We start from the raw sequence: 57,671 nt of genomic DNA, 5'->3' as shown, positions 1-57,671 counted from the left end.
TTTCTCACGATAAAAAGCTTTGGTAGGAAAGGCAAGATTATCGCGTTACACACTTAAACCATATTACTAACATCGGCTGATTAAAGATTTTCATAACTCCATGCCTTAGGGAGTCTCTCGCCTCTTGCCCTCTCTTCCGTATCCTCCCTCTCGTCATAGCCGTCGTATGGCGCTGTAGGGTCATGCGGCTTCTGTTTTTTCATCGAATTACAAATCTTATCTCTGTGGCGAAAAGCAAATTCCAAGTCGTCTGTCCAGCCTGTATGTCCACTTATAATCTTCGGCGAAAGTCCTCTTTCTTTTAAAAGCTTTTCCAGTCTTTCAAGCGAACGAATAGAAAGTGCATTGTCTTCTGCAAGAGAATTCAAGAAGCTGTAGCCTCCGTCCGACCCGAACCAAATCGTATCTCCGGTAAAAAGATAGGCATCATCTATCAAATAAACCAAATGCCCCAAGGTATGTCCCGGCACCAAAATCGCCTCTACCTTAATATCTCCAATATAGAAAACATCCCCGTCTTGCAGGAGCTCGATTTCATTTTCAATATCCACTTTCGGAAGTTTATAGAGCTTAAAAAGTACTCTGCGGCGAAGTTCCCCGGTCAGATATTTACTTTCCGTTTCTCCAATATACAGTTTTGCGCTCTTAAAAATTCCTTCACTATCCTTCTCAACAGCACCGACATGGTCCGTATCGAGGTGCGTAAGAAGAATCTCCTCTATGGAAGATGGGGAAATATCGAGCCAGCCCATTTTTTCTTCCAGCCGCTCATAATTATAGCCGGCATCAATCATGATGGTTCTTCCATTTTTCGTATAAAAGTACACATTGGCAACCCACTCCCGAACAGTCGCCACTCTTTCATCAATCCATCCTGTATTTAAGGGCTTAAATATCTCTTTTCCCCGATACATAAAGGACATAAAAGATCTTTGTGAATCGGAATCCTTTTTTGACATTGTTTCTACCTCCAATGATTCTTATTTTCCCGGTTTATAGCATTCGTTTCCTTGCTTAGTTTAATCACTAAAATCTTATCCTTCCATCAGCCATTTCGTCAAATCCAATATCCTTATCCCATCTACATCAAACTCGTCCTTTCCCGTATTTGCAATAAGCAACTTCGGATAGGAATCTTTAATCGCACGCAAGGGGGATAAAGCTTTTGTAAGTGTATCTTCCCCTTCTATTTCATCTGTAACCTGTATGTAAAGTTTTTCCTTTTCTCTCATCGCCACAAAGTTGATTTCCTTCTGATAGAGCTTCCCTACATAAATATCGTAGCCTCTTCTTCGAATTTCAATTGCAACAAGGTTTTCATATATCCCCTTCCAGTCCGGTTTTTCTTTTTCCAGTAAGGCAAAGCGGAAGCCAAGATCTGTCAGGTAATACTTATCGGCAGTTTCTAAATAGACTTTCTTTCGGATATCATAGCGTTTTACTTTAAAGAGGAGAAACGCAGCGCAAAGGTGCTGTAAATATTTTCCTATCGTAATATGGTTTGTTTCCAAATGATTTTTTTTAAACAGACTCGAAATTTTACTTGCCGAGGTAGAGATAGAAAGATGAAGCATCAAATAGGCCAGCAGAGAGTCCAAAAGAGCCGAATCTTTAAGGCCGTATGTCTTTCGTAAATCCTTCTTTATCTTTTTATTGTATAATTCCTTGATATATTCCGTCTTATCTTCTTTGAATTTAAAGCGAAATGTTGCGGATAAACCTCCATATTTAAGATAGCCGGGTAAAATGGCGGGAGAAGGATCTTTTCTTTCATAGTACCTAAGATATTCGGAAAGGCTAAAGGGGTGAATCGGTAGTTCAATGGAATTTTCATCCCAAAAAGCAGTTTTATCCTCATACAAAAAAGAGGCATTGGAGCTGGAGAGGTAAATGTTAAACATTTTTCTCTCATATACACTTTGCATCGCTTTCTCAAAGTTCTTACAGTGCTGAACCTCCTCCACAATAAGAAAGTTCTTGCTCTTTTCCTCATATTTCATTTCAATATAGCTAAGCAAAGATGGACCGTCTTTTAACTCTGCATTTTGAGCGTCTTCCATATCCAGATAAAGGATATTTGCCCCCTCCACATGCTCTTCTATCCATTTCTGATAACTGTGCAGTAATTCCGACTTTCCTGCTCCCCTGATTCCGGAAATAATCTTTATTTTCTCCGTTTCCTGCAAACGAATCAGTCTGTTTTTATATTCTTTTCTATCCAGTATTTTCATCTTTATTTCTCTTTCAAAAGGGATATATTGTATTAGTTTTTGTAATTACAGTTTTAATATACTTTCAAAACTTATCCTTTTTTGTCTTATAGAATTTCAATATTTTAAATTTTGTGCCTTTTCTTGTCTCAAAATGAATCATTTTATATCTTCCTCTTATTTCAAAATGGATACTTTTTATCTCATATACTTTCAAAACTTAAAATTATATATATTTTAGAAAGCATCTCATGGCACAAGATTCTATGATTCTTCCCTTAGAGATAAGCATGATTCCCTGTTTTGAGAAAAATCCGCAATAGAATTGTTTGTATTTATTTTTTAAATTTATATTTTCCCTTGCCATAGCCGGATACATTTTCAATAATACCGGCCTGCAACAGATTGAGCAGGAATTTCGAAGCACCGGAGTTCTTTAAATGCAAAATTTCAATAACGGCCGTTCTTCCAAATATCTTTTGGAAAGCAAATTCTTCAAATAGCCTCTCAATATGACTTATCGTTTTACTTGAAAACTCGGCGGACTTAAGAGAAAGAAGCGCTATGAAATGCTCTTTTTCACTTTCCTTATTCTCGTTATCGTTTTGCATTTTTACATCACAACACTCTATAACCGCTTTATGGGTCGCCAACTTTACTTTTTCTGCAATTCTGTTTTCTCGCTCTGTTCTCTCCTTTCGATACAATTCTTCTGCAAAAACAGTTTTCTCTGTATTCACATTGTCCCCTATAATATGGGCTTCGGTGATCCTTTCTTCTACTTGCTCTACTTCCCTTTCTCTGGCAATGATTTCTTCCAACTTTTTGACTTCCAGCTCTTTGATAATTCTTTCTACCTCTTTTCTTATTTCGAGCTCTCTGATAATTCTCTCTTCTTCTTTTTTTGCCTCCAACTCTTTTGCAAGTCTTTCCTCTTCCTTCTTTGCTTCCCGTTCTCTCGTAAGCCTTTCCTCTTCTGCTTTCTTTATCTCCACGCTAATATGCAGGCTTTCATTATCCAAGAGATTCTGTTCATTTAAGAGCAGGTTCCGAAGAAAAAGTTCAAGATATTCCGTTGTTCCAAAAATCCCTTTCTGCAGATTGGTATAGTTTGCACGGACAAGCGCATTCCTAAAATACAAGGGATTTTCCGCAAAAGTATTGTTCTGAATAGAAAAGCCGAGTGATTCCAAATATTTGATAAAGAAAATGGCTGAGACTCTTGTACTTCCTTTAGAAAAGGCATGAATCTGCCAAAGTTCCGCTATAAACTCTGCAAGATGCCGAATGATTTCTTCCATGGAAAGCCCTTTATAAGAAAAGTCTTTTTCCTCCATAAATAAGCATGCCAGCATTTCCTGCAGTTCCGCTTCACCGGCATATAGCACACTTTCTTCATCCAACACCCATTCTTTTCTTTTGATATTAAAATCTCGCAGACTTCCGGCTGAATCCTCCATTCCCTCGAAAAGCTTCCGATGAATGGCGATATAGGTATTTACGGAAAAGGAAAATGCTCCCTCTGTTAAAAGAGCAAAGGTCCCGGCAGCAAGCCTATCCGCTTCTTCCGCCTTCCTATCCACTGCTCCCTCTGCATCTTCTCCGTAATAATCCTCAATGGTTTTACAGGCTTCTTTGATGGATATACCACCCGCGATATTTTGAATTGCCGTATCAATCAGGAACTTTGAAATCTGCAGTCCCCCCATAGCCTGTAACCCTATTGCCGTGCTCCAGGCATAACTTTTTGTTTCTCCATCCGGCTCTACTTCTCTGCAATACTCTTTCAATGCTACTTCTTCCATGAACGCTACCTCATCAATTCATTCTCAAAGCTTCTGCAATCGATTTACTCACGCAAAGATAAATAAGTTCTTTTTAATATTATTCTTATTATATAGCGAATAGAATTTTTTTTCTGCGAAAAAAGAGAATCTCTACCCTAAATAGGAGAGATTCTTTTTATTTTATATATAAATACTATTCTATATTCTTCCAAAAAGCAAAAATCCCACTATCGTTAAAATCATCAGGCTTTCCTGAATATAGGTGTATCTTTCCACTTTGGACACAATACGATAACGCCCCGGACTTTTTGCATAGTCATAGAAGCAGTAGGAACACCATAAAGCGTTTAAGAAAAGGAGCAAAACGGACAAGCGGCTCAGCCTCCATACCAGGATGAAGTTCGTGCAAATGTCTACCCAAGTCAAAATAAAGACAAAGCGGATACATTTTTTATAGCCGAAAAGCTTGGAATAGGTCACATATTCCGTCTCTTCCTCCGGCGCCCGAATTTTTCTGGAAATCTCCCAAATAAGCGCCGGAAAATACAGGGTAAGCACTGCCATGAAATTGGTAATATCGAAAACGGGCAGTTTATACTTCATAATGGTATAGGAAATCACGTAGAGGTTTAAAAGAATCTGCACCGGGTTATGAGTAACGAGAGCCAGTGGCAGGGACTTTGCAATCTTATGCTTTTGGAAAAACCACACCGCCATTAAGCTTCCGTAGGTGTAAAGAATAAAGCAGAAGATAAAGTTCTTCATAAAAAGGAAGTTAAGGAGCAAGGTAAAGGAAATGAGAATGGTCGCAAATATCCTTAGATCCGTCTTCGTCACTCTTCCGGAGGGAAGGGGGCGAAAAGCAAAGAGTCGCTTATCCAGCTCATAGTCCTTAAAGTCATCCGCAATTCTTAGCCAAAGTAAGAAGCTAAAAACCGTGAAGCTGCAAATTAGCATGCCCAAAATATCATGCTGCACAAAAAAGCTGTAAAATGCCGACTGTCCCTCTACCGAGTGATACGAAAGAAGTGTATCCTTTCCCACACCATGATTTAAGAGCACAATAAAGTAGATTTCCAGGAAAATCATTACGCCCAGTCCCAATCTTGGCACTATGGGATACATTTCCTTAAAGTAGATATTTAAGCGTTTAAGCCTTTCCATAGCCTATCCTTTCCCCGATTTCCAGCTTCGTTTCCAAGCCCTTGTTCGTATTCTCAAAAAGGTCATCGTCAATCACAATTTTATCATTGAGCATTTCCACAATAGTCGAGCCGCCCAAGGAAAAATAGCCCTTTTCTTCTCCTGCGGCAAAGCAATGAGCCAAATGATTTTTCCCGCTAATTTGAATATTTCCCTTTTCTCTACAACACTCTGTCCCTTTTTCTTTATGGCACTCTACGACTTTATCGAAAGACGGTTTACATCCCACATGATTATGAATATGCCCCACCAGCATTGCCCCCACTTCCACATGAAGGATTTTCCCCATGCTACTCAGTTCCAAAAGACTGATTTCTCTTTTGTTTTCGGAAAATGCCTTAAAGTGGGCTGCCTCTTTTCGTACGCTGTCCAGTCTTCCCTTGATTTTCTTTGTTCTTAAAAGCTTTCCTCTAGCCGGGAAAATATAGCGATGATAGTCCGGCAAGCTCAGGCGAAAAACCAATAGCGTTCCACCTTTCAAGAATTCCGGACAGGGCGCTTTCAGAATTTTTTCTATGGAATAGAGATTTCCTTTGATTTCCAAAGGGAGCGGATTGGATGCCTTTCTTTCATTCTGTCTTTCATTCTGTCTTTCATTCGGTCTATCTTTCCGAGTAGCATCTTCCTGTAACCCGGTCAATCCTTTAGCACAGTTTTTCGTACTACCTTTCGTACTGCTCTCTTTTTTCGAATCAGATTTCTCCGGAAGCACAATCCTTCCTTCTTGATCTATTTTATACGCCAGAACCTTTCCGGATGCTGTGGCATAAAAAGGCTGCTGCCCTTCCCGTCCTTTTTCCCGTCCTTTTTCCTGTCCGTTTTCTCGTATCTTTTCCTTCCAATCCTCTCCATTGTCCTTCGTATTTTCTTTCCCCGCATCCCTTAAGTACACCGCTTCTTTTCTGGAAAAGAAAGCCCCAAAGCTATTATAATTTTTCTTTAAATACTCCTTGGGAAGTCCGTATTTTTCCACGAAAGGCGCAATCTCTTTTTTAGAAAGAAAGCTGTTGTAATACAAGCCTCGAAGAAAGGAAAAATAGGGGCGGGCAAAAATCATTTTGAGAAGAAGTCTTCCGAGAAAATGATGGTACAAAAAATAAATGGCTTTCTGTCCGTACTCCTCTTCTTGAATCAGCCTTCCTGTTTTTCGCTCGATAATGGAAGGGGCATTTTGCTCCTTTTTTATCGTTTTTTCCCTAATACCTTCTGTCTGCTTCTTCTGCATAAAACTTTTCAACGTCTTCAACATGCGGCTTTTATGTTCTCTTTGCATAAATTGTTTCTCCCCCGGCAGTATTTGCTTTTCCGCCTACAGCTTTCTCGCGAGTAAAATCACAAAGAGAACAGCTAAAAGCAGTAGGCCGATGCGTGCTTTCAAACTCGGCTTCTTCATCTTGAAATGAAAAACGAAGAAGAAAGAGAGTAAGACATACAAAAGCTCTCCGGGGAGGATTTTCTCAATGGAAAAATATAAACTTAAAAGACCATAGCAGGGAATGAAGAAAGAGGCATAGGTCACGGCAAGGCCAATGAAATAATCTCTCTTCTCCCCGGCGCTTACGTTAAAGTAAGCAAGTCTGGTCACCACCGAAAGGAGATATACTACAGAAAGCGCAAAAGAAAAGATGCCAAGCTTTGCAAAGTACTGTAGATAAATCTGCACCGGAAAAACGCCAAAGGAAATCATATCTGCCAAAGAATCAATCTGCACTCCGAAGGCTTTTTCCAAATCATTTCTTTGAAAAGAGTTGGCCACCATGCCGTCAAAGGTATCGCAAAGCCCGGCAAGAAGAAGCAAAATAAGGGAAAATGCCAAGCTTCTCCCATAGAAGATTCCATATAAAGAAAGGGAAAGTCCAAGATAGGTTAAAAGCACACTGGGGTGATAGACCCCTAAAAAAATTTTCTTCATTAATTTTTCCTCAACGAATGCAACAAAATATTCTTAGCATTTGTATTTCTATTTCCTCTGCTATTTGCCAATATATTCTATTTATTTAATGACTATTTTTCAGTTTTTTATAGATATTTCCGCACCCTAAAGAGAATCAGTAGACAGTTCACGAGAACATGGGTAAACCCTCCCAGGAAAATCGCTAATACAGTTTGTACAGGTGTCAGATGCACCAGTATGCCAAGGCAAAGCATAATCCCAAGCATGGAATCAATTTGATCCAAAACAAAGAAAATGAGCTTTAGCCCTCGCCTTCTGTCTCCCTGCTCCGATGCAGAAACCGAAAGTCTCCTTTTGATAAAGCTATTGGGCAGTTCGAAGAGCATATACAAAAAGCCGAAAAGCATGCCAATCAGAAAATTAAATCCGGGGGCATTTTCAAAGTACAAATACAAAAGGCTTCGCTTAGTTTCTCCTAAGCCCTGCAAGAGAAGTCCCCAAAAGAGTTCCATAAAGCCGCCAAGAAGAGTCATGAGCCAAAATCCCAAAACACTTTTACTGTCCCCGAAAATCCGCTTTCCGTCTGTCCAGTTTTTCCCTCCGTCAATCGGTTTGCAACGACTCTTCAAGAAAGGAATTTTCAAAAGCAGCATATTGAAAACGCCTGCCAAAATCACCGGGAACATGGTGATGTATAAAGACAATATCCACTGCATAAATACTATTTACCCCAAAAAATACTTTCCGATGGCAATCCCCTGAATCAGAAAGAAAGCAATGCCGAAGCAAAGCACTCCTGCTGCCGCTAAATCCTTCGTTACCTTGATTTCCGGGTGCTCCTCCTTTGTCGAAAAATCACAAAGATGTTCTATTGCCGTGTTCATATACTCCATTGCGTACACCCCGGCAGAGCATAAAATCACCGCATACCAAGTGGCCAAATCTGCTTTTAAAAAGAAATCCAATAGAACAAAAAGGACATTCAGACAGAGGTAATATTTATAATTTTTCTCTGTTTTTAGACCGAAATACAGCCCTTTCAGAGCACAGGCTACACTTTGTCGAAACGTGATATTTTTCATCTAAGTTTACGAAAACTCCTTTGCTAACAATACATACTCTCTACTTCCCACGCATTTATCCTGAAAATAGCCTTCGCTGGCCTTCCCTTTTTGAATCAGTGCCGCAATAGACCTTGCCTTTTTCTTTTTTAATCTTTCCGCGACCAGCTGAGAAAAGGCCAGTCCCAGACCCTCTGAACCTTTCTTCACCGCCAAATACAAAAGAATATAGCAGCTTGGCCTTCTTTTCCGGAGAAGAATGTGCAAAAGGCGAATCGGATTGAGAGACTGTTGCAGTAGATTTCCATAGTCCGGAAGGCAGAGGAAGAAACCTTTCAGCTCTTCCTTATCATAAGCCAAAAAGACCATTTCTTCATCTACAATATACTTTAAGGAGCTGTAAAGGATTAGAAAAGACTCTTTGTCAATATGGCGAAAGCCTTGAAAATCCTTATAACGCTCCATTAAAAGCGGATAAATTCCCGAAAGATATCGGTCAAAGTTCTCTTTTGTAGGGTGCAAAAATCGATAGCCCTTTTCCTGAAAATGTTCCAAGCGCTTCTTTGCCTTTACATTTTCATAGGAAGGATCCAAAACATCGTAAAAGTGGGAAACATAACGCTTACAGATCTGAAATCCTGCTTTTTCAAAAAGATAAGGATAATAGGCTTTATTCGCCGGTTCCCCGGTATAGGGCATTTTTTCTTCCAAAGCAAAACGATACCTCCCGAAAAAGGAAAGGTCAATCGGGCCTTTCAGTCCTTTTTTCCCTGCTTTTTGGGCTTCCCTTTCGCAGGCTCCCAAGAGTAAAAGGGCAACTTCCTCTTCCTCTATACTTTCATAGAAGCCTGCAAAGCCGTAGTCCTCATCTTCATACAGTGTTAAAGCAATCCGCCCTGCTACGCTTTCTTTTTCCTCAGAAACGCTTACGCAAAGAAAGGGCAGAAAACGAAGATTTCCTTGCACTAAAATGTGCTTTCCCGAAAGTACCGCTTCCTCCATTTTCCTGTCCTGCATAAGCTGTGCCTTTTTATATAGCATAGCGGGAAGATTTAAAAACTGCTCTTTCTCCCCTTGATCCTTTACCGCTTTGATTCGATAGTTCTTCATTTTCCCTCTCTATTTTAAAACAAGTGGGAGATTAAAGTTTCGGATTTCCCCTCTCACTTGTCTTGCAATCCTATTTTTCCCTTTGCTGTATGACACTGCAAATACCTAAATCCCCGTCTATCTCCACAATGTCTCCGCTGTGCAGCTCCTCCATAATATTCGGAATATTGACCACCGCAGGCTTTTCCAGCTCTCTTGCAAGAATGGCACTGTGGGATAGCAGAGAGCCTCTTTCCGTAATGAGCCCTTCCGCCATATTGAGATACGGGAACCAACCCGGGTCTGTAGAATAGCTTAAGAGGATTTTCCCCTTAGCCTCCGCTACTCTTATCTCCTGTAAGCGTTTAATCTTTAAAACCTCTCCCCGGAAAATGCCCTTGGAAACGCCTCTCCCAAGGAAAACTCTTGGAGTGGATTCGCCATCCTCTTTTCTTTCCGTTTCTCCTTTTCCCTCTTCTGTATCCCGGCTTTTTCCTTCTTTATTTCCCTTTCCCTTGAAGGATTCATAACTTAAAACCCTAATTTCCCCTTCCAGAGGATCTCTATCCACCTTTCCGAGGAGTTTTACCCGGGACAAAACAGGAAGTCTTTCATAGGCCTTTCGAAGTTCCTTGTCTCTTGCAATTTTCAAGGAAAAATCCTTGCCGGAAAAGAGCATTTCCTCTAATTCCTCTAAGCTAAGATAGTATACATCAAAACCTATCGTTTTCTCTCCAATCTTATCTACAATGCTCCGCATAAGACCGAAGCATCTAGTGCGATGAAGACGGGAAATCTCCCGATTATTGCAGGAGGATTCGGCTAGACGATAAAGGAAAGACTTTCGCAGTTTCGCCTCAGAGGGCTTCTCCATACGGCTCGTCTCTTCGCAATCTTTCTCCGAGCAATCTGTCTCTATGCTATCTTTCTCAAAACTGTCTTTCTTCCCATAAGCTTTTTGCATACTATGCTCCGCTTCCGAACAGTCTTTCCGAAGGCTATACTTTTCTTTCGGAAAATCTCCCCGGGAATCTTGCCCCGCCTTTTCCGTCTCTAAAGCATCCAAAATCCACCGGTCCAGAAGCTCTTCATTGGTTCTGTAGGTTCTGGTTTCCAGCTTCAGCTCTCCCTCTATCCGGTCTCCATAGGCAGAAATATAGCTTTTCTTTTCCCTGCGGTATTCTCCGCTGTCTAAGCCATGCTTTCCAGCTACTGCCTTTAAGGCGGAAAGCGCTCGCACAGGCTTCATGGTTTCTAAGGAAAATGCCGTTTTCTTCCCATACAGATGCGTACTGATAAAGGACACCATGTCATTCATCAAAGTAATATCCCACTCTCTTAAGAGGTCTTCCTTCATCTTTAAAAAGAGCGAAAATAGAGCCTTGACATCCTCTTCGTCTTCTACCTGTTTTGTATAAGAGGCATAGCGCTCTTTAAAAAAGCAATCCAAGGCCTTCATTTTCCTTTGGGAAACTAAAAAGTAATAGCAAAATAAAAAGGCTATTCTGCACTTTAAAAAGAAGCTCGGCTTCTTCTTGGAAAAGGATATTTCTTCATTGGATACCCCAAGCATTCCCTGCCATACCGGAATGATTTTCTTAGAAAAGGGAAGGAGACGCAGGATATCATACCAAGAGGAGATTTCATAATACATTCTTCCGGAAAATTCTCCCACCATGCGTTGAAAAAGTTCCTTATAGGAAGAAACTTTTTTCCCCAGAAAGCGTCTTCCGAGAGAAGTAAAAATCCCGCAGTACATTTCCTTTGCAAAGCTCACACTAAGAGGAAGGCAGATTCCCGGAAAGCTTTCGGAGATATTGCTGTTGTCTAAAATTCGAATGGGAAGATGTGTGTCTAAAGTAGTGATTTCTCTGGCCTGTAAAATGTAAATCTTCCCCCCTTCTATGGCAAATTCTATATCCATGGGTTTTTGAAATAACTGCTCGATTCTTTCGCCAAGGGTAAATAATGTTTTAAGCTCTTTCTCTGTAAGAACAAGTGTTCCGGCACGATGGTCTTTCTTTGAATCAGCAAAGTTTTCGTTCTCTAAGCGAATCCGACTTGCTTTCTCTAAGTCTGCATCCTTTTCATCTCCCATATAGTTATCCCGCAGTTTTCCCTCTTGATACAAACATTCCCCCGGAAAATAGTGGTAGGTCAGTACATTTTCCTGATCCTCCACTACCTTATCTCCGAGACCCTGTCCGAGAACCGCCACCATTTCGCTGAGAAGTCCTTTTGGATTTTTTGTAAACAGGACACCGGATTTTTCCGGAAAAAGCATTTCCTGAATGATGACGGTTTCTACTGACGATTCTACTTTTCTCTGTTCCGCTTTTTTCTGTTCTGCTTTTTTCTGTTCTGCTTTCTCCTGCAGTTCTTCTTTCCCCTGCTTTTGGGAACAGTATTCTTCCTTCCCCCTATTCGCCTTTTCTTTATAATCCAGGCTTCCGGCGTAGGACGCAAAAACCTCCTGCACCGCTTCCTCTACCTTCTCTCTTTTTACATTTAAACGCGTCAAAAACTGCCCTGCAAAGGAATGCTCCCCGCCGTCTTCTGCGGAAAAATTGGAGCGAACGGCAAAGAAGTCCTTTTCGGAAAAAGAAAGATCCGGCTCTTCTCTTTCCGAAAGCACGATGAATTTTGGCACAGGAAAGCCCTCCGCCGCTAAGATTCCCAAGTTCTTTGCCTTCATTTTATACTCTCTATTCTCTCTGCCTATTCGGCTTATTTTCTAAAATACAACAACCTATCTTACCGTGATTCCCAAAGAAATACCATAGCTACCTGTGTAGAAGTTTAGGCGATAATCGTTCCTTTTTTACTACATCTAATTCATACGCTTGAAAAGCTATCCATTTCACCTTGCATGAATTATAGTAAGTTTTTTCTATTTTATACTTTAAATATTAAAAATATTTTGTTATTATTAATGAAATATAAACTGCAATTCACCATTCTACTTATGTAAATTTGCATAAGTTCTCATGACAGAAAGGAGTTTGTATGAGAAAATCGTTCGTGAAACTCGCTCTTGCACTTGGTTGTGCCCTATTCGGAATACTTTCTCTCACTGCCTTTACCGGCTTTGCCAAAAATTATGATGACGAAGTGCAGACCTGGCAGATGTTATCCCGTCGCTGGGACGAAACTCTTTTGCAGGCACGTGAAGAAGAGTTTATCAAGGCCATTAAAGAGCAGAAAGGCATCGAAGACTTTATTGTTCCGGATATTGCAGAAGAAGAAAAAGAAGTAATCCGTAATTTCTTCCGAAGCTTTGAAGGAAAAAAAGACATCCGCTATATCTACAGTAAGATGCCGATACTCCACCGTGTAAGCGGGACCGATGAGTACAATGATCTTCGTGGTATCATGGAATTAAAGTTTCAGGTTACGGAACGATCAAACAAAGTGACTGAGCATACCGTTCTTATGAAAATGGCACAGCTTGGGGATGCACAAGCGCAGAAGTGGAAAATCATCGGGATTCTCTGGCAGGATAAAGGAATCGACGTATCCGATGTAAGCCTATATCAGTTGGAAAAGCCAAGACGAGGAGAAGAAGTTTGTATCATGACTACCGATGCGGGTGTAATTAAATTGCGTCTCTTCCCTAAGAAGGCTCCCATTGCCGTACAAAACTGGATTACGCTCTCCAAGCAAGGCTTCTATAACGGAACCCCCTTTGCCAGAGTCATCAAGGACTATGTTATCCAAGGAGGAGCCTTGGACGGTTCCGGAGACGAATCAAAATCCAGCTACAACGGTTTCTTCCAAGATGAGGTCAATATGGAACTCCACAACTTTAATGGCGCCCTCTGCTTGGGAAATAACGGTCCCCATACAAACGGAAATCAGTTCTATATCGTGCAGTGTAGCAAAGTGCGAAACGAAACCTCCCTTCCCATTATTTCCTTCCCGGAAAATGTAAAGGCAAAGTACAGGGAAGTCGGCGGTATCCCCGAATTAGACGGCCGCTACACCGTACTCGGGCAGGTTTATGAAGGAATGGATGTTGTTGAAAAAATCGCCTCACAGGAAACCAACCAGGACGATGCACCGGTGTCGAATCCCATCAATATTCAAAGCATTAGATTTCAAAAATATTGATTCAGTAAAGAGACAGCGCAAGCTACTTGAGCAATGGTCTTTAAGAATTGCAAATACACCGGCGGCAATCCTCCGGTGTATTTCTATATACAAGCTATATTTTTTCCTTTTGAAAACGCAGCTATTCATGCATCATAAAAAACCATAACATTTTTCATGATATTCGCAACATTTTGCCATGCCAAAAGTACTTTCGTTGCCTATAATACAAGGCATAGGGAAGATTTTTAGAGATTTTCCAAGTCAGTATAGAGAATATAAAACACTTTCTAAGAGTGGAATAAAGGGTCGATTTTTCAGCAGGATCGAAGTCGGATTGCTATCATCAAGAGGATTTCAGACAAAAAGCTAACTTCTCTTGTAATAAAAATGAAGATACAGAGTGGACCTTTATCCATTCTTTTTCTTATACAAAAATTTACAAAAGATACAAAAGGAGGCATTTTATGAAAAAGTACGCGTTAACTCTTGGGCTTTCCATCATGGCCCTCGCAGCATGCGGGAAGCAGGCTGAGCAGGCAGACAGCAAGCCTGATAGCCAGCAGGCTGAGGAGACCACTATGGCTGCTGAGGATTCTCAGACATCCGACTCCGGAACCACTCTTTCCGTGCAAATTTGGGATCCAAACCAGGAACCGGGCATCCAGGAAATCATGGATGATTTCACAAAGGAGACAGGAATCAAAACAAAAATCTCCGTTGTTCGTTGGGCAGATTATTGGACCGCAATGGAAGCCGCTGCACAGGGTGGACAGCTACCGGATGTATTCTGGATGCACTCCAATGAATCCGAGCGTTATATGAGTAATGATATGCTTCTTGATTTGACCGATCAAATCAAAAATTCCGAAGTCATTCAGACAGAGAACTATCCTGAGGATATCTGGGGACTTTATAGCTATGAAGGTAAGAATTACGCTGTACCGAAGGATATCGACACCATAGCGCTTTGGTATAACAAGAAGATGTTTGATGAAGCAGGACTGGACTATCCTACCGTAGACTGGACTTGGGATGATTTAACCGATGCCGCTCGTAAGCTGAAGAAAGAGGACGGATCACAGTACGGTCTTTGCTTAAAGCCGGACAATGACCAAGCCGGATACTACAACATGATTCTAGACAGAGGCGGCTATATCTTAAACGATGATAAGACCAAGTCCGGATACGATGATCCAAAGAGCATCGAAGCTATGAAGTATGTAGAGACTTGGATTAAAGAAGGTCTGATTCCCTCTGCAGAAACCATGGCTGAGAATTCGGAGGATGTACTTTTCCAGTCCGGCAAGTCTGCAATGTGCTTCCAGGGTTCCTGGATGATTGCCGCACATAAGAATAATGAATTCAGTTTGGCCAATGCAGACTGTGTAGAACTTCCGAAGGACAAGGTTACCGGAAGAAGAGTTTCCATCTACAACGGCTTAGGTTGGGCTGCTGCAAAGAATACCGAGCATCCGGAAGAAGCATGGAAGCTGATTGAATATCTCGGTTCCGAGAAGGCACAGAGAAAGCAGGCAAGTCTTGGTGTAACCATGTCCGCTTACAAGGGCACATCCGACGAGTGGGCAAAGAGCGCTCCCTTTAATTTACAAGCTTATCTCAATATGATGGACGATATGGAGATTCTTCCCTATTCCAGAAGTACTATTGCATGGGAAGATGTCAACACACAGCTGGTAACCAAAGTGTATACCGGAGAGCTGACCATGGAAGAAGCTTGCAAGCAGATGGCTGCGCAGATGAATGAGAAACTCGCTGAAGAACATAAGTAATAAATCGTTTTTTGAGGGAGCTGTGAATACAAGTATCGAAAGACTGTGTTTCACAGCTCTCTTTTAAAGGAGTAGTCATGGCTGGACAGAAAAAAGGATTATTTTCCTTTACAAGCAGAGAAAAAAACGAGTTCCTTTGGGGATGGCTTTTTATCCTTCCAACCGTACTCGGCTTAGTCATTTTAAATATTATTCCCATCATCAACACGATTATCCAAAGCTTTTATAAAGCAGGAGATTTCGGAAAGGGAAATATTTTTGTAGGATTTAAAAACTATCAAAATGTCTTTTCCGATGCAGAGATTTGGCAGGCACTATGGAATACGGTTCGCTATGCTTTGGTGGAGGTGCCGTTTTCCATTGTTATTTCTCTGCTCCTAGCTATCTTATTAAATAAAAAAATAGCAGGAAGATCTTTATACAGAACAATCATTTTCCTTCCTATGGTTGCCGCTCCCGCTGCGATCGCCATGGTTTGGAGATGGCTTTATAATTCGGACTTCGGCTTAATCAACCATATATTACACCTAAGAATCAGCTGGATCAGCAATCCCAAGTTCTCTCTTTACAGTATTGCCGTTATCGGCATCTGGTCCATCCTCGGATATAACATGGTTCTCTTTCTTGCAGGGCTACAAGAAATACCGGGAGACTACTATGAAGCGGCGGAGATTGACGGCGCTACTGCCGTGACAAGCTTTTTCCATATCACTTTACCGCTTCTTTCTCCAACCATTTTCTTTGTACTGGTTACGCGCGTCATCGCCTCCTTACAGGTCTTTGATTTGATTTACATGATTATGGATAAAACAAATCCGGCCCTCAATAAAACCCAGTCTTTGGTTTATCTTTTTTACAAATATTCCTTTGTAAATAAAAATATCGGATATGGCTCTACTATTGTTGTCGTCCTCATGTTCCTGACTCTGCTGGTCACAGTATTACAGATGATCGCGCAGAAAAAATGGGTCATTTATAATTAGGAGGGAAGATGGAAAGTTTAGAAAGAAAAAGAAAAATCTCAAAAATCATCGTCCATTCGGCTTTGATACTTGTCTCCATCACGATGCTTGTTCCCTTCTTCTGGATGGTTTTAACTTCTTTTAAAACAGCTACCGAAGCTACCTCCGTCAATCCTTTTGTCATTTTTCCAAAACAATGGAGAACCGATGCCTTCAAAACCGTTTTCCGCAATATGAATTTTTTTCTATTGTACAGAAATACACTCCTCTTGATTCTCTTTAGGGTGATCTGTGCAATAGTAACTGCAACACTTGCCGGCTATGCCTTTGCAAGATTGCATTTTCCCGGAAGAGATCTGGCATTCTCCCTTGTCCTTTTTCAAATGATGGTGCCGAATCAGGTGTTTTTGATTCCGCAATATCTGATGGTTTCCAAACTGGGAATGCTGAATACCATGTTTGCTCTGGTCTTTCCCGGTATGGTTACCGCCTTTGGAACCTTCCTTCTGCGTCAGGGCTTTATGACTCTGCCGACCGACTTGGAGGAAGCCGCAAGACTGGACGGTTGCAATATAGGACAATGCTTCTTATTTGTCATGATGCCTCTTATGCGTTCCAGCATGGTGGCTCTGGGTATCTTTACCGCACTTTTTGCTTATAAAGATCTGATGTGGCCGTTAATTGTAAACACGGATAAGGATATGCTCGTCCTCTCCTCTGCCTTAGCCAAGATGCAGGGACAGTATGTGACAAAATTCCCGGAACTCATGGCAGCCTCATTGATTGCCTGTCTTCCCATGATTATTTTATATGTCTTCTTCCAAAAGCAATTTATCGAAGGAATTGCAACCAGTGGAGGAAAGCTGTAGTAAAGCTACTATTAGACGTCCTATCCATTCCGGCAAGAGAATTCATAGGCATTTTATAAAAGATTACATAGACATTTTATAAAAGATTACATAGATATTTTATAAAAGATTACATAGATATTTTATAAAAGAATACATAGGCATTTTATAAAAGAATACATAGACATTTTATAAAAGGAGCATACAATGAATTTTGCAATTGTATTTCATAAAGAAGAACGTGTTTTTCACCTCTATAACGAAGAAATATCCTATATTATGCGCATTATGGAAAATGAGCAGTTGGAGCACCTTTATTATGGAAAGAGAATCCCTGACAGAGAGGGATTTTCCTATTTACACGAAGAAGCCAGAAGGTCACAGATGAGCGTATGCATTCCCGAGCCGGGACTTCTTTCCATGCATTACAGTGCACAGGAATACCCTTCTTACGGTACAGGAGACTACCGGAGCCCTGCCTTTAGCATTTTACAGGAAAATGGTTCCCGTGTATCCGATTTTAAGTACCGTTGTCATGAGGTAAAAAGCGGAAAGCCCTCCTATCTTCCACTCCCCATGTCCTATGTGGAAAAAGAAGAGGAAGCATTGACGCTCGACATTACTTTATTTGATAATCTGTCCCAAACCGAAATGGTTTTGGAGTATACATTGTATCGAGATTATCCCATACTCTGCCGAAACGTTCGTTTTACCCAGAAGGGAAAAGAAAAGATTTTTCTGGAAAGAGCCATGAGTATGAGTCTGGAGTTTATGGACAAGGATTTCTCTCTTTTGCATCTTTCCGGTGCTTGGGGAAGAGAACGCTATCTTAAGAAAAGAAAGCTGGAAATGGGAATCCAAAGCATACAAAGTTTGAACGGAACCTGTTCAGGAGCAGAGCATAATCCTTTCATTGCACTTTTAAGAAAGGGAGCGGATGAAGATCAGGGAAAAGTATATGGATTCAATCTGGTCTACAGCGGTAATTTTCTCTCTCAGGTAGAAGTTTCCACCTTTGAAATGAGCAGGGTTATGCTCGGCATAAATCCGGAGCATTTCTCCTACTGCCTATGTGAAGGAGAATCTTTCCAAAGCCCGGAAGTAATTCTGGCATTCAGCGACAAGGGCTTAAACGGGCTCAGTCAAGCGTACCATCGTTTTATGAAGAATCGCTTAATGAGCAGCAAATGGAAAAACCGAGAACGTCCTATACTCCTGAACAACTGGGAAGCTACCTTCTTTGATTTTAACGAAGAAAAAATTCTGCAGATTGCTAAAAAAGCTAAAGAAGTCGGAGCAGAGCTTTTTGTTTTGGATGATGGCTGGTTCGGAAAACGAAATGATGATTATCGAGGACTTGGCGATTGGGATGCTAACCTAGAAAAGCTTCCGGGCGGAATAAAAGGATTATCGGAAAAAGTCGTGGCCATGGGCTTAGATTTCGGTCTTTGGTTTGAGTTGGAAATGATCAATATGGATTCCGGTTTATACCGTGCGCATCCCGACTGGATAATCAATGCACCGGGGCGTTTCCCCTCTCACGCAAGACACCAGCATGTTCTGGACTATTCCAGAACAGAAGTCGTGGACTACATCTATGAAAAAGTAGCTAAAATCCTTCGCGAATCGAAAATTTCCTATATCAAGTGGGATATGAACCGTTATATGTCGGAGCCTTACTCTGCTACTCTTCCGCCGGAAAGGCAGGGAGAAATGATGCATCGTTATATCCTTGGTGTATACGATCTATACCATCGCTTGACTACGGAATTTCCGGATATTCTCTTTGAATCCTGCGCCAGTGGCGGTGCACGCTTTGATGCCGCCTTACTCTATTACGCTCCGCAAGCCTGGTGTTCCGACGACAGTGACGCGGCAGAAAGGGCTAAAATTCAGTATGGCAGCTCCATTGCTTACCCCATTGTAAGCATCGGAGCCCATGTATCCGCTGTGCCGAATCAACAACTTTATCGAAATACTCCGCTGGAAACGCGTGCCAATATGGCCTATTTCGGAACTTTTGGTTATGAACTTGATCTAAATCTTCTTTCTCCTACTGAAATCGAAGAAGTTAAGAGAGAAATCCTCTTTATGAAGGAGCACAGAAGACTCATACAGATTGAGGGAGATTTTTACAGGCTACTTTCTCCCTTTGAAGGAAATGAATGCGGCTTTTCTGTTGTATCCCCGGATAAGGCGGAAGCCATTGCCATGTATTTCCAAAAGCTGAATTTTGTAAATGCCTCCTGGATTCGCTTTAAACTAAAAGGGTTGGAGGAAAATAAACTATACCGGATTAGCTCCAATTTAAATCCATCTTTGGAGAGAAAAGAAGCCACTGTCCTCCATGCAGGGTATAATCTGAAAGACAAAGAATTATCTTATGAAGCTTACGGAGCAGAGCTTATGGAAATCGGTATTCCCATTGCCAGAGAAGATTTAAGCAGGAAAGGTGGAGATTTTGCATCTTTACTTTTCCTCATTAAAGCAATATAAGTAAACAAGAAGCTGAATTTGTTTTCTATCTTGGATAAAAAACAAGCGTATTCAACGAGTGGTGCCGAAATAGCGGTTCCACTCGTATTTTAAAAGCAATATGCACAATGTCGAAACACATCATGGAGCAGTCTAAAGAAAATGAGAAAAACAAGAGAAAATTCTCTCTCCGGAGATGTTCCCTTCTTAGAGGGTGAAAAACAATATATTAATTTTCAGGATGCAGAATGCAAGGCTTCGGACTTGCAGCTAATGTACTGCGGAAAAGAACGCTGCCATCCCGGGCATAAGTATGGCCCGAACAAAAGGGATGTGTACCTAATTCATATTGTCTATTCCGGATCGGGAACACTTTGTGTGAACGGTGAACTCTACCAACTTTCTGCCGGAAATGCATTTCTTCTCTACCCTCATACCCTTGCTTGGTATGAAGCCGATCTAAAGGATCCTTGGTCTTACTTCTGGCTGGCATGTAGAGGAATCGATGCAGATTCCTTCTTGTCCGATGCCGGCTTTAGTCCCGCAAAGCCCGTTCGCATCGTGCACAATGTGCAAGATCTTCTCCAATACATTAATAAGATTTTAGATAAAAAAGAATTCAGCTTAGAGCATCAGATCTCGCGTGTAGCTTATCTTCATCTTTTCTTTGCCAATCTTATCCGAGATAAAGAAAGTGATGAGGTAAAGGGTCTAAAGCAAACAAAGAAATTACGAAGTCTGAGTCATGATGTGCGTGAATACATCGACGAGCACTACGGTGAGGATCTCAGCATTCAGTTTCTTGCAGAAAAAATGGGAGTACACCGTGCCCATCTTTTTAACAGCTTTAAGATGGATACGGGGTATTCTCCCAAAGAATATCTACTTTATGTCCGTATGCAAAATGCCAAATCGATGCTTCGGAGGACAAAGCGTTCCGTAGCGGAAGTCGCTTTTCAGGTCGGCTACCATGATCCGCTAAGTTTCTCCAAGATTTTCCGAAAGAAAATAGGTATGAGTCCACTCCAGTACCGCAGTATGAAGGAAGAGCTTCTCTACAACCGGGAAACAGGAGAATACTTAAAGCACCTCTATTCTTAGGACATGGACTTATTATGCAAGTTCTATTGCTTTAAGCATCTGTTTATGAATTTTTGAACTTAATTCTTCTTCCCTCTACTTAAATGACCGAAGCGCAAATCCTTCTGATTAGTCTGTACTTCGGACTATCTTTTCCCTAAAAAACTTTATATGATCGGATATGCTACCCGAAAGTCTCTTTCAAGCAAGATTACTTTTTCCCCTGATACTCCCTTGCAGCAGAAACCAGTGCCACGAAAATCTTCTTCATATCCTCTTCCTTCTCCTGCAGCATCTCCGGGTGGAATTGAACGCCTACTCCAAAAGGATAATCCTTTAATTCAATCGCCTCTACCACACCATCCAAAGCTCTTCCCGATATCACTACATTTTCCGAAACGGACTTTACCGCCTGATGATGGAAGCTGTTTACGCGAATCTCCTCTTTCCCGAGAATATCGTGGAACTTACTACCTGCCTCCACTTTTGCCGTATGAGTCGGAATACTCGGACCATGCCCCTGAGAATGCTTAAAACTTTCCGTGTCTTTTAGAGAAAGATCCTGATAAAGCTTTCCTCCCTCGGAAACATTCATAAGCTGAAAACCGCGGCAAATTCCCAAAATCGGAAGTTTCTTCTCCTTAGCAAGCCGGTAGAGCAAAAAGTCAAACTCATCCCTCTCCGGACAAATCTCCTGCAATTTCTGATGTGGCTCTTCCTGATAGCGAATCGGCGCAATATCATGTCCGCCGGAAAAAATCACCCCGTCTACAAGCTCTAAAGTCTGCCTCAAGTTATCTTCCGTATCATCCATCGGAATCATGAGAGGAACTGCTCCTGCGGAAATCACTGACGAAACATAGTCCTTATTGACATAAATTCTCTCATATCCGGGGAAGCCGCTCTCCTGATCCACAAGCACACTTGTGGAAATACCGATTACAGGTTTTTTCATAAATCTCCCTTTCTCTTAATACTCTGATACAACGACCATAATTTAACCATGCCAAGCCATTATGCCATAAAAAGGGGGGTTTGAAAAAGGGGAAATATTCACTTTTGGTCTATTAAACAAAAATGAAAAATATTTGTTTTTGTTTAATAGACTAAAGTTCCTTTTCTTTCCTAAAGCTGTCAAAACTCTTTACTAAGGAGAAAATCCCGTATATTTAGATGTTTTATACCGTCACGGCTCATATCAAATTCATCCAAAGAAAGGACGTACTTAGGGTAATGATCCCGAATCGAGTCATAGATGCCAAATTCTCGCTCTATAGTACCGGATCCGACAAGGAGATAAGCCACTTGAATGTACAGCTTGTCTTTATTTTTTTGGGCTATAAAATCAATTTCTTTCTCCCCGTTTTTTCCAATTGTCACTGTATAGCCTCGTCTCAGCAATTCCATGCAGACAATATTTTCAAGAATCTGATCAATATTTCTTGCATTCGTCCCCAGAATGGATTCCCGAAGTCCGTGATCTACCGAATAATACTTTTCATTTACACTAAGAATTTTCTTCCCCTGAAGATCTTCCCTCCTAAGTTGTATAAAAAGATAGGCATCACAGCATGCCTTGCTATAATTTAAAATGGTTTCTGCAGAAACTTTCCGATTTTCCTGCTTTAAATAATTGGATATGCTTCTTGCACTGAAGCTATGTCCCACATTGTCTAAAAGATATAAAATCATTCTCTCCAATAGTTCTACATCTCGAATGTTGTTACGCTGAACCACATCCTTTAAGAGCACGGAATTATATATATCTCTAAGATATTGCATAGAAGCATCTTTATCATAGCGGAGATTCATTAGGAAAGGCATCCCTCCCATTTCCAGATAATTCTTGAATTCTTCTGTAACGGAAACCTCTTCCTTTTCCTGTTTTATAGATTCCAGATATTCTTCGAAGGAAAATGGGAAAACCACAAACTCTACATAGCGTCCGCCAAGATATGTTGCCAGCTCTCCGGAAAGAAGCTTTGCATTGGAACCTGTGATATAGATATCACAATCAAAATCAACGCGGACAGAATTAATACATTTTTCCCACTGCTCCACTTCTTGAATTTCATCAAAAAACAAATAAACCTTTCCTTGAACAGATGAAATCCTTTTTTTCAGTTCTTGGTACAAAGAATCTGCCGTACAGAAATCAGCATTTTCCAAAGACTCAAAATTGAAGCTGATAAACTGCGTATCAGCGATGCCTTGACTTCGAATTTCTTCTTGAATCAGTTGGAGCATGACTGATTTCCCCGATCGGCGAATCCCGGTCAGAACTTTGATAATATCCTTTCCGATAAACGGCTTTATCTTATCTATGTATCTTTCTCGTTGAATCATCCGGGCATCCTCCTCTTGTTTTTTCAAGATATAAGCATCTTCCATGTAGTCAATATGAACATTATACTTTATATATGAAGGAAAAAGAAGGTTTTTGTTCGATATAACTGACAGTTTTTTAAGGCAAAAAAACACGATTTTCGCTTTCGTATTTTATACTTAACGAGTATCATGTGTAGAGCGTGTGAAATCCGGTTTAAAAAATCCCCCCCAGCTGTAAATCTATTAAACAAAAATGAAAAATATTTGTTTAATAGATTTACATTCTTCTGATCAATGAAGTACAGATGATAACAGAAAATAAAACATTGGATACCCAAACTATTCTTTTTTTGAACACAACTTTCATAATTATCTCAATTTGTAAAAAGAGGGAGCGCTTTTGCTCCCTCTACTTAAATGAAAACTCTAAAACTTCCTCTATTTTGGGAATGGAAGGTGCCGCTCCGGGTCTGGATATCGCTATCCCTGCCGCTCTTGCCGCCGTATCCATTGCCTGCTCCACAGTATCTCCGCGTAAGATGCCGGCGATAAAGAAACCGGAAAAGGTATCTCCCGCAGCTGTAGTATCTACAACCTCCGTCTTATAGGCTCTTTGCCTATACAGCTTTTCTCCGTCAAAGTAAATCGAGCCCTCCGCTCCAAGAGTCAGAACAATCTTGGCATGCGGATAAGTATTATAGAGTTCTCGAACAATTTTCTCTCCATCTTTTTCACTTATATTTTCCAAACCAAGAATCTGTGCAGCTTCTACTTCATTTAGAACAAAATAATCAACGTACTGTAAGGGCAATCCCAAAATCTTCTCATTCATCGGCGAAGGATTCAGAACTATCTTTAATCCCTTCTCCTCTGCAACCCGCACGATGCTATCCATACCGTTTATTTCATTTTGTAGAACAAGGAAATCTCCTTTTTCAAAATCCGAAATCGTATTGGCAATCTGCTCTTTTGTAATCTGATGGTTTGCACCGCTATAAAGAATGATACAATTGTCTCCACTCTTATCATTTTGAATAATCGCGGTACCGGTTTGTACCCCTTCTAAAACTTGAATATATTTTGTATCGACACAGGATTCTTTAAGTAGCTCTAAAAGAAAGTCTCCGTCTTTCCCTACCGCTCCGGCATGGGAAACGGAAACTCCAGCTCTCCCTAAAGCAACGGACTGATTTAATCCTTTTCCTCCCGGAAAAATATGTAAGGCATCAGAGGATATAGTCTCTCCTTTTTGAACGAAATGATCCAGACTGTATACATAATCAATATTCAAAGAACCAAAATTTAAAACCTTCATAGCTTCTCCCGTCAATGATAAGCAAGGAACTCATTTCGGATAGTCTTTAAAATTAGCTTTCTCCAAAATGGATTATCACGATATGAGCCCCTATTTCAGTTCCTTTATTCTTTAATCAGCCAACGCGCAAGATTCTGGAACAGACGATTGTAATCTTTCCATTCACAGAACTCGGGCGGTGCCCAGTGCGGTGCACAGTCCGTTGTAAATACAGCCGATCTCCCCTTGCCGTACTCTCCAAGAGCAATGAAAGGATCACCACAAACACTTGCAAGAAGCTCCGCTTCCGGCTTTAAAATGGTCTTGTTGTATCCCAAAACTCTTGGCCAAGTTTTTTCTATTCCTTCGAAAACTACATGATCCTTCACAAAAACAGGACGAACACCTTCACAGTGCTCCATTCTATCATCTGTTGCAAGAACCTGAACGGGTAAAACCTCCTGTACCGCGGTATCCTGCCATTTCCCCTTAGCATCCACACCGGAGAAGGTCAGATATCCTCCAACCATTAAAAGTGCACCGCCTTCCAATACGTAGTCGCGAAGCAGGTTGCAACGGTTCGGCATTAACTCACTGCGAGTAAAGGTAGCTCCCGGTAACAAAAGGGTATTCGCTCCAATATCGGAAAGAATGATCAAATCATATCTCTTTAATTCCTCAAGACTGAAGGGAAACTCCTCCATAGCTAAGTGATTCGGCAGGAAGGTAAACTCATATCCGCCTTCTTCAAATGCTTTTTTAATATACTTCTCTCCCGTCTCATAAACGGAAGTATAGAAAGTATCAAAACCCTTTACATGGGTTGTATAGCTCATCCAAGATTCACCCGCCAATAAAACTCTCTTTGCCATTTTTCTCTCCTTTTCTTATTTGTTTCATTTGTATTGTTACACTTACTTTTCACTCCGGATTCGATCCGTCTTATGAAAAGCCTTTCCCATACGATAATCATGCAATTCATCTTATAAAATATGAATTTCGTTTTAAATATGGCTTATTCCGCCTTGCAAAAATCCAGTATCAGTTCTGCATAAATCAAAATAGATTGATAATACGCTTCCAAATCCAGCCATTCGTCAATGCCATGACACTGTGCAAGGTTCCCGGGTCCAAACTGAATGGTCGGGCATTCCGCAATATTTTTCCATAAACGGGAATCGCAACCTGCAGGGGACCCAACCACCTTAACCTTCTTTCCCCTAGCTTCAGAGTAAGCCCGCTTAAAACTGTTCACAAACGGCGCATCTTCTTCCATTTCAAATCCGCCACCTGATTGATAAATACTGACTTCCGGCAAATGCTCTTCCAGCCATGCATCAGACCTAGCAACTCTTTCCACAACTTCCCGAAATTCCTTTACCACCTGATTATGACTCATTTGATTCGGAAGATAATGTACACAAACTTCAAACATACATTCATCCGCAACAGTTGATCCCGCGGTTCCGCCATGAATCACACCTACGTTCAGATTCGGTGCCGGTAACAGTGGATGCTTGTAATGAAGCAACCATTCATGCTCCTTTTCATTGAGAGCCTGTATTACTTTAATCGCCTTATCAATAGCGCTTACACCCTCTTTTTTTGCTCCTGAATGGCAGGATTTTCCTGTAAATTTGACTCTAAAAAAGACAAAGCCCATATGTGCCAAAATCAACTCATCGCTGGTGCCTTCACAGACCACAACACCATCCGCTCTTTCCCCGCTCATGATGGCCTGCATAGAGCCATTTCCACCACCCTCTTCATCACAAACAGAGCTGATTTTCACTGTTCCGGAAAAAGGAACCCCCGCATCCTTTAGAAGCTGAACCGCCATCGTAGCAGCCATTAGGCCGCCCTTCATATCCGCTGTTCCTCTTCCAAAAATCTTCCCGTCTCGTATCGAAGGGCTAAATGGAGGACTGGTCCACTCCTCCACCTCTTCTGCCGGCATTACATCCATATGACCGTTGAACATCAAGGTTCTGCCACTCTTTTCTCCTTGAAACGTCGCATAAACATTATAGCGATCTGTCTGATTGTGCCCGAGGTTTCCCTCCTGATAGAGAGTAAAGCACTTTTCTATATCTTCTTCCTTCATAGGATCCAAAGTCACCTCTGCTCCCATACTCCGAAAGAGCTCTGCTATATAATCCTGTCCTTTTTTCTCCAAACCGCCTTTGATTCCATGCCCCAAGTCATGCGTATCTATGGCAACCAATTCAGATAATCGTTCCAGATATTTTTCTTTGTTTTTTTCTAAAACTTCTTTTAAAAGCTCCACTGTCATCCTCCGGAAAATTTAATCGTAGAGTTTTAAGCCCGCTTCAACAAGGTCCCAGAACTTTTCCACGTCTATATCTATTCCTACATTTACATTTTCTTTTTTCTTCATATAACCGAAAAAGTCGCAATTCGTACGGCCATAAGACTGGGAGCTGGAAGCATCCACCGTCACATTCATCGGCTTTGTTGTAATAACAGTCGGGTCAATCAGATATGCAATGGTTATCGGGTCATGAAGAGGACCGCCTTCCCATCCGTATACTTCTTTCTGGGTTTTACAGAAAAACGTCATTAAATCCGCAAAGAGATCTGAAGCTTTATTTCCTATCTTCCGCATTCTTTCTACAATATTCGGATAGCAAAGCGCTTTTCTGGTTACGTCCAGTCCCACCATAGTAATGGGAAGCCCTGAAGAAATACATACATGCGCCGCTTCCGCATCTGCAAGAATATTAAATTCTGCGGCGGGAGTCACATTCCCGTTTGCATAAGAGCCTCCCATGAATACAATTTCCTGAATTTTATCCAAAATCTTCGGTTCCATGCGAATCGCCATTCCCAAGTTGGTCATCGGTCCCGTAGTCACCATAGTGATTTTTTCATCCGAGTTCATCAGTGTTTTTACAATATAATTCACCGCATGTTCCGCCTCAATTTTTCTTGTCAACGGATCAAACACCGGACCATCCAGTCCTGTTTCCCCATGAATGTCCCCGGCAGTAACCTTATCTCGAACCATCGGCTGTCCGCAGCCGGCATAGACCGGGATATCCAGACCTAAATGCTGTACTACACGCAAAGCATTTCTCTGTGTATTTTCCAGAGTCTGATTTCCCGCCACAACGGTAATACCGAGTAATTCCAAATTCGGATTCTTGGCGGCCAACAAAATAGCCACTGCGTCATCATGCCCCGGATCGCAATCTAAAATGATTTTTCTTTTACTCATCTTTTCTCCTTTTCTATCCATACTGAATTTATAAAATCCACTCTATACAAGGGGAATCTATATAGTGACTAAGATTCCTTACGCAATTATTTTTATAGCTTTTCTATACATAGACCTTTTTACCGCGGTCTTTATTGCAAAATATTCTAAGCTACAGAATGGGTAAGCAGGGAAGATTCCTTCTTTCTTGCAGCCTGCATCTTGATAGCCATGGAAATGGCAAGTACCGCAATGGTTACAATATACGGCATCATCAAAATAAACTGTGCCGGAATTCCATAGGCCTGCAATCTAGCTCCAACCGAGTCGGAAAATCCGAACAAAAGGCATCCCATTGCAGTCAACACCGGATTGGCACCGCCGAAATACATCGCCGCGACACCCATAAAGCCTCGACTGTTTGTCATATTCTCTACAAATTGAGTACGTATCCCAAAGACAAGTGTGCCCCTGCAAGACCTCCGATCAGCCCCGAAATCAGCATCGCCTGATATTTCACTGCATTTGCCTGAATTCCTGCAGTCTGTGCTGCCATAGGGAACTGTCCTACAGCACGAAGCCTTAATCCCCATACCGTCTTATAGAAGATAAACTGTAGGAGGAGAATGAAAACAATGACAAACCACTCTGTAAAGCGCCAGTCATTTAAGAGCGTATTTAAAAACGGTACATTTTCCAAAAAAGAAAAGTGCAATTTTGGAATGGCAACAATAGCAGGATTGGAAAAGCTGCCGCTGGTATGAAAAAATACCTGCAACATGAATTTCGTTAACGCGATTGCCAAAAGATTGATTCCCATACCGATAGCACAGATTTCCGAGTTGTACTTAATATGGCTTACCGCCATAATCATGGCAATCATAGCACCGCCAAGCATTGCAGCAAGAACTCCCAAAATCCAACTTCCCGTAAAGTAGCTGATTGCTACGGCTGTGAATGCACCAACAAGCATAATCCCTTCTGTTCCAATATTTAAAATATTGGCCTGTTGTGTGATTGCAGCACACAATGCCGCATAAATAATGGGAGTCGAGGCGCGGAAGGTTGCATATATCAGGGATAAGTTAAAGATTTTTCCTACATTTTCTGACATTATTTTTCCCCTCCTTTTTCTTTTTTCTCTACAGCTACAGTAGCGTTCATTTCTTTTTCCATTTTCCTACGTTTTCCCAGTTCAATGACAAAGTCCATGGTTGCAATAATGATAAATACCGCTGAAATGGTATCCACAATCGATTTTGGTACACTTGTAGCCTGTTGCATCGCCATTGCACCGGCTTTCAGCACTGCAAGGAAAAAGGCAAGGAAGGGAGTAAACAGCATGTTGGACTTTACAATCAGTGCCGCAAGCATTCCGTTGGTACCGAGATCTCTTGCAAAGCCGTCCAGATAATATCCGTGCACCCCCAAAACCTCTATGCATCCTGCCGTCCCGCCAAGAGCAGCGGAAAGAAGCATTGCGCCGACAAAGACCTTCTTGGAGTTGATACCGACATAATCTGCATGAGCAGGATTGGTTCCAACGGTTCTGATTTTATAGCCCCACTTCGTCTTGTAGGTCATCCAGATTACGGCAACTACAACCGCAATGGCTATAAACACGCCCATATTTGCAGAAGATGGCTTCATGATTTTCGGAATGGTCACAAGCACAGGCTTAGACTGCGGTGTCGCAACTCCTGCACTCATCGGACCACTCACCAAATAAGAGCCGATATAAAGTGCTACTGTATTCATAAGAATAGTGACACAGACCTCCGATACGTTAAAGTATGCTTTTAAAATAGCAGGAATCAGGCCCCAAAGCATGGCTACCACAATCGCCCCCGTAAAACAGGCAAGATATAGAAGGGGAACAGAAAGGAAGCCCCAATTAATTCCGATATAGGCAGCAGTAATGCCTCCCAGAATAACTTCTCCCTCCACTCCGACGTTGAACGCTCCGGCCTTTGCCGCAACAGCAAAAGCAGTTGCCGTTAAAAGTAAGGGTGTAAAGCCTGCGATTACATTTCCTCTTCCCAACTTTGTTCCCAATGCCCCTTTTAGTAATGCCAAATAGGCATCAATCGGATTCTCTCCAATAGCCAAGATAAAGACAGCTCCGATGAAAATAGCCAGAAAAAAGGTAAATAGAATCTTCAGAAAACTGTTTAATGACTTATTCATGCGCTTCTCCCTCCTTTTCCAGCTTTTTTTCAACACTGCCTCCCATCATAAGAAGCCCGAGATTATTTTCATTTGCCTCACCGGCACTTAATTCTCCTGTTATTTTTCCTTCATGTATAACGATAATTCTATCCGAGAGCGAGGTGATTTCCTCCAGCTCTGTAGAAACAAGCAAAACTCCGGCTCCATTTTTCTTGGCTTCCTCCAAGGTTTTCTGAATCGACTCAATTGCACCGATATCCACTCCTCTTGTGGGCTGCGCCGCAACAAGAAGCTTTTTATTCATGGAAACCTCTCTGGCAACAACGACTTTCTGGGCATTTCCACCGGACAAAGAGGAGGTCGGAAGCTTGTAATCGGTTGGACGTATATCAAAAAGCTTTACCATTTCCTCTGCGTGCTTATCCATGGCAGGGCTGTTCATTACCATTCCCTTCGAATAAGGTGCTTTATCTACTTCCACCGCCACAAGATTCTCTTCTATACTCATTGTTCGGTTCAATCCACGTGTATTTCTGTCCTCCGGAATATGAGCTAGCCCTACCGCTCTTACTTTCTTTGGAGAAAGGTTTGTAATTTCCTTTCCATCTAAAAAGATATGACCTTTTTCAACCGGGCGAAGCCCTGTGATTGCTTCAATCAATTCAGACTGTCCATTTCCATCAATTCCGGCAACTCCTACAATTTCTCCTTCATTCACATGTAAAGACATTCCTCTGATTTTAGAAGTTTCCTTTTGGCTGGGAACCCAAACATCCTGTACATCTAGAATTCTCTTTCCGGCTTTTTCATAAGTCTTATCAATATTTAAAAAGACTTCACGTCCAATCATCTTCTTGGTTAGATCTAGCGGAGAGGTTTCTTCCTTGGAAACAGATCCCATATAAAAGCCCTGTCGCATTACGGAAATACGGTCCGAAATCTCCATAACCTCATTTAGTTTATGAGAAATGAAAACCAGAGACTTTTGCTCTTTTTTTAGATTATTTAGAATTTCAAAAAGTTTTCTTGTCTCCTGCGGAGTCAAAACAGCGGTAGGCTCATCTAAAATGATGATATCTGCCCCTCTCATCAGCGTCTTTATAATCTCAACTCGCTGCGCTTCTCCGACAGAAATCTGACTCACTTTTTTATCGAGCTGAATTTCCATGTTGTACTGGTCAATAAAATGTTGAATCTCTTTTCTTGCTTTTTCAAAGTCAATTTGGAAACCTTTTTTTGGCTCAAAGCCCAAAATGACATTTTCGAGCACAGTCAAATCACTGACAAGCATGAACTCCTGATGAACCATGCCAATTCCATGATGAATCGCAAGCTTAGGATCCAGCTTCCCCATCAACTCACCCTTTACCACAATTTCACCGGAATCAATGGGATACATACCATAAAGCATTTTCATCATAGTTGACTTACCTGCTCCGTTTTCTCCAATCAAAGAATGAATTTCACCTTTTATCAGATTAAACTGTCCGTCTTTAACGGCATGTACTTCTCCAAAGGATTTTACGATGTTCCTCATTTCTACAACATATTCACTCATTACTCTCCCTCATTCCCTGGATAAAGAAAGGGCATGGGAAACTCTAAGAGTCCCATGCCCAAGACAAAGTTTCAGGCTTTATGCTTTAGGACCGAAACCTTCGTAATTTTCTACTACAATCTCTCCGGAGATAATCTTCTTAGCCAATTCATCACACTTATCCACAATATCCTGCGGGAACTTCTCCCCCAGTGCCTTCTTGATTTCTGCGAAATCGGTTAAGCTTACACCGCCTTCTGCCAAAGACAGATACTGTGTGGAACCACCCTTGAAACTTCCATCAACTACGGACTGGATTACCAGGTAACAAGCATTATCCACTCTCTTTACCATGGATGTTAAAATATGTCCCGGCTGATCGGCATCCTGATTTAAGTCTACGCCGATGGCATACTTATCTGCCTCTTTAGCCGCCTCAAGAATACCTGTTCCTGTTCCGGAAGCAACGTTCATCACGATATCAGCACCCTGCTCATACTGTGCAAGAGTTAACTCTTTTCCCTTTAAAGGATCTGTCCAAGAACCTGCAAATGCCTGAAGAATCTTGATGTCCGGATTGATATACTTTGCTCCCTGCTCATATCCAATGTAGAAATCATGCAGTACCGGAATATCCATTCCTCCAACCCAACCGATAACATTTGCATCATTTACATTGGGAATGTCGGTCTTCTGTGTGAACATTGCAGCCGCTGCACCTGCAAGGAAGGATCCCTGATTCTGAGCAAAGCTGATGGATTCCACATTATCAAGATCAACCGTGGTATCAATTACAGCGAATTTAACATCCGGATAATTCGGGGCATGCTCTGTAATATAATCTGCAATATTGGAAGAAGCACCAATAATTAAGTCATAACCCTCTTCACAAGCGGCAACAAGATTTGCTTCCCATTCCTGTGCAGTTGTTCCTTCAAGAGACTTTAATTCAATTCCGAAATCTTCAACCGCCTTCTTGGCACCCGCGTTACAGGAATCGTTATAAGACTTGTCACCTAAGTTTCCTGTATAAACAATACATACACGAATCCCCTTCTTCTCCGCAGCATCCGCTTTCTCACTTTCCTTTTCTTCCTTTACCTCAGTCTCCGCTTCGGTATTCTCGGCCTTGGACTGCGCTACCTCATTTGCAGACTTTCCGCATCCAAGTAGTAGTGAGCAGCTCAGTACACCCGCCAGAGCAACAGCAAGAATTTTTTTCATTCTCTTTTTCCTCCTTCGCTAAAATGAATTATCCGAATTTTCATTTTGACTTTTTGTATAGGAAACCATTTTCCTATACTTATTTTCTTATTCATAAGATATATCAATTCTGCATTTCATGTCAATACGAATATATAAAGGCTTTGATTTTCATCTATTTCACACTAAATATGTTTTTATTTTTGTGCATTTCGCTTTGTTCTATCTGTATTATCTAATCTATTTACTATTGAGAACGAATTGTTTTCGTTTTTTCTTCTATTTTTTCATTGTTCATTTTATTTATTTTGTATAGGAGTAAGCACTTCATTTCTGCACGAAGCACCTTTTCTTCCCCTCTTCCTGATTCTAAATCTTTAAATTTTGGTATATGATATCTATACTTTTAAAATCGGGAGAACACAGATGAACATAAAGGAATTATCTCAACTGGCAGGCGTTTCCGTCTCCACCGTTTCCAAAATCATGAACCACAAGGATGCCAATATCAGCACACAAACACGAGAACACGTCCTTTCTTTGGCCAAAGAATACAATTACAAGCCTTATTCCTTCGTGCGGAATCAATACCCCGAAAAATCCAGTATTTTTGGAGTTGTTTTTCGGGACTGCATCCCTGATGAACGACTTTTGAAAGGTCTTATGAATATCGCACGTTCCCGTGGTTATGGCATCACTGTATTGGAAAGTCATCTGAACCCTTCTCAGGAATTGAAAAATCTGGCACTTCTCTCTTCCAGTAATGTTGACGGAATTCTGTTTAACCCGATAAACAAAAGCTTGTCTCCCGATGTGCAGTCACAGCTTTCACAAAGCAAAAAACCTTATTTTTTGTTTAGTGCGGAAGAAGAAATGGTCGGAACCGATTTTCTTCCGGCAATGTCCTATAGAAATATGGCGGAATTTTTAACAGAAAAATTAGTGGAAGCAGGACACAGTCGAATCGCCCTTATCGCGGAGAAAGACAGTCCTATTCGTGGAGAATTTATAGAAGGCTTTAAAAACTGCTTATACAAGAACTCTCTGCCGTTTACAGAGGACTTGCTCTTCTCCAAAGACAACGATAAATTTTATCGGAACATCTCCGGCGGCAGTATTACTGCCGTGTTGAGTCTTCATTTTCAAAATTGCTTCCGTGTGTACCAGAGATTATTGAATCGGCACTTGCATATCCCGAACGATATTTCCCTGACCACTTTATGCAAGCACCAAAGCAATATCCATAACTTCTCCGAAATTTCGGCTCTCCTTATTCCTTTTGAAGCATTCGGAGAGTATTTAGGAAAATGCCTTATCGCGCAGATGGAAGCTTCCCAAGATTCAAAAAACTCCGTTTCTGCCAAGAAGAAACCATCAGCATTTTTGCCTGCATACAGCTTAAACCACAATAATTCGATTGCCGCGCCTTCCACAGCGAAGAGAAAAAAAATTGTGGTTCTTGGCAGTGTCAATATAGACTCCTATCTCTTTTTCCGGGAACTCCCAAGCCCCGGAATCGCAACCCGTACCGCACGTTCCGCTTCCTATCTGGGAGGGAAAGGTATGAACCAAGCCATTGGCGTCAGCAATTTAGGGCACAACGCATCCATTATCGGACTGGTTGGAGATGACCTTGAAGCGGATACCATTTACGAAACCGCAAAGCAGAAGGGCGTGAATACCACTTATTTAAAACGTATCCCCGGAGAAATCACGGGAAAAGGATATATCTTTTTAAACCATACGGGAGATTCCATGATTTCCATTCTTTCCGGTGCAAATGAATGTGTCAGTAGAAAAATCATCGAAGAGGCCGCTCCCGCCTTTAGCGACTGTAAAGTCTGCCTCTTAAATACGGAAATCCCGCAAGATGCCGTTTTAAAGGCCTGTCTTCTTGCACAAAAAAACAGGATTCCTGTTATCCTCAAGCCTTCTTCCATAAGGCAAATTGAGCAAAGAATCCTGTCCTTAACGGATATTTTCGTTCCTAACCTTGAAGAAGCCTTCACTCTCCTATCCCTAGATGAGCCAAGGCTTGCAGAAAAATTGCAGAAGATGCAAATAGAAGAAAAGTCGGACATCAGCCTTTTGGAAAGCTGTGCTGACTATTTCTTAAAAAGCGGAGCCGGCATGGTTATCATCACGCTTGGAAAAAGCGGTCTTTTTGCAAAAGGAAAGGGTCTCTGTGCTCTTTTCCCTGCAAAGGAAGTTAGCGCCATCGACACAACAGGTGCTGCTGATGCCTTTATCAGTGCTCTTGCTTCTTATCTTTTGTTTGATTATCCTCTTGATAAGGCAATCCGTATCGCCATTTATGCCGCAGCTTTAAGCATTACCAGAGAAGGCGTAGAGCCATCCTTGGTGGATAGAAATACCCTAGAGGCTTATATTGCAAAAGACGAGCCGGAGATATTAAAGTAAGTTAGAGACTTTCTTCACCCTTACCCGTTTATCTCCTTCCATCTGAAGCAAGCCACTTGATGTCCTTCTGCCGCACTCTCCAGTACCGGCCGAGCTTCCAGGCACTGTGCACTCCTGTATGGGCAGCGGGAAGCAAAGAGACAGCCTCTTTCCGTTCCGATAGATTCCGCCTCTCCTTCCAAAATGTCCTCCTTTTTTGCGACTTTGCTAAGTCTTGGCACAGCGGCAAGGAGCGCCTTCGTATAGGGATGCAGTGCGGATGAAAAGACCTTGTCCGTATCTCCCGTTTCTACAATTGTCCCCAAGTACATCACCCCGATGCGGTCACTGATATAGCGCACCATAGATAGGTCATGCGCTGTAAAAAGATAGCTGAGTTTTAACTCCTCCTGTAAATCTTTGAGCAGGTTCACAACCTGCGCCTGAATGGACACATCCAAAGCTGCAATCGGCTCATCGCAAAGTACCAGCTCCGGCTCCTTTACGAGGGCTCGTGCAATACCGATTCTCTGTCTTTGTCCTCCCGAAAAGGCATAAGGAGTCTTCACAAGATCCGTTTTTGCTAAAGACACCTTCTCCAGAATTTTCTCTATCTTTTCTTCCTTTTCTTTTTTCGATAAACGCTCCTCTGAGAGCGGCTCTTCCAGAATTTCCCGAACTGTCCAGTAAGGATTTAAGGAGGAATACGGGTCCTGGAAAATGATTTGCATCTTTCTTTGCATCTCCCTTATCGACTTTTCCTCCCCCATCGGAATTTCCCTGCCGTGGAAGTAGAGCTTCCCGGCTGTTCTGTCAATCATCCCCAAGAGACAACGCCCCAAGGTGGATTTCCCACAGCCGGACTCCCCGACAAGACCGAAGGTCTCCCCTTTATTTAAGCAAATATTGACATCCTTTACCGCCGCAATATTTCCTAATTTTTTTCCAAAAAAGTTTCGAATAGGAAAGTCTTTTTTTATCCCCTCTCCTCGTAATATTTCTTCTTTCATTTATTCCTCTTCCGTTTTATGACCGGCAAGCACCATATGCCTTCCATTGGATTTTCTCTTTTATAATAAATAAATGCTACGTGCCTTACTTAAACCCTGCTCTTTTGTGGCAAGCCAGGCTATCTGTCTTGCCTAGACTCCTATTTTTTTGGCAAAAAAGCTATGCCCCTTACTTAAACTCCACTTTTTGGTGGCAAGCAAAGCTATGCGTCTTACTTAAACTCTGCTCTTTCGGCAGCTCCACTTCGCAAATAGGCATCCTCTCCTTACAGCGTTCAAGAAACGGACAGCGCATGGGCTTTTCAAAAAGAGAAGGCGGATTCCCCTCTATCGGCTTTAGCCTCTCTCCCTTTTCCATTTCCATCGACGGAATCGCGGCAAGAAGCGCTTTCGTATACGGGTGTGCCGGAGTGGAGAAGATTTCTTCTACCTTACCCTTCTCCATGATTTTCCCGCCGTACATCACGAAGAGGCTTTCCGCATTTTCAAAAACAAGCGAAAGGTCATGCGTAATTAAGATAACCGCCGTGTTTCTCTCTCTTGCCTCTTCCTTTAAAAGCTTCAAAATCTGCGCCTGAATCGTAACATCAAGCGCCGTAGTAGGCTCATCCGCAATAAGAAGTGCGGGAGAACAGGACAGCGCCATGGCAATCAAGACTCTCTGCCTCATTCCGCCCGAAAATTCATGCGGATACTGCCTGTATTTTTTCTCCGCATCGGTAATCCCCACGGAAGAAAGGAGACGGATTGCCTCTTCCTTCGCCTCTTGTTTGGTCATTTTTTCTTTCCTGTTCCGAAGGATGACCTCGGAAATCTGCTCTCCAATTCTCATCAGAGGATTTAAAGCGGTCATGGGATCTTGGAAAATCATGGAGATTTCTTTTCCCCGGATGCCGTAATACTCTTTCTCCGATAAAGAAATAAGGTCTTTCCCCTTAAAGGACAGTTTCTTCGCTGTTCTTCTTGCGCCACTCGGAAGAAGACCGAGTATGGATTTCATTGCCACGGATTTTCCGCTTCCCGACTCTCCGACAATCGCTGCAAGTTCTCCCTCTTTCAGAGAAAAGCGGATACCGGAAACAGGGTAAACCGTTTTTTCCGAAAGCGGAATCTCCACACTTAAGTCCTCTACGCTAAGAAGCTCCTCTTCTTGCTCTTTATATTCTTGCACTCTATATTCTTCTACCACTCTCTTTTCTTCCACTCTATATCCTTCTTTTTTTCTGTACACTTCTTTATTTCTCTGCTCTTCGTTTTTCCTCTGTCCTTCGTTTTTTCTTTGCTCTTCGTTTTCTTCCCAATTCATCTCTTTAACCTTAGTTATATCTTTACCTTAGTTATATCTTTACCTTAGTTATATTCTTACCTTAGTCCTATCTTTACTGGATTCATAAAATGCATAGTACAAAAAACTACAGTACTACCAAATGTAAAGCAATATAGTTCATTCTTTTCCGCTTTCGTCTTGGTACCTGCTTTCTTGGTGCACGCTATCTCCCCGATTACATATCCGGCTAAGCCCCCTGTAACACAGCGGGATCCAGAGATTTCCGTAAAACCCCTCCCAGCTTATTAAAGGAAAATACGGTCAGAATAATGAGAATTCCTGGAAGGACCGCCATGTAAGGGGCTTTCTGCAAAAACTTCTGCGAGCTTTGCAATAAGCTTCCCCAGCTGGACATCGGAGCAGAAATTCCTCTTCCGAGGAAGCTAAGGGCACTTTCCACCATAATCGATGAGGCAATTGCTGCGGTAGAAGCCGTAATGGTAGTCGGAAGGATGGACGGGAAAATATGAGAGAAGAGAATTTTTCCTGAAGGAATTCCGAGGAATCTTGCATACTGTACATATTCTCTTTCTTTTAAAGACAAAACCTCCGATCGAATCAGTCTCGCGATTTCCATCCAGCTCAAAAGTCCGATAACAAAGATTAAAGAGAGAAAGCCTCTTCCAAAAATCATTCCAATGACCATAACCATAATAATCCAGGGAATGGAAGAAATCACATCTACGATACGCATAAGAATCGCGTCCACAAAGCCCCCAAAATAACCGGAAACAAGCCCCAAAACCACGCCTATGCTCATACTCATAAGCATGGATAAAAAGCCTACTAATAAGGAGACTCTTCCTCCATAAAGTACGCGTATAAAATAATCTCTCCCCACCTCATCCGTACCGAAAAAATGCGCCGGAGAAGGCGATGCGAGAGCATGGATTACATCCAATTGGTCCGGGTCAATAGGAATCCACTGAACCACTATGCTGATAAAAACTGCAAAAAGAAGATAAAAGAGAGCTAAGAGCGCAAGCTTATCCTTTTTCAATGCAGAAAAGAAATTGTTAATCCTCATACCACCGGTTCTCTTTCTTAAAAGGCAATTCGCGGATCCGCTAGTGCATAGAGAATATCCGAGAGGAGGTTCCCCAGTATCACAAGCGTTCCGGAAAAAAGCAAAACCGCCATAACAATAGGATAATCCAAAGAATCCACGGCTTTTACAAAATATAAACCGACACCCGGCCAGGCAAATACACTTTCCGTAATAACTGCACCTGTGACAAGAAGCGGCAAAGCCATACCGAGTTTTGTAAAAAGCGGTAAGAGAACATTTTTGGCAACATGATGAAAAAGTATTTCTTTCTTATTAGCACCGAACGCTTTTTGTACCAATACATAGTCCTGTCTAAGCTCCACAATCGCAGAGGAGCGGACATAACGGCATAAGTCCGGAAGAAAAACGATCACGAGAACCAGGTAGGGAAGTACGAGATGCCTAATAAAGTCCAAGAAATCCCCTTCCTTTCCTATCGTTTGCATCCCTTGCAAGGGAAAGATCTTCCACTTATATCCAAAAAAATAAATAAAGATCATCGCTATCCAAAAGCTTGGCAAAGAAAGTCCCAGCGTAGAGAAGCCGTCAATCAACTTATCCGGCCATTTTCCTTGAAAGCTTGCGCTGTATAGCCCCAGTACAATCGCAAGGATATACGCGGTAGCATAGGAAGGTAGGACCAGCTTGATGGTATTCGGAATCCGAATCAGAAGGTCCTTCGAAATGCTGGTATGATTTAAGAGCGAATTTCCGAGGTCTCCTCTAGCCACTCTCCCTAGCCAGCGAATGTATTGCACGGGAAGAGGATCTAACAGTCCCAGTTCTTCCCTCTTTTCCTCCCTCTGCGCCTCTGTCATCTTGGAACTCGCGATGGCATCCACTGCATCATAGGGTGCCAGATTCATTAAGGTGAAGCAGAGCACCGTAATAAGAAAAAGCAGAGGAATCGTTTGTATTAATCTCTTTACTATATATTTAGCCATAAAATCCTGATTTCTTTTGTAAAAAAAAACTAACTTCTTAACGAGGCATCATGTGTTTATACCGATATCCTTCTAAAACGGATATCCTCGGTCTCGGCTTAGCCACTTGTCAAGAATGAAATACCGCGCGCTCTGCGAGCGATACTCGTTATGAATTATAAAATAATGGAAATGGATAACTCCATCTCCATTATTTTATCTTCCTAAATCGAACAATCTATATTGTAATTTACTCTATTGTACTTTACTATTTTTCGATTTACTGTATTTCGATTTACTATATTTTTATTTACTATATTTTTATTTAAACTTTAGCTTGGAAAGATCACCGTAGGTATAAATCGGAACCAGCTTCGCTTCTTCCGGATCCACATTGCTCTTGGTCACGATGGTTCTCAGATTGGTACCGAGCGGATAATAGATTGCTTCTTCGGAAACCAGTCTCTGCACCTTCTTATAGATTTCCATTCTCTTCGAATCGTCTAAGGTCGCATTTCCCTCTTCAAAGAGCTTATCGATTTCCGCATTGCTAAAGCTCATGCTGTTGTCTTTCTGAGAGGAGAAAAGCATAGCGAAGGTATCCGGATCACTACCCATTACATATCCGCCGAGCACGATATCATACTCTTTATTGCCCTTTTCTCTGGACATCTTGGAATATGCAACGTCCGTGATTCCGACAAGTTCTACATCGATTCCTACCTGTTTTAATTCCGACTGGATGGCAAGCCCCTCTCTTTCGAGAACGCCATTGTTGGTAACATAGGCAAGTTTTAAGCTCTTCGCGCCGTCCTTGGTCAGTTCCTTTGCTTTCTCAAGGTCCTGATCCCATTTTTCTACATCATCCGTATAATACTTATTATCATAGGGAAGGAAAGAATATCCCAGCTCGTAGTAATCCTTATCTCCATATGCCGCAAGCATAATCTCATCACGATTTAAAGCCTTTAAAATGCCTTCTCTGTAGTTCTTATCCTTCATTGTGTCGGCATTGACATTTAAGCGAACATAGGGAACTCTTCCTTCACTGTAGTTATACAGAGTAAAGCCGTCATTTCCCTTATATTGCTCAATCATATCCGGTGTGAGAACGAGGGTGTCCCCTTCTCCGCTCTGCATAGCCAAGGTCGCGGTATCGGACTTCTCAATAATTCTGTAAATCAAGGTATCAATATAAGGTTTTCCCTTCACATAGTTGGGATTGGCCTTGAATTTCAGATACTCTCCTGTTTTATACTCTTCAAAAGTATAGGGACCGCAACCTACAACCTTATCGTCCAAAAGGGAAATATCCGCATTTTCCTTCCCTTCGAAAATATGCTTCGGGATAATGCTGATTTCGTCGGAAAGCATCTCCATGGCACTTGCGGAAACAGAGGGCAGATGGAAGAGCACGGTTCTGTCATCCTGCTTTTCCGTCGTAATGGGATCATCTCCGATATAGAGATTCTTGCTTATTTTGTTGATACTATCATAAGTAAAAACAATATCATCAGCAGTAAGAGGCTCTCCGTCACTCCACTTTAAACCGTCCTTCAGCTTCATGGTTAAAGTTAAACCGTCCTCCGACGGAGTCATGCTTTCAGCCAAGATATAATCAATTGTTCCGTCTCCATAAATATGATAAGGAGGAGCATATAAAGCATGCGTAGTCATTAAGCCGTAGCGGTCATCCGCTGTAAGCGGATTCAAAGTATTTCCCGTATCGCCGTCAATAATGTAAGTGAAGCTATCGCTTTCTGTACTTGCACTTGCAGCCTTTTCCGTCTGCCCTTCAGAAGCCTTCTCCGACTGTGCAGCTGTTCCTGTCTTCGTTTCACTACTCTCCTGTTTTGCAGCTCCGCAGGCTGTTACCGCCAAACTTAACGCCACAATAGAGAACAGTTTCATCCATTTCTTCTTCACTCTTTTTCCTCCTTTTCCCTGAAACAAAAAACAATTCCCAGTGATTATATAGGAATTGTTTTTTCATGACAATATTTGCATTGTATTTTTCCGGCAACATCAGAGAAAGGAATAGACGAGGGAATTTATAAGTATTTTGCATAGGTTCGCATCTTGTCGGTGTATAAACTGCACTAGTGAGCGGATAAGCCGGACTCACCGGGAAAGGCTTTCTTCAGCGCACAATAAGAAATCAGGAAATTGGCAAGCCAACCTATGGGCACGGCAAGCCAGACAAAGGAAATGCCGAAACGAGGTGCCATAGATAAGGCCACGGACAGGCGAATCGCAAGGTTCACCATGTTAGCAACGAGAAATGGCCGCATGATTCCAAGTCCTCGAAGAACGCCGTCAGTCGCCATTTTCACTCCCATAAAGAGGAAAAAATAGCCGAGCCATCTCATATAATCGGAAGACACCTGATAGGCGAGAACAGTTCCGTCTTTTCCGAGAAACAGCGAAGAAATCTCTGTGTGCAGGGTTTCAATAATCAGAAAGGCAAAAACGGCAAACACGATATCGAGAAGAAGTGCCGCATGATAGCCCTCTTTGATACGACGAATTTTCTTTGCACCAAGATTCTGGGAAACAAACGGTGAAACGGCATTCCCGATAGAGACAAAAATCAAAGAGAAAACATTTTCCACTCTCATCGTTGCCGAATACCCCGCCAGTGCCTGTGTGCCGAAGGGATTGACCACCGACTGTACAATCATCATCCCGACGGAAACCGTGGATTGCTGAAGCACGGAGGGAACAGCAATTCGAAGCATGGAAGACAGCTCTTTAGTATCAAAACACTGAAAACTGCTTTGATAGCGCTTTATTCGATAAAAGAATAGGAGAAGAGAGAGTACGGCGGAAACGCCTTGTGCGATAAGCGTCGCAAGGGCTGCGCCAAACACGCCGAGGCCAAGCGTTCTTACCATCCAAAGATCCAGAAAAATATTTAAGATGGAGGAAAAAATCAAAAGTCCAAGCGGAATTTTGGATTCTCCGACAGACGTGAACATGGTGGAGAGAATATTGTACATAAAAAGGAACGGAAAGCCGATAAAATAGACTCTGAGATACAGCACCGAGGTCCTAAGAATATCGGAAGGCGTTTGCAAAGCTTCCATCATCGCGTAGGAAAAAGAAAAACCGAAGACGGAAAGAAGTAGACTTAGAACAAGAAAGCTAAGCAAAGAGGTTGACACAACCGTTTTCATTTTCCCATACTCTTTGGCCCCAAAATAGCGGCTGACAAGAACGCCGGCTCCGACACCGGCACCAAGCGCCACACAAATGAAAACATTGGTCAGCGCTGCACAGGCACCGACAGCGGCAAGTGCGGAAGACCCGACAAAGCGACCAACGATAATGGAATCCGCCATGTTATAAACCTGCTGAAAGAAACTGCCCAAAATCATCGGCATGGCAAAAATCGTCAATGCTTTCAGCGGTCTATCCGTAATTAAATACTCATCCTTTGCCATAAGCCTTTTCCTCAACAACGTTCCAACATCAAAGATGATTCTATTCTGTTTTCTGTAAACTGTTATCCATTCCTCTTAGTGATCATTTGAGCCACGGTCTATGTATCAAAAACCTTTCCAAGCTCATCTCAGTAAATCAGACAAACAGTATTCTCCTTTGGGAATATTTACTGTTCTACGATACTCTTTTATGGCTTTCACTAAGAGCTGTGGGTTACTGAAATACTGCTTCACAAAATCATACGACTTCACATCATGCATCCGAAGATTTGACTTGCAAAATTCGCTTGGTTTTTTTCCGGAAAGCTTAAATTGATCATATGCTTCTTCCGTATGAATAATCAACATTTCAATTTCTGGAGCAGTAATGACATTTACCACGTCAATTTTCTGCTCATATGCATTACTCAATCGAAATCCCTCTCTACGAGAATCCAAAATCCGTATCACAGAAATCCGCTCATCAAATCCCTTCCGTAAGTATCGCTCCTCAAATCGCTTAGCGCTTCTGCAACGGATAACACATTCTTCCAGCATTTCTTCTCTTTTGAAAATCAGAAGATCATTATCAACCAATATGTCGATAATAGCTCCTTCTGCAGAGCCTTCACATATACACGCCTTATACTTTGCTAATTCCATTCTGCCTCCTCCTTAATGGATAGAAGCGGCTAGGCTTTTCTTCAAGCGGATATACGCTTCATATGCCGGCGTTGTTCCCTCAAGGAAGCCACTCTGGTAGGCATCACTCTTTTTAATATCATTACGCTTCAATATATAGCTCAAATTTTCTGCTATAATACCATTACGGTTTCTTACAATGCAAATCCCATCGTTTCGGTCATATTCATCCAGCAGTTCCGGATAATGCGTGGTGAAAATAAGCGTTCCGCCGTCTTTGTTTAGTCTACTATCCATAAAGAAGCGCATTAAGGTCGTTACAATTTCCTTGTTGAAATGATTCTCTATTTCATCTACCAGAAGATAACCTCCTGAACGAAGAACTTCCTTTACCATCGAGAATGTAATAATACCCTTAATCGTACCGGAGGATAGATACTGCTCAAGGTCTGCCGCATTATTCAGGATAATCTCTTCTTCATCCTTAAACTTCAAGTGGATAAATGTTTTTCCCTCTGTCTTCTCAAAGCATAATTTTTCAATAGTCGAGTCGAGAAATGCAATTACCTCCAACGGAATATCTTCGGTAAATGGAAGCACATTCACATTCGTATAGGAAAGCAAGCTGAATATTTCCACTGAGTCATTCGCTTTTTTATTATGTGCAATGATAAAGCTGACATCATCAGAAAGGTATGCTTCATCGCTATTGCGCTGTTCTACCGGCTTCATTCCTGTAAAATCAGTCAGATACTTTTTCGACCTAATGGTTGCAATCGGCTTTTCCCAAAGGCTTTCAGACAGAATCGTATACACACATTCCTCTGTTTTCGCTTTTTTGGCTACAATTACAGTTTCCAAACAGCAGATATAACTGCGTTTATCATAAAAATAGGTGCGGATTGTAGCTTTCTTTGTTCCGCCAAGAATGCTTTTTGCCTCCACATGATTGATGGGCTCATTTTTCACAATATTCATTGCCAAACTAATGACCTTTAACACCGATGTTTTGCCTGATGCGTTAATTCCAATGAAAGCACAGGCAGAGTGAAGATAGTAGTTATCCGTCAAACGGTAAAGGCTATCTTTGTCTTCTTCGCAAACACGTTGCTGCGCATAAAAGCAAATATCCAAGTTTTCTTTGAATAACGGAAGTCCTTGTGCGGTGATACGGAGTATTTTCATAGGTGGCTCTCCTCTAAAAACAGTTTTCCCTCTTTTATTTTCTTGTAATCTTATTATGCGCCGAAAATAATAAAATATCAACATGCTTTACGTTTTTATTTTCTAATCTGTTATTGCCCCCACAAAAAGTCATACGCTGTTCTTGGTTGCTGAAGTTTTTTCAACGACAACAAATTTCTGAATCCTCTTGAAATATGCAAATTTCATATAAAAATAATTGTTGTCTTTCCTTATCTCTTACTAAACTGTACGAGCGTGAAGGGAATATGCCCTTTGGCATATTCCCAGCGAGTAACGGTCTGCTTTTAGCAGACCGTTCCGTAGGGCGAAAGGAGATAAGAAACGAAAGTCAGTTGAAAAAAGCAAAAAGAAAAGGTCCCCCGTATACACAGGGAACCCATAGAATATGAATTCGTTTCTTATCTCTTGGAGAACTGTACGAGCGGATAAGCAAGATGCCCTTTGGCATCTTGCTAGCGAGTAACTGTGAGCCTTTACGGCGAACAGTTCCGCAGTTTAGAGGGATAAGAAAAGACTCCCCAGTTGCATGAGGAGTCCCATATACTTGATATGTCTTTTCTTATCTCTTACTAAACTGTACGAGCGTAAAGAGAATATTCCCTTTGGCATATTCTCAGCGAGTAACGATCTGCTTTTAGCAGACCGTTCCGCAGGGCGAAAGGAGATAAGAAACGAAAGTCAGTTGAAAAAAGCAAAAAGAAAAGGTCCCCCGTATACACAGGGAACCCATAGAATATGAATTCGTTTCTTATCTCTTGGAGAACTGTACGAGCGTAAAGGGAATATGCCCTTTGGCATATTCCCAGCGAGTAATTGTGGGCCTTTACGGCAAACCGTTCCGCAGTTTAGAGGGATAAGAAAAGACTCCCCAATTTCTTGAGGAGTCCCATATACTTGATATGTCTTTTCTTATCTCTTACTAAACTGCGGAGCACGACGTGCAGCCTTTAATCCGTACTTCTTTCTCTCCTTCATACGAGAGTCTCTTGTAAGGAATCCTGCTCTCTTTAAAACCGGTCTGAAGTCGCTGTCCATCTCGCAAAGTGCACGAGAAAGACCGTGACGGATAGCGCCGGCCTGACCTGTGGTACCGCCACCACATACATTGACAAGTACATCAATCTTGCCTTCGTTCTGTGTAGCCACAAGCGGCTGACGAACGATGGTCTTCAAAGTCTCCAAACCGAAATACTCATCAATGGAACGCTTATTTACGGTAATCTTACCTGTACCCGGCATGATATACACTCTTGCTACAGAGCTTTTTCTTCTACCGGTGCCGTAGTTTCTATTTGTAGCCATTCTCTATTCCTCCCTTAGATTGATAATGCAACTGGTTGCTGTGCCTGGTGCTTGTGCTCCGGGCCTGCATACACGAAAAGTTTCTTGTACATCTGTCTACCTAAAGGTCCCTTGGGAAGCATTCCCTTTACTGCAAGTTCAATAACCTGCTCAGGCTTGTTGGCTCTCATATCTCTTAAAGAAGTTTCCTTCATGGAACCGACATAACGAGAATGGGTGCGATACAGCTTCTGCTCCAGCTTCTTTCCTGTTACCTGAATCTTCTCTGCATTCACTACGATTACATAGTCACCACAGTCTAAGAACGGTGTGAAAGTCGGCTTTCTCTTTCCGCGAAGAACGGATGCTACTTCCGATGCAAGACGTCCGAGTGTCTTCCCCTCTGCATCTACCACGAACCACTTTCTTTCGATAGTAGAAGCCTTTGCTACGTAAGAATTCATAACAACCTCCTATGTGTAGGCTACTTACTCTGGTCCAGTCAGGGACTGATTTCAGTATTTAATGTAGCCCGGGCCTAAGGCCCTGCTTTAAGTAATCACAGAACCGGTAAAACGTATAAAAGAGCATAATTTACCTGTCCCATTGCAAAAATGCTTTGTAATTTTACTCCTTTTTTTATCTTATGTCAAATGAATTTGTATAATAACACATCCTGCAATTTATATAATATCGCATCCTACAATACAGAAAAAAACTCTATCCTATATCCGGATTTCCATACACATAAAAAATTCACCCTATACCAAGGTGAATTTTTTACACTGTGCTAAAAATAACAGTTCTGTCGGAATTCATTTCCCAAAGGATATTTGTCCCTCGAAAAGAGAGGCTATTTCTCTTCATGCTTTTCTTTCGGGAACATCCAGGAATGAACCTTCATACTTTTACCGCCCACCATCACGGTTTCTTCCTTTGCACTGCTAAAGCTTTCTCTTCCCGATTCCGCCTTTGGCTTTCCGGCAAATGCAAATTCCACTTTTCGAATACCCGGTCCTTCTGAATGCTTGTCTTCACCCGAGATTCCTCCGGGAAAGCCGAATTCCACTTCACGGATTCCCTGTCCATGTGGATTTTTCTCTGCTTCAAGTCGTCTTCCTCCCGGAAGATTGAAATCCACTTCGCGAATGCCTTGCCCTACTGCTTTGGCTTCACCGGATTGTTTTCCTCCCGGAAGATTAAATTCAACATCCCGAACACCATGTCCTGCTGCCTTTACTTCGCCGGATTGTTTTCCTCCGGGAAAGCCGAACTCGACATCACGGATTCCTTGGCCAGCAGCAGCTCTATTTGCTGTAGTCCTATTTCCTTCCGGAAAATCAAATCCCACTTCACGAATAGTTTGTTCGCCAGGATTTTTAGCTACTCTTGTCCTATTTTCACCCGGAAAATCAAATCCCACTTCGCGAACAGTTTGTTCACCATGATTTTTACTCGCTCCGGACTGCCTTCCTCCCGGAAGATTGAACTCGACTTCACGGACGCCTTGTCCTGCTGGCTGATTTTGCTTACCTTGCGCATCTCTGGCCAGTTCCGCCTCAATGCTTTTAATCATGTCGTCTGTAATCTCTGTTGGATCGGTCGGCTCTTCCGTCTTTTTTATCTCTTCCGCTTCCTTTCCGACATGCGGCTTTGTATCTTCCACATCCAGTCCGCTTCCTTCCAAGATTTGTCTGTATCGAGCCTCAATCAGTCTGATATTTTCCTGAATTTCTTCTTCACTTAAGCCGGAAGCAGAATCCTGATCCAAAAACGAACTAAGGGCCCCCACCGCCTTATCCTCATCCTCCGCACTGAGTTTTCCGAAAATGGCGGAAGAGGGGTCATCCGTATGCTCTTTTTTGGGGATAGAATCCCAAACACCGGACTGCTCCGGAGCCGCCTCCCGATTTACGAAGGGGTCAGGCTCTGTATCCATCTCTCTGGGTAAGCCCTGCGCATAGGATTTCTGTATTTCTTCTTCAGACAACGCATTCTCTTTTTCGTTCCTTTTTAAAAACGACGCCGAAGTCGACGAAGAGCTCGAGGTAGAAGACGGAGTCGATAATGCACCGGATTGAGATGCCGCCTTAAAATCCCAAAGATTTAAGTCGGTCTCTTTCCCCTCATTCGCCTCTTCCTCTTCATTGATCTCTTCAGACAGGAAACTGTAGTCTTTATTTAAGGGAAGCTCTTCCGCCTCGGTATCTCCTGCGACTCCCTCCTCCAAAGCTCCGGTTCTTCCTTTATAGAATGCCTTCTTCTTTCCGTCCGTTCTAAACGGATCATCCGAATAGCCTATGTCTTCTGTAGAGGAAATGCTTCTGATTCTACGATACTTTGCAACTTCACTGGAATCCGTCCTGTCATTCATCTCAGGAACTTCTTCCGGCACTTCATTTTTCGTACGAATCATAATCCAGATCAGCTTTATATCTCTTCTTATCCAACAAAACGGGAGTAAGAAAATCATTTTCTCAAGTACGGGATAGAGGCTCGTCATATAGTTTTTATCCGGGAACAGCCATCTGATTTGTCTTCCCAACGCTTTAAAGCGGTTCTTCCACTTATCCTTCCACTTTCTCCATTTTTCTACCCGCTCCTCCTGGTCTTCCACATTGCGAATCTCTTTTCTTAACTTTATGGCCTCGGAAATACTGTCTCTTCCTACCATTCCGTTCGAGAGTATGCGGCTTTCCATATCATCATAAAGGCTGATGTCTTCTTTCGGATAGGGAAATAAAGAGTTATTCCGGCTACTGAACCACATATCCGCCATGTGCAGCAGAGTCTGTGACAAAAGACCGATGTTCAGCTCCTTGATTCTCGCATCCAGAAAACGACGGTTCATGTCCTTGTTGAATAATTTGTAGAACAGATAGAGATCCAAAAGCTCCCTGACTCGCAAACTGTCGCTGCAAAAATGATAGGATGCCTCTGCAATACGGAAAAGATAACTGCTCTCTAAGGACAGGACCTTCAAAGCAGGATTTTGCTTGTCAGGATAGGCCCTGTTTAAAATGCCCTTCATGCAATTCTTATAGGTCTTCGTCAGATAGGGGAGGGTATGATATAGTTCAACACGAAATCCGGCAACCCGTCTCATGCTTTCTCCAAAGCCCTTATACTGTTCATCCGTGATATACCCAAGATCCACAAGATAACCCTTTGCAAGATAATAGCTTTCTTCCGGAATATAGACTCTCAGCGGAGAATTTGCCGCAGTTTCCGGTAACTGATAGAGACGTCGAACAGCGGCACTTTCCAGAATGATTGCAGGGACTTTGAAGGCCTGAAACACGGATAATATTTCCAACTCCGAAGCCTCATAAATCTCTCCGTAATGCACCGCCTCCTGATACCTTTGAAAAAAACGCTCGCCAAAAAGGGCAGGAACCCTTGCCCCCACCGAAAGCATACCAAGATATACTGCGGAAGTGATTTCATGATACTCGGCAATACGATACAGTCTCGCCCAATTCATATTCCGCATCACAGGAAAAGATTCATCCTGTCGTAAGGTTCCCCCCACCAGGTTCAGCAAAAACTTGCCTTCATACACACTTCGATTCATTGCTTTCCTTTCTTAGCACTCTTAAAATCGAAATTTGTTTATGCCAGTATTTTATCAGCAAGATAGTCTTTCGAGCGATTGGCCCGAAAAAGCATCAGCTTATTTTTCTTCTTTACCTCTTCCAAAACTTCTCCGACTTTCAGGTATAACTCCGCAACCTGTTTTTCCGGATACTTTAAGGAAGATCTTTCCTTTTCCCCTATACCGGTTATCTTTTGGTAAATTTTCGCCTCCGGTTCGCTTACTTCCACCATCTCGCGAACTTCCATTTCATTCTGTTCCAAGTTATGGATACACTCTTCTCTCATATCCAAAAGAAGATCCATACTTACATTATCCTGCCTCTCGGAAGACACAAGAAGCTCATCCGTTATCCTGTTTAATTCATTCGTTATATTATATCTTTTCTGATATAGACTGGCAAGCCTTTCCATGTCCATCTATTTCTCCCCCATTACAGAAAAGTAGCTGTAAAAAAATCAAAGTTGGCACTTTTAATTTTTTACAGCCCCCTTTCCAATTCTTACAAGCAGCCCGTATCTATTCCGACTATCCTACCACCTTAGCTTCTTCAGGCATATGGACATCCGTAACCTTTTGAGAAGCACCATAGAAACCTTCTCGAAGATCATTAAGGATATCTGCAAGCTTAGGAAGCTCTTCCTGCCTTCTTTCTCTTCCCGCCTTTACCAAACCTATATCAAAGGTAATAAAGTCGTATAATTCCATTAAATCGCGGCTGATTTCCTGTTTCATATCCAGTGTTTTTCGTAAGTAATGAATGATTTTATTGCACTTGTCCAATAATTCATCAAACTTATTATAGTTCTTCTCTCCCAAGGCAAGATCCGCCTGCTTTAAACACTTGATTGCCTCATCAAAGGTCAATATCAAAAGTTCTCCTTGACTCATTTGCATAATACTTTGCTCCTTATACTTTTTTTGATACTCGTTCATGACTTCTCCTGTGTTTAGAAAATAGCTGATTACATACTGGAATTGGACTCTTTTATACATCTGATAAAAGAAAATTCTTTCCGATACACATCCTCTCGGTATTGAATCCTTATTTCATCTCTTAAAGTATTTCGTCAGGTATTCCGTTTTTATAAAGGATTTTTTTAAAAAAGTTCTTACTATAAAGAAAAGAGGATGTGACAATTCTCTTCACATCCTCTTTCCTTCCTTATGAGTGCATGCAACTTGTTAAGATAAAACTAATTATTCAATCCGCTCAGATAGGAGGCCTGAGCGTTCATCTTGCTGATTAACTGCTCTAACTGCGAGAACTGCTTGATATATCGATCTTGTTCGGTGCTGAGCAGCGCTTTGATTTTTTCAATCTTCTCCGCATTCTCCTTTAGCTTTTCATGCATGACGGAAGAGAGATTCGTATAAGACATCCTGTTGGAACCGGCTTGCTTAATTAATTCTCCGTAAGATCCTCCATTTTTACTTGAAAAGCGGGTTGCATACGGTGTTACCGTCTCTTCCACGATTTTCACCAATCCTTTTGAACCATGGTATCCGGTCATCATCTTCTCAATCTTTTCCGGATGCGTCTCCATGGCTTTCTTAAACTTTTCTTCATCAAAAACCAACTTTCCGCCATCCTGGAAATCCGATGACATGGTAATGCCCGCTTCTTCCATATCTGTATAGCTAAGCCCGGCCTTCTCCAAGTCTCCCATCATCTTCGTCATCACGGAACTTAAGGACATACTATAGTTTCTGATAGAGCTTTCTCCGTATAGAACTCCCTGCTTTGCCTTCTTCTCCCAGTTTTCAATCGAAGTTTCACTCATCTGCTTCTTTTGTTCTTCGGTAAGAGGATCGACCCCTTTTTCTCTTCGCGTTCTTACGGCACTATTAACTTCGCTCACCAGTTCATTGTATTTTTCTATGAATTTCTTCATATTGGTAGCAGCTTTTTCAACATTGGCCTTCGAACTGAAGCTTACTGTTTTGGAGCTATCATAGTTATAGCTTCCATCCGGCCTTGTTACCGGATTTCCGCTAGGATCAAATTCCACACCGAATTTTCCGCTTGCCGTGATTTCCAAGCCGTCAATGTTAAAGGTATTGGAAGAAGAATGTGCAATTTCATTGATTCCGTTTCCATAATTATAAACGAGCTCCGCATCTTCTCCATGATTAATCTGACCGCCTCCCGATGCCGTTACCCCAAAAATCTTTGCGGCAACATTGTTCGGATCCGAAGCATTCCCTAAATCAATCGTCCTTCCGCTTCCGGTCTCGCTGCTTACCAGCACAAAACGTCCGGATCCTTCCATATAGCTTGCTCTTACTCCGACCTCGGCATCATTAATCTTCCGCAGCATCTCCGATACCGTCATATCAGAACTAAGTCCCTTTACTTCCTTCCCGTTAATCTTCAAGTGTGAGAGGGCGGTATTCAAAGCAGCCTTATTTCCGCTAAAGGAACCAAGTCCCAGTTTATCGAGGTTACTCATAATCGAGCTGGATACGGAGACTCTGTTGGAGCTTCCTTCCTGAATCCCCAGATTATCTCTTTCGATTTTATCGGCAGCATTTACGGTAACCGTGTCTTTTCCGTTCACACTGTTCAAGGTAAGATGATCCGTGTCTCTATCTACCCTGATTTTTCCGTTTCCGAAAGCATGGTCTATATTCTCCTGCATCGCCGCCTTTACTGCATTGAGTCTTGTACTCGGATCGGTCGATGCCGTTTTAATCTGGTTAAGCTGTTGCTCTGTAAGGATGCTTACATCCTTTCTTGTTGCTCCAAAACTTATGCTGATCTTTTTATCCGCAAGGTAATCCAAATAATCCGTTTCTTTTAAGGATTTCTGCGTAAATTTATGAGCCGCTGCCGTCCCGGCATTAAAATGATTCAATCCTAAACCATAAGCAGCCGAGCCGCTGCCGGTCGATGTTGCTCCCGGATGCCCTGCTTCATATCCCAACGCTTCCAGTGCGCTCGATTCAGTCTTAATGACATAATTCGAGCTTCCTTCAATGCTGATAAAGTCATTTCCCGGAGTTGCTCCCGGATTATACTTAAACTTCAGGTCCTGGTGCTCTCCAAGCTTTACTCCTGCCTGCTTTGCCGCCTTATTCAGATCCTCTACCAGCTTCTGCTTGTCTCCGGTATAGTCGATTTCCACAGTCTTGCCATTTTCGTCCGTATACGACGCAGGGAAAGTAAATCGGGTTTTCTCCGTAAAGGCACCTGTTGTATCATAGTTTCCAAACTGAAGAGAGGTTCCCTTTAAATTACTGATCTTCGCTTTTTTTGCTCCCGACATTGCATTTAGAGAGATTCCCGTCTTAATCGCGGTAACCGAGCCCTTCACATCAGAAACAACGGACTCTGCCGTTGCAAGCTTCGTCACTGCAGCAATCTTTAGATTTTTACTCATCTCCGACGCACCGCGTGCAGTGATGAATTTTGTGGCAGAGCTATCTCCTCTTGCATCCACCATATTGGTCGAATACAATTCGGAATTCTTCAGGGAATAGCGCGAAGAATACGAAAGAAAATCATCCTGCAAATCCAGCGTCTTATCGGAAAGACTTCTGAAGGCATCTCTCTTCCACTCGATTCTTGTACTCTCCTGTCTTGCTTTGGTAAGCTTTGCCTGCGTTCCTTTTGTCATCTGTTCAATTAAAGCATCCCTATCCAAACCGGAAGACATCCCTCCAAAACCACGTAAAGAGGTATTTCCTATTCCGGAGCTTCCCTGGGTTGCACCCATTGTTAAACTTCCCATGATTCATCCTTCCTCTCTTAAAAAGCCGGTCCTCTATACCGGACACGGTTTCCTGATTTAAACGAGAAAAGTAGGTGTTCCTCGCTTACGGTTTAGCAAGACTTTTAACGTAAGAAAACTTCTCACCGGTATGCCCTTTCAAAAGCCCCAAGAAGCCCGGACTCCCTTCCAGGACATTCTTTCTGCTAACTTCTCACGACATTATCGGCAAAAGCGTAAAAGAATATAAGGAAAGAAAAAAAAGAGAAGCCACAGATTCTGTAGCCCTCTTTTTTCCATCTACATATTTCATTTCACTTGTCTCTTCTTATACGTCTCTCAAAAGATTAAAAGCATTGGTTCCTAGGCTCTTTCTTTCCCCTTCATCAAATTTCGTGGTATCTTTTCCTCTTTCCGTATCATGGTGCGGATGCTCTTTTACATCCAAAGTCGCCCTAAGCATGGCCACAAAAATATCCGAACGGAACTTACTCTGGTAAAAGCCGATCATAGGACTTGTCTTTTCTTTTTCCAAAACCACATACTTCGCGGGAAGTCTTGTCAGAGAGAGAGCCGTGACATCGGCAATGCACTTGTCGCAGGTGCATCCTCCGTATTGTCTCATCAGGCCCGGGACATCCTTGGTCTTTAATATCTCCGCCATGACATTCACGATATGAAATTCCGGTTCCGGCTCGTTGTATTCAGCTAAAAGATTCTTCTCCAGATTGACCTGGATTTCATTGGTGATTTTATCATTTTCCGAAGACTCGTCTATGACGGTAACCTTGCGTTTGTTAAAAGAGGGAGAAAAAACTTCCGGTTTCAATGCGAGTTCCTCCTCTTTCTTTTCATTTTCCTTCATCTCTGCGAGCCCCATTTTTTCTGTTTCCAGACTGTCAAAACTGTCTACTGCCGTTTTAAAATTGCTTACCGCACCGTCAAAGTGCTCTGCAGCCTGTCTTGTTTTCTCCGCCGCTTTATGAAAATCAGAAAGCATCCCGGCATCGAAAGAGAGATTCTCTCCCGGATGGGATTCTGCATTGGCTGTGGAGGGGTCTGTACGAAGTTTTGAAAATTTCTCTTCCGCTTTATGGATAAGGCGCGAAGAGAGATCCACTGTGCTTATTTCGCTGTTCTCTTCTGCAGCTTTCGTATTCTCCTGCACTGCTTCCGCAGTCTCCTTTGCTAAGTTCTCCTCCAAATTCTTAAGCCCTTCCGCACTGCCTCCCGGTGTAGAAGTCAGTAAATTCATCACATGAGAAGTTTTATTCGATCTTACAAGCTTATTATCCATTATCCCACCACCTCACTTACACGAACATTTTCCTCTATTTCCTCTGCAATTTCATCAATAAAGCGGGAATAATCTTTCACCGCAGGGGAATATTTATTATACGTAAAAATGTCTTCTCCGTGTGCAGGGGCTTCGGCAATAGCCACACCTTGTCGAATCTTCGTTTTAAAGACCTTGGTGGAAATCTGCTTCGCCAGATCCTCCGTCATCTCTTCCACATCCCTTGAGAGAGCGGTTCCTTTCTCAAACTTATTCAGTAAAATCCCCAAGACCTTAAGATTACTGTTCAAACTGCGCTTTACGGAATCAATCGTCTCTCTGAGCTGAGAAAGTCCAACAAGGGACAGAATATCCGTAGTCATGGGAATGATCAAAAAATCGGATACCACATAGGCATTGATGGTCAGTAAATTTAAAGCTGGCGGTGTATCGATCACAATATAGTCATAATAATCCATCATGGGTGAAAGTGCTTCCTTTAAAGCCGTCTCCCTTTTTCCGGGCTCGAGCTTTTCCAGTCCTGTTGCGGAAAGAGAAATGTCCGAAGGCAGGATATCCACCTTTCCCAAACGACGTACAACCTGTTGCAACTTTAATTTTCCTTGCAGAGCATCTAAAATTGTACTGCCATTCACGCCTTCCAGTCCCATACAGAAGCCCAGATTCCCTTGGGGATCCAAGTCAATCCCCAGGACCTTCGCACCTCTATCTGCAAAACCTGCACATATAGCTGCAGAGGTAGTCGTCTTTCCGACACCTCCTTTTTGATTCGATACGGTGATAATAATAGACAAAGTAAAACCTCCTGGCATGCAAGAATCGGATTGCTATTGATTAAACTCCTGAGATGCATAAAAAGAAAGTTCTTCCTTACTGAAGTCTTTTAGAGCGTTCGTCAGGCCTTCTTCATCCAAATTAAATGCCTTAAGAGAATAGGGTTCGGCAAATTGGTTTTGGATGGTCAAAAATACGCTTTGGTAATCCTGAAAACTGACTTTGTCGGAAAAAGAATAATACTCTATTCCTCCCATTTGGTCTCTCTTTCCGACCAAAGAATAGAGCTCTGTTAGACCTTCATCCTTCTTATACATGAAGAGGGAAAAGTCCTCCGCACCATTCGTCCGTAAAAACACCGGTTCTCCGCTCAGTTTATTCTTTCGAATCACAGTCGCATAGTCACCGTTCCCCTCTTCTTCCAAAAGAGGAAGGAGGGTTCTCTGTTTTACCGGCAAAGACTCGCTCTCCGACTGACCGCCACTTCCTTTCTGTGCAGCTACTTGTTCTTGATACAATATGACAGACAAAATAGTGGGATGTAACTTTGTTTCCTCCCCTACCCTGTCTTGCAAAAGGATAATATCCTTATAGCCATCTTCATTGATGTCCAAAAGTGCAAATGCAGCCGGATGAATTGCTTCTTCCTCTGTTTTTGCATTTTTCTCTCCGCTGTCCTTTTCCCGTTTTTTTCCGAAGTCCTTCCCTTTCAGCTTCTCCAGCTCTTTTCGGATAAAACTGCAGTATTCGTTAAAATAACGGAGCTCCTTACCACCTTTTCCGATATACAGTTCTCCACTCTTACTAAACTCATCCTCCAGCAGCCTACCATCCGTATCAAAAAAGTATTCCGCTTTGTCTTCGGGATCCACGAATCTCCCGGTAGCCATTTTCCCGCCGCTTCCGATATAATAGCTCTCTCCATTGTAGTCAAGCCATTCATTTTCGAGCGGTTCATTCGGTCCCAAAAAGAAATACCAGCTATTACCTTCTTTTACCCAGTCTCCGGAAAAATTGCTTCCCGCTTCTGCCTTTTCCGGAAACAAAAGGACGCTCATCATACAAAGCCCAAACAATACCGCAATGCCGCTCTTCCTGTGATTCTTCATCCCTTTTCCTCCTTATTATACTCAATACACAAAACTTTTGCTAGGAATTTTCATAAATTCTAGTTAAATTTACTATAAGATTTAAAAATAGGATGGTGAAAAAACTTTTTCCTTCTCACCATCCCTGATTTATTTTGTAGAAAAATGATTATTCTTAGTATATTTCTCCAAAGTCTTTATGCTCCATGTGCCAGTACTGCGTGGTCCGATTCACGAAAGCGTTTTATCAAGATATCCAAAATTTCAACCAGATGTCCGATTTCGGGCTTGGAAAGCTGCTCATCCGCTCCCACCTCTTTTCCCTTCACGCGCATCTGCTCATTAATCAAAGAAGAGAAGATAACAACCGGTATTCGTTTTAATCGCATATCTTCCTTCATGAGTTTCGTCAGCCTGTGTCCGTCCATCATAGGCATTTCAATATCCGTTATCACAAGATTGATTTTCTTATACAGATCCGGATCGTCCTTCAGGGAAGAAATATATTCCCATGCTTCCTGTCCGTTATTGTATACCCGAACATCGGTAAATCCTGCCTTTTGCAAGGAGGTACCAATCATTTTTTGCAACAAAACGGAGTCCTCCGCAACCACAACCGGTGCAGTAATCGTGCTTCTTGCTCCCATTTTTTCAATTTCTTCCAGCTTAATCCCGGTAGCCGGAGCAATTTCCGCTACTATTTTTTCAAAGTCCAAAATGGTTACCAATTGATTGTCACACTGTGCAATTCCGGTTGCTACGGACTCAGCGCCGTTTGCCAGAGTTCTGTCGGGCTTTTGGATGCTCTGCCAGGAAATACGGCTTATTCCTTCAATAGAATCTACACGGAATGCCACCATCATTTTATTAAAATGCGTGATGATAAAGAGGTCTCTTGCTCCCTGCTCCGGAGTGGTTCCCGTCAGATAGTTTGCCAGATTGATAACCGTAATAAGCTGCTGTCTGGGCTTGAAGAATCCTTCTACCGATGCATGAGAATGCGGCATGGGCTTAATCTTTTCCGTCATCATGATTTCCTTTACCTTTGCCACATTGATTCCGTAGAATTCTCCCAGAACACGAAACTTCATAATTTCAATTTCATTCGTTCCGGATTCCAGTAAAATACCTTCCTTCTCATTCTTCTTTTTCATCTTCGTATAACCTCTCCCTTTTCCGTTCTTCCTTAAACTCGGGCCTGCATCCTGCCCCATTCCATTGCACTTCCTCTATCCTTAAATCCGAACTATTTCTCTTCCGTAGGTTCTGATCTGGACCTCCCCGGTTTCGGTGTTCAGGCTCATGGTTCTTGCGTAGTTTGCACCTGTATCTTCCGCCGTAAGCTTTATTCCCTCTTCTTTCAGAATCTTTTTCACGCTGTCAATATTTCTCTGCCCGATGTTTCCGAAACCTGCATTTCCGCTGATTTCAAACATCTTGGCACCGCCTGCAATACGCACGGTCGTTCGGCTTTTCACCATCCCGAAGGCAGACATCTTTCGTAAAGTTTCCCGAATTCCCGTGTCTGCATACTTAAAGAGATTCGGGTCATTTTCGTTCGCTCTCTCCGGTAACATGATGTGTAATAGGGCTCCCAATTTGATATAGGAATCAAAGAATGCCAGTCCTATGCAGGAGCCTAAGGCATATGTGACAAGGACCCCCTCTCCCCGGGTCAGCTTCATATCCCCAATCCCAACTTTTAA

At 42.2% G+C, this 57,671-nt stretch carries 45 protein-coding genes and 1 pseudogene (1 of these 46 running past the window's edge); 7 read left to right on the top strand and 39 right to left on the bottom strand.

Annotation, left to right across the window (positions count from 1 at the left end; all coding sequences use genetic code 11):
- Window positions 1-80 precede the first annotated feature (80 nt).
- The 10 genes from HMPREF9625_RS06285 to HMPREF9625_RS06240 form a co-directional block, all read right to left on the bottom strand.
- Window positions 81-959 carry an MBL fold metallo-hydrolase gene (locus HMPREF9625_RS06285; protein WP_009534752.1) on the bottom strand — a complete coding sequence of 293 codons (879 nt, stop codon included), beginning with the start codon at window positions 957-959 and terminating at the stop codon, window positions 81-83.
- A gap of 75 nt (window positions 960-1,034) precedes the next feature.
- Entirely contained in the window at window positions 1,035-2,231 is a 1,197-nt protein-coding gene (locus HMPREF9625_RS06280; protein WP_009534753.1) for an ATP-binding protein, read from the bottom strand.
- A gap of 314 nt (window positions 2,232-2,545) precedes the next feature.
- Complete coding sequence (locus tag HMPREF9625_RS06275) at window positions 2,546-4,015, bottom strand: Fic family protein (RefSeq protein ID WP_009534754.1); 1,470 nt, start codon at window positions 4,013-4,015, stop codon at window positions 2,546-2,548.
- Between the two features lie 180 nt (window positions 4,016-4,195).
- The gene (locus HMPREF9625_RS06270) at window positions 4,196-5,161 is read right to left on the bottom strand and encodes a UbiA prenyltransferase family protein (protein WP_009534755.1); all 966 of its coding nucleotides are present in this window, start codon (window positions 5,159-5,161) and stop codon (window positions 4,196-4,198) included.
- Complete coding sequence (locus tag HMPREF9625_RS06265) at window positions 5,148-6,473, bottom strand: phosphatidylserine decarboxylase (protein ID WP_009534756.1); 1,326 nt, start codon at window positions 6,471-6,473, stop codon at window positions 5,148-5,150. Before HMPREF9625_RS06265 ends, HMPREF9625_RS06270 begins: the two co-directional genes overlap by 14 nt.
- A gap of 36 nt (window positions 6,474-6,509) precedes the next feature.
- Window positions 6,510-7,112: a CDP-alcohol phosphatidyltransferase family protein gene (locus tag HMPREF9625_RS06260; protein ID WP_009534757.1), complete on the bottom strand. Its 603-nt coding sequence runs from the start codon at window positions 7,110-7,112 to the stop codon at window positions 6,510-6,512.
- Between the two features lie 107 nt (window positions 7,113-7,219).
- A complete protein-coding gene (locus HMPREF9625_RS06255) occupies window positions 7,220-7,810 on the bottom strand; it encodes a CDP-archaeol synthase (RefSeq protein WP_009534758.1) in 591 nt (196 codons plus the stop codon).
- Between the two features lie 9 nt (window positions 7,811-7,819).
- The gene (locus tag HMPREF9625_RS06250; protein ID WP_009534759.1) at window positions 7,820-8,176 is read right to left on the bottom strand and encodes a diacylglycerol kinase; all 357 of its coding nucleotides are present in this window, start codon (window positions 8,174-8,176) and stop codon (window positions 7,820-7,822) included.
- Between the two features lie 6 nt (window positions 8,177-8,182).
- Complete coding sequence (locus HMPREF9625_RS06245) at window positions 8,183-9,265, bottom strand: hypothetical protein (protein WP_009534760.1); 1,083 nt, start codon at window positions 9,263-9,265, stop codon at window positions 8,183-8,185.
- Between the two features lie 70 nt (window positions 9,266-9,335).
- Window positions 9,336-11,939 (bottom strand): PEP/pyruvate-binding domain-containing protein, encoded by a 2,604-nt coding sequence (locus tag HMPREF9625_RS06240; RefSeq protein WP_009534761.1) that lies wholly within the window; start codon window positions 11,937-11,939, stop codon window positions 9,336-9,338.
- 311 nt (window positions 11,940-12,250) lie between these two features.
- Between HMPREF9625_RS06240 and HMPREF9625_RS06235 the strand changes: the two genes are divergently transcribed.
- The 6 genes from HMPREF9625_RS06235 to HMPREF9625_RS06210 all read left to right on the top strand — a co-directional run bounded on the left by HMPREF9625_RS06235 (window position 12,251) and on the right by HMPREF9625_RS06210 (window position 20,512).
- A complete protein-coding gene (locus HMPREF9625_RS06235; protein ID WP_009534762.1) occupies window positions 12,251-13,354 on the top strand; it encodes a peptidylprolyl isomerase in 1,104 nt (367 codons plus the stop codon).
- Window positions 13,355-13,800: 446 nt separating this feature from the next.
- Entirely contained in the window at window positions 13,801-15,126 is a 1,326-nt protein-coding gene (locus tag HMPREF9625_RS06230) for an ABC transporter substrate-binding protein (RefSeq protein ID WP_009534763.1), read from the top strand.
- A gap of 77 nt (window positions 15,127-15,203) precedes the next feature.
- Window positions 15,204-16,109 carry a carbohydrate ABC transporter permease gene (locus tag HMPREF9625_RS06225; RefSeq protein WP_009534764.1) on the top strand — a complete coding sequence of 302 codons (906 nt, stop codon included), beginning with the start codon at window positions 15,204-15,206 and terminating at the stop codon, window positions 16,107-16,109.
- 8 nt (window positions 16,110-16,117) lie between these two features.
- Entirely contained in the window at window positions 16,118-16,957 is an 840-nt protein-coding gene (locus HMPREF9625_RS06220) for a carbohydrate ABC transporter permease (RefSeq protein WP_009534765.1), read from the top strand.
- Between the two features lie 186 nt (window positions 16,958-17,143).
- Entirely contained in the window at window positions 17,144-19,432 is a 2,289-nt protein-coding gene (locus HMPREF9625_RS06215) for an alpha-galactosidase (RefSeq protein WP_009534766.1), read from the top strand.
- 141 nt (window positions 19,433-19,573) lie between these two features.
- The gene (locus tag HMPREF9625_RS06210; RefSeq protein ID WP_009534767.1) at window positions 19,574-20,512 is read left to right on the top strand and encodes an AraC family transcriptional regulator; all 939 of its coding nucleotides are present in this window, start codon (window positions 19,574-19,576) and stop codon (window positions 20,510-20,512) included.
- Window positions 20,513-20,702: 190 nt separating this feature from the next.
- On the opposite strand, the gene HMPREF9625_RS06205 is transcribed toward HMPREF9625_RS06210, so the two are convergent.
- The 10 genes and pseudogenes from HMPREF9625_RS06205 to HMPREF9625_RS06160 all read right to left on the bottom strand — a co-directional run bounded on the left by HMPREF9625_RS06205 (window position 20,703) and on the right by HMPREF9625_RS06160 (window position 32,260).
- Window positions 20,703-21,446, bottom strand: a complete 744-nt coding sequence (locus tag HMPREF9625_RS06205; protein ID WP_009534768.1) for a gamma-glutamyl-gamma-aminobutyrate hydrolase family protein — start codon at window positions 21,444-21,446, stop codon at window positions 20,703-20,705.
- A 179-nt stretch (window positions 21,447-21,625) separates the two neighbouring features.
- Window positions 21,626-22,837, bottom strand: coding sequence for an ATP-binding protein (locus tag HMPREF9625_RS06200; protein WP_009534769.1), 1,212 nt, complete (start codon window positions 22,835-22,837; stop codon window positions 21,626-21,628).
- 391 nt (window positions 22,838-23,228) lie between these two features.
- Complete coding sequence (locus HMPREF9625_RS06195) at window positions 23,229-24,134, bottom strand: ribokinase (protein WP_009534770.1); 906 nt, start codon at window positions 24,132-24,134, stop codon at window positions 23,229-23,231.
- 104 nt (window positions 24,135-24,238) lie between these two features.
- Window positions 24,239-24,985, bottom strand: a complete 747-nt coding sequence (locus tag HMPREF9625_RS06190; RefSeq protein WP_009534771.1) for a glutamine amidotransferase — start codon at window positions 24,983-24,985, stop codon at window positions 24,239-24,241.
- A gap of 143 nt (window positions 24,986-25,128) precedes the next feature.
- Window positions 25,129-26,406 carry a M20 family metallopeptidase gene (locus HMPREF9625_RS06185; RefSeq protein ID WP_195891279.1) on the bottom strand — a complete coding sequence of 426 codons (1,278 nt, stop codon included), beginning with the start codon at window positions 26,404-26,406 and terminating at the stop codon, window positions 25,129-25,131.
- Window positions 26,407-26,418: 12 nt separating this feature from the next.
- Entirely contained in the window at window positions 26,419-27,351 is a 933-nt protein-coding gene (locus HMPREF9625_RS06180; RefSeq protein ID WP_009534773.1) for a nucleoside hydrolase, read from the bottom strand.
- 146 nt (window positions 27,352-27,497) lie between these two features.
- A pseudogene (locus tag HMPREF9625_RS06175) lies at window positions 27,498-28,444 on the bottom strand (ABC transporter permease).
- Window positions 28,444-29,517 carry an ABC transporter permease gene (locus tag HMPREF9625_RS06170; RefSeq protein ID WP_009534776.1) on the bottom strand — a complete coding sequence of 358 codons (1,074 nt, stop codon included), beginning with the start codon at window positions 29,515-29,517 and terminating at the stop codon, window positions 28,444-28,446. Before HMPREF9625_RS06170 ends, HMPREF9625_RS06175 begins: the two are co-directional and overlap by 1 nt.
- Window positions 29,510-31,057: an ABC transporter ATP-binding protein gene (locus HMPREF9625_RS06165; RefSeq protein WP_009534777.1), complete on the bottom strand. Its 1,548-nt coding sequence runs from the start codon at window positions 31,055-31,057 to the stop codon at window positions 29,510-29,512. The genes HMPREF9625_RS06170 and HMPREF9625_RS06165 overlap by 8 nt, the downstream gene beginning before the upstream one ends.
- A gap of 78 nt (window positions 31,058-31,135) precedes the next feature.
- Window positions 31,136-32,260, bottom strand: a complete 1,125-nt coding sequence (locus HMPREF9625_RS06160; RefSeq protein ID WP_009534778.1) for a BMP family lipoprotein — start codon at window positions 32,258-32,260, stop codon at window positions 31,136-31,138.
- 405 nt (window positions 32,261-32,665) lie between these two features.
- On the opposite strand from HMPREF9625_RS06160, the gene HMPREF9625_RS06155 reads away from it, so the two are divergent.
- Window positions 32,666-34,660, top strand: coding sequence for a PfkB family carbohydrate kinase (locus tag HMPREF9625_RS06155; RefSeq protein WP_009534779.1), 1,995 nt, complete (start codon window positions 32,666-32,668; stop codon window positions 34,658-34,660).
- Window positions 34,661-34,680: 20 nt separating this feature from the next.
- On the opposite strand, the gene HMPREF9625_RS06150 is transcribed toward HMPREF9625_RS06155, so the two are convergent.
- The 19 genes from HMPREF9625_RS06150 to HMPREF9625_RS06055 form a co-directional block, all read right to left on the bottom strand.
- A complete protein-coding gene (locus HMPREF9625_RS06150; protein WP_009534780.1) occupies window positions 34,681-35,649 on the bottom strand; it encodes an ABC transporter ATP-binding protein in 969 nt (322 codons plus the stop codon).
- Between the two features lie 169 nt (window positions 35,650-35,818).
- Entirely contained in the window at window positions 35,819-36,955 is a 1,137-nt protein-coding gene (locus HMPREF9625_RS06145; RefSeq protein ID WP_009534781.1) for an ABC transporter ATP-binding protein, read from the bottom strand.
- A 208-nt stretch (window positions 36,956-37,163) separates the two neighbouring features.
- Entirely contained in the window at window positions 37,164-38,003 is an 840-nt protein-coding gene (locus tag HMPREF9625_RS06140) for an ABC transporter permease (RefSeq protein ID WP_009534782.1), read from the bottom strand.
- Window positions 38,004-38,020: 17 nt separating this feature from the next.
- A complete protein-coding gene (locus HMPREF9625_RS06135) occupies window positions 38,021-38,968 on the bottom strand; it encodes an ABC transporter permease (protein ID WP_009534783.1) in 948 nt (315 codons plus the stop codon).
- A gap of 300 nt (window positions 38,969-39,268) precedes the next feature.
- Window positions 39,269-40,873: an ABC transporter substrate-binding protein gene (locus tag HMPREF9625_RS06130; RefSeq protein ID WP_009534784.1), complete on the bottom strand. Its 1,605-nt coding sequence runs from the start codon at window positions 40,871-40,873 to the stop codon at window positions 39,269-39,271.
- Between the two features lie 173 nt (window positions 40,874-41,046).
- Window positions 41,047-42,390 (bottom strand): MATE family efflux transporter, encoded by a 1,344-nt coding sequence (locus HMPREF9625_RS06125; protein ID WP_009534785.1) that lies wholly within the window; start codon window positions 42,388-42,390, stop codon window positions 41,047-41,049.
- A gap of 123 nt (window positions 42,391-42,513) precedes the next feature.
- Complete coding sequence (locus HMPREF9625_RS06120; RefSeq protein ID WP_009534786.1) at window positions 42,514-43,032, bottom strand: hypothetical protein; 519 nt, start codon at window positions 43,030-43,032, stop codon at window positions 42,514-42,516.
- A gap of 12 nt (window positions 43,033-43,044) precedes the next feature.
- Entirely contained in the window at window positions 43,045-44,196 is a 1,152-nt protein-coding gene (locus HMPREF9625_RS06115) for an AAA family ATPase (protein ID WP_009534787.1), read from the bottom strand.
- 930 nt (window positions 44,197-45,126) lie between these two features.
- Window positions 45,127-45,519, bottom strand: a complete 393-nt coding sequence (gene rpsI, locus HMPREF9625_RS06105; RefSeq protein WP_009428996.1) for a 30S ribosomal protein S9 — start codon at window positions 45,517-45,519, stop codon at window positions 45,127-45,129.
- Between the two features lie 14 nt (window positions 45,520-45,533).
- Entirely contained in the window at window positions 45,534-45,962 is a 429-nt protein-coding gene (gene rplM, locus HMPREF9625_RS06100; RefSeq protein ID WP_009429680.1) for a 50S ribosomal protein L13, read from the bottom strand.
- Window positions 45,963-46,351: 389 nt separating this feature from the next.
- Window positions 46,352-49,072: a nucleotidyltransferase family protein gene (locus HMPREF9625_RS06095; RefSeq protein ID WP_009534788.1), complete on the bottom strand. Its 2,721-nt coding sequence runs from the start codon at window positions 49,070-49,072 to the stop codon at window positions 46,352-46,354.
- Window positions 49,073-49,110: 38 nt separating this feature from the next.
- Window positions 49,111-49,512, bottom strand: coding sequence for a hypothetical protein (locus HMPREF9625_RS06090; protein WP_009534789.1), 402 nt, complete (start codon window positions 49,510-49,512; stop codon window positions 49,111-49,113).
- Between the two features lie 109 nt (window positions 49,513-49,621).
- Window positions 49,622-50,029 (bottom strand): flagellar export chaperone FliS, encoded by a 408-nt coding sequence (locus HMPREF9625_RS06085; protein WP_009534790.1) that lies wholly within the window; start codon window positions 50,027-50,029, stop codon window positions 49,622-49,624.
- A gap of 260 nt (window positions 50,030-50,289) precedes the next feature.
- Window positions 50,290-52,827 carry a flagellar filament capping protein FliD gene (gene fliD / locus HMPREF9625_RS06080; protein ID WP_009534791.1) on the bottom strand — a complete coding sequence of 846 codons (2,538 nt, stop codon included), beginning with the start codon at window positions 52,825-52,827 and terminating at the stop codon, window positions 50,290-50,292.
- A 307-nt stretch (window positions 52,828-53,134) separates the two neighbouring features.
- Window positions 53,135-54,103 carry a late competence development ComFB family protein gene (locus tag HMPREF9625_RS06075; RefSeq protein ID WP_009534792.1) on the bottom strand — a complete coding sequence of 323 codons (969 nt, stop codon included), beginning with the start codon at window positions 54,101-54,103 and terminating at the stop codon, window positions 53,135-53,137.
- The gene (locus HMPREF9625_RS06070) at window positions 54,103-54,897 is read right to left on the bottom strand and encodes a ParA family protein (protein ID WP_009534793.1); all 795 of its coding nucleotides are present in this window, start codon (window positions 54,895-54,897) and stop codon (window positions 54,103-54,105) included. Before HMPREF9625_RS06070 ends, HMPREF9625_RS06075 begins: the two co-directional genes overlap by 1 nt.
- A 33-nt stretch (window positions 54,898-54,930) precedes the next feature.
- Window positions 54,931-55,986, bottom strand: a complete 1,056-nt coding sequence (locus HMPREF9625_RS06065) for a hypothetical protein (RefSeq protein WP_009534794.1) — start codon at window positions 55,984-55,986, stop codon at window positions 54,931-54,933.
- Window positions 55,987-56,162: 176 nt separating this feature from the next.
- Window positions 56,163-57,119 (bottom strand): chemotaxis protein, encoded by a 957-nt coding sequence (locus HMPREF9625_RS06060; protein WP_036569816.1) that lies wholly within the window; start codon window positions 57,117-57,119, stop codon window positions 56,163-56,165.
- 81 nt (window positions 57,120-57,200) lie between these two features.
- Window positions 57,201-57,671, bottom strand: partial view of a chemotaxis protein CheD gene (locus HMPREF9625_RS06055; RefSeq protein WP_009534796.1) — the 3' portion only. The gene runs 18 nt beyond the window's last position; 471 of the gene's 489 nt are visible here — the last part of the coding sequence; the start codon falls outside the window, past its right edge; it ends in the stop codon at window positions 57,201-57,203.

This window comes from Oribacterium parvum ACB1 (assembly GCF_000238055.2).
GTDB lineage: Bacteria > Bacillota > Clostridia > Lachnospirales > Lachnospiraceae > Oribacterium > Oribacterium parvum.
This window is presented reverse-complemented; position numbering and strand designations above follow the sequence as displayed.

What these genes read in the sequence shown, in the direction of transcription:
- HMPREF9625_RS06125 (WP_009534785.1), bottom strand. Translation starts at nt 42,390, where the DNA reads ATGGCAAAGGATGAGTATTTAATTACGGATAGACCGCTGAAAGCATTG.
- HMPREF9625_RS06085 (WP_009534790.1), bottom strand. Translation starts at nt 50,029, where the DNA reads ATGAACGAGTATCAAAAAAAGTATAAGGAGCAAAGTATTATGCAAATG.
- HMPREF9625_RS06270 (WP_009534755.1), bottom strand. Translation starts at nt 5,161, where the DNA reads ATGGAAAGGCTTAAACGCTTAAATATCTACTTTAAGGAAATGTATCCC.
- HMPREF9625_RS06160 (WP_009534778.1), bottom strand. Translation starts at nt 32,260, where the DNA reads ATGAAAAAAATTCTTGCTGTTGCTCTGGCGGGTGTACTGAGCTGCTCA.
- HMPREF9625_RS06140 (WP_009534782.1), bottom strand. Translation starts at nt 38,003, where the DNA reads ATGAGGATTAACAATTTCTTTTCTGCATTGAAAAAGGATAAGCTTGCG.
- HMPREF9625_RS06060 (WP_036569816.1), bottom strand. Translation starts at nt 57,119, where the DNA reads ATGAAAAAGAAGAATGAGAAGGAAGGTATTTTACTGGAATCCGGAACG.
- HMPREF9625_RS06185 (WP_195891279.1), bottom strand. Translation starts at nt 26,406, where the DNA reads ATGACAGTGGAGCTTTTAAAAGAAGTTTTAGAAAAAAACAAAGAAAAA.
- HMPREF9625_RS06285 (WP_009534752.1), bottom strand. Translation starts at nt 959, where the DNA reads ATGTCAAAAAAGGATTCCGATTCACAAAGATCTTTTATGTCCTTTATG.
- HMPREF9625_RS06165 (WP_009534777.1), bottom strand. Translation starts at nt 31,057, where the DNA reads ATGAGTGAATATGTTGTAGAAATGAGGAACATCGTAAAATCCTTTGGA.
- HMPREF9625_RS06075 (WP_009534792.1), bottom strand. Translation starts at nt 54,103, where the DNA reads ATGGATAATAAGCTTGTAAGATCGAATAAAACTTCTCATGTGATGAAT.
- HMPREF9625_RS06210 (WP_009534767.1), top strand. Translation starts at nt 19,574, where the DNA reads ATGAGAAAAACAAGAGAAAATTCTCTCTCCGGAGATGTTCCCTTCTTA.
- HMPREF9625_RS06250 (WP_009534759.1), bottom strand. Translation starts at nt 8,176, where the DNA reads ATGAAAAATATCACGTTTCGACAAAGTGTAGCCTGTGCTCTGAAAGGG.
- HMPREF9625_RS06255 (WP_009534758.1), bottom strand. Translation starts at nt 7,810, where the DNA reads ATGCAGTGGATATTGTCTTTATACATCACCATGTTCCCGGTGATTTTG.
- HMPREF9625_RS06240 (WP_009534761.1), bottom strand. Translation starts at nt 11,939, where the DNA reads ATGAAGGCAAAGAACTTGGGAATCTTAGCGGCGGAGGGCTTTCCTGTG.
- HMPREF9625_RS06135 (WP_009534783.1), bottom strand. Translation starts at nt 38,968, where the DNA reads ATGGCTAAATATATAGTAAAGAGATTAATACAAACGATTCCTCTGCTT.
- HMPREF9625_RS06065 (WP_009534794.1), bottom strand. Translation starts at nt 55,986, where the DNA reads ATGAAGAATCACAGGAAGAGCGGCATTGCGGTATTGTTTGGGCTTTGT.
- HMPREF9625_RS06155 (WP_009534779.1), top strand. Translation starts at nt 32,666, where the DNA reads ATGAACATAAAGGAATTATCTCAACTGGCAGGCGTTTCCGTCTCCACC.
- HMPREF9625_RS06170 (WP_009534776.1), bottom strand. Translation starts at nt 29,517, where the DNA reads ATGAATAAGTCATTAAACAGTTTTCTGAAGATTCTATTTACCTTTTTT.
- HMPREF9625_RS06245 (WP_009534760.1), bottom strand. Translation starts at nt 9,265, where the DNA reads ATGAAGAACTATCGAATCAAAGCGGTAAAGGATCAAGGGGAGAAAGAG.
- HMPREF9625_RS06215 (WP_009534766.1), top strand. Translation starts at nt 17,144, where the DNA reads ATGAATTTTGCAATTGTATTTCATAAAGAAGAACGTGTTTTTCACCTC.
- HMPREF9625_RS06195 (WP_009534770.1), bottom strand. Translation starts at nt 24,134, where the DNA reads ATGAAGGTTTTAAATTTTGGTTCTTTGAATATTGATTATGTATACAGT.
- HMPREF9625_RS06225 (WP_009534764.1), top strand. Translation starts at nt 15,204, where the DNA reads ATGGCTGGACAGAAAAAAGGATTATTTTCCTTTACAAGCAGAGAAAAA.
- HMPREF9625_RS06265 (WP_009534756.1), bottom strand. Translation starts at nt 6,473, where the DNA reads ATGCAAAGAGAACATAAAAGCCGCATGTTGAAGACGTTGAAAAGTTTT.
- HMPREF9625_RS06095 (WP_009534788.1), bottom strand. Translation starts at nt 49,072, where the DNA reads ATGAATCGAAGTGTGTATGAAGGCAAGTTTTTGCTGAACCTGGTGGGG.
- HMPREF9625_RS06190 (WP_009534771.1), bottom strand. Translation starts at nt 24,985, where the DNA reads ATGGCAAAGAGAGTTTTATTGGCGGGTGAATCTTGGATGAGCTATACA.
- fliD (WP_009534791.1), bottom strand. Translation starts at nt 52,827, where the DNA reads ATGGGAAGTTTAACAATGGGTGCAACCCAGGGAAGCTCCGGAATAGGA.
- HMPREF9625_RS06180 (WP_009534773.1), bottom strand. Translation starts at nt 27,351, where the DNA reads ATGAGTAAAAGAAAAATCATTTTAGATTGCGATCCGGGGCATGATGAC.
- HMPREF9625_RS06120 (WP_009534786.1), bottom strand. Translation starts at nt 43,032, where the DNA reads ATGGAATTAGCAAAGTATAAGGCGTGTATATGTGAAGGCTCTGCAGAA.
- HMPREF9625_RS06260 (WP_009534757.1), bottom strand. Translation starts at nt 7,112, where the DNA reads ATGAAGAAAATTTTTTTAGGGGTCTATCACCCCAGTGTGCTTTTAACC.
- HMPREF9625_RS06235 (WP_009534762.1), top strand. Translation starts at nt 12,251, where the DNA reads ATGAGAAAATCGTTCGTGAAACTCGCTCTTGCACTTGGTTGTGCCCTA.
- HMPREF9625_RS06230 (WP_009534763.1), top strand. Translation starts at nt 13,801, where the DNA reads ATGAAAAAGTACGCGTTAACTCTTGGGCTTTCCATCATGGCCCTCGCA.
- HMPREF9625_RS06220 (WP_009534765.1), top strand. Translation starts at nt 16,118, where the DNA reads ATGGAAAGTTTAGAAAGAAAAAGAAAAATCTCAAAAATCATCGTCCAT.
- HMPREF9625_RS06280 (WP_009534753.1), bottom strand. Translation starts at nt 2,231, where the DNA reads ATGAAAATACTGGATAGAAAAGAATATAAAAACAGACTGATTCGTTTG.
- HMPREF9625_RS06115 (WP_009534787.1), bottom strand. Translation starts at nt 44,196, where the DNA reads ATGAAAATACTCCGTATCACCGCACAAGGACTTCCGTTATTCAAAGAA.
- HMPREF9625_RS06275 (WP_009534754.1), bottom strand. Translation starts at nt 4,015, where the DNA reads ATGGAAGAAGTAGCATTGAAAGAGTATTGCAGAGAAGTAGAGCCGGAT.
- rpsI (WP_009428996.1), bottom strand. Translation starts at nt 45,519, where the DNA reads ATGGCTACAAATAGAAACTACGGCACCGGTAGAAGAAAAAGCTCTGTA.
- HMPREF9625_RS06205 (WP_009534768.1), bottom strand. Translation starts at nt 21,446, where the DNA reads ATGAAAAAACCTGTAATCGGTATTTCCACAAGTGTGCTTGTGGATCAG.
- HMPREF9625_RS06145 (WP_009534781.1), bottom strand. Translation starts at nt 36,955, where the DNA reads ATGAATTGGGAAGAAAACGAAGAGCAAAGAAAAAACGAAGGACAGAGG.
- HMPREF9625_RS06200 (WP_009534769.1), bottom strand. Translation starts at nt 22,837, where the DNA reads ATGATTCAACGAGAAAGATACATAGATAAGATAAAGCCGTTTATCGGA.
- HMPREF9625_RS06090 (WP_009534789.1), bottom strand. Translation starts at nt 49,512, where the DNA reads ATGGACATGGAAAGGCTTGCCAGTCTATATCAGAAAAGATATAATATA.
- HMPREF9625_RS06150 (WP_009534780.1), bottom strand. Translation starts at nt 35,649, where the DNA reads ATGAAAGAAGAAATATTACGAGGAGAGGGGATAAAAAAAGACTTTCCT.
- rplM (WP_009429680.1), bottom strand. Translation starts at nt 45,962, where the DNA reads ATGAATTCTTACGTAGCAAAGGCTTCTACTATCGAAAGAAAGTGGTTC.